This window comes from Paenibacillus phytorum (genome assembly GCF_013141715.1).
Lineage (GTDB): Bacteria > Bacillota > Bacilli > Paenibacillales > NBRC-103111 > Paenibacillus_E > Paenibacillus_E phytorum.
Genome location: NZ_WHOA01000091.1, coordinates 1 through 57,671, shown reverse-complemented (window position 1 = coordinate 57,671; position 57,671 = coordinate 1). Strand labels below are relative to the sequence as shown.

Annotated in this window: 47 protein-coding genes and 1 riboswitch (1 of these 48 running past the window's edge); of the genes, 33 read left to right on the top strand and 14 right to left on the bottom strand. The window is 47.4% G+C overall.

The genetic code is table 11. The annotated features are described in order from the left end of the window. The 15 genes from GC098_RS13195 to GC098_RS13125 all read left to right on the top strand — a co-directional run. Positions 1-1,224, top strand: partial view of an extracellular solute-binding protein gene (locus GC098_RS13195; RefSeq protein ID WP_171643612.1) — the 3' portion only. 360 nt of this gene lie to the left of the window's left edge; only the last 1,224 of its 1,584 coding nucleotides appear in the window; its start codon lies beyond the left edge, outside the window; it ends in the stop codon at positions 1,222-1,224. A gap of 89 nt (positions 1,225-1,313) precedes the next feature. Beyond that, positions 1,314-2,354, top strand: a complete 1,041-nt coding sequence (locus GC098_RS13190; RefSeq protein WP_057303901.1) for a response regulator transcription factor — start codon at positions 1,314-1,316, stop codon at positions 2,352-2,354. Next, positions 2,351-4,195 carry a cache domain-containing sensor histidine kinase gene (locus GC098_RS13185; protein ID WP_171643611.1) on the top strand — a complete coding sequence of 615 codons (1,845 nt, stop codon included), beginning with the start codon at positions 2,351-2,353 and terminating at the stop codon, positions 4,193-4,195. The genes GC098_RS13190 and GC098_RS13185 overlap by 4 nt, the downstream gene beginning before the upstream one ends. 352 nt (positions 4,196-4,547) lie before the next feature. Continuing rightward, complete coding sequence (locus GC098_RS13180; RefSeq protein ID WP_171643610.1) at positions 4,548-5,315, top strand: SDR family NAD(P)-dependent oxidoreductase; 768 nt, start codon at positions 4,548-4,550, stop codon at positions 5,313-5,315. Further along, positions 5,312-7,405 carry a heparinase II/III domain-containing protein gene (locus GC098_RS13175; RefSeq protein ID WP_171643609.1) on the top strand — a complete coding sequence of 698 codons (2,094 nt, stop codon included), beginning with the start codon at positions 5,312-5,314 and terminating at the stop codon, positions 7,403-7,405. Before GC098_RS13180 ends, GC098_RS13175 begins: the two co-directional genes overlap by 4 nt. 41 nt (positions 7,406-7,446) lie before the next feature. Further along, a complete protein-coding gene (locus GC098_RS13170; RefSeq protein ID WP_171643608.1) occupies positions 7,447-9,750 on the top strand; it encodes a DUF4962 domain-containing protein in 2,304 nt (767 codons plus the stop codon). 873 nt (positions 9,751-10,623) lie between these two features. Then, positions 10,624-11,931 carry an extracellular solute-binding protein gene (locus GC098_RS13165; RefSeq protein ID WP_171643643.1) on the top strand — a complete coding sequence of 436 codons (1,308 nt, stop codon included), beginning with the start codon at positions 10,624-10,626 and terminating at the stop codon, positions 11,929-11,931. 94 nt (positions 11,932-12,025) lie between these two features. Next, positions 12,026-12,916 carry a carbohydrate ABC transporter permease gene (locus GC098_RS13160; RefSeq protein ID WP_171643607.1) on the top strand — a complete coding sequence of 297 codons (891 nt, stop codon included), beginning with the start codon at positions 12,026-12,028 and terminating at the stop codon, positions 12,914-12,916. A gap of 17 nt (positions 12,917-12,933) precedes the next feature. Next, a complete protein-coding gene (locus GC098_RS13155) occupies positions 12,934-13,815 on the top strand; it encodes a carbohydrate ABC transporter permease (protein WP_171643606.1) in 882 nt (293 codons plus the stop codon). 84 nt (positions 13,816-13,899) lie between these two features. Next, on the top strand, positions 13,900-15,747 hold the full coding sequence (locus GC098_RS13150) for a sensor histidine kinase (protein WP_376773868.1): 1,848 nt from the start codon (positions 13,900-13,902) through the stop codon (positions 15,745-15,747). A gap of 3 nt (positions 15,748-15,750) precedes the next feature. After that, on the top strand, positions 15,751-16,947 hold the full coding sequence (locus GC098_RS13145; RefSeq protein WP_171643605.1) for a response regulator: 1,197 nt from the start codon (positions 15,751-15,753) through the stop codon (positions 16,945-16,947). Positions 16,948-17,109: 162 nt separating this feature from the next. Then, the gene (locus GC098_RS13140; protein WP_171643604.1) at positions 17,110-17,649 is read left to right on the top strand and encodes a C40 family peptidase; all 540 of its coding nucleotides are present in this window, start codon (positions 17,110-17,112) and stop codon (positions 17,647-17,649) included. 330 nt (positions 17,650-17,979) lie between these two features. Further along, positions 17,980-18,381 (top strand): pyrophosphohydrolase domain-containing protein, encoded by a 402-nt coding sequence (locus tag GC098_RS13135; RefSeq protein ID WP_171643603.1) that lies wholly within the window; start codon positions 17,980-17,982, stop codon positions 18,379-18,381. 13 nt (positions 18,382-18,394) lie between these two features. Continuing rightward, complete coding sequence (locus GC098_RS13130) at positions 18,395-18,607, top strand: helix-turn-helix domain-containing protein (protein WP_171643602.1); 213 nt, start codon at positions 18,395-18,397, stop codon at positions 18,605-18,607. A 175-nt stretch (positions 18,608-18,782) separates the two neighbouring features. Beyond that, positions 18,783-18,983, top strand: coding sequence for a cold-shock protein (locus tag GC098_RS13125; protein WP_028555213.1), 201 nt, complete (start codon positions 18,783-18,785; stop codon positions 18,981-18,983). A 136-nt stretch (positions 18,984-19,119) separates the two neighbouring features. On the opposite strand, the gene GC098_RS13120 is transcribed toward GC098_RS13125, so the two are convergent. From GC098_RS13120 to GC098_RS13095, 6 genes are all read right to left on the bottom strand, one after another. Beyond that, the gene (locus GC098_RS13120; protein ID WP_171643601.1) at positions 19,120-20,436 is read right to left on the bottom strand and encodes an ABC transporter substrate-binding protein; all 1,317 of its coding nucleotides are present in this window, start codon (positions 20,434-20,436) and stop codon (positions 19,120-19,122) included. A gap of 134 nt (positions 20,437-20,570) precedes the next feature. Further along, positions 20,571-22,187 (bottom strand): response regulator transcription factor, encoded by a 1,617-nt coding sequence (locus tag GC098_RS13115; RefSeq protein WP_171643600.1) that lies wholly within the window; start codon positions 22,185-22,187, stop codon positions 20,571-20,573. Beyond that, positions 22,165-23,925 (bottom strand): sensor histidine kinase, encoded by a 1,761-nt coding sequence (locus GC098_RS41180; protein WP_171643599.1) that lies wholly within the window; start codon positions 23,923-23,925, stop codon positions 22,165-22,167. Before GC098_RS41180 ends, GC098_RS13115 begins: the two co-directional genes overlap by 23 nt. Positions 23,926-24,002: 77 nt before the next feature. Further along, positions 24,003-24,854: a carbohydrate ABC transporter permease gene (locus tag GC098_RS13105; RefSeq protein WP_171643598.1), complete on the bottom strand. Its 852-nt coding sequence runs from the start codon at positions 24,852-24,854 to the stop codon at positions 24,003-24,005. Next, positions 24,851-25,813: a carbohydrate ABC transporter permease gene (locus GC098_RS13100; protein ID WP_171643597.1), complete on the bottom strand. Its 963-nt coding sequence runs from the start codon at positions 25,811-25,813 to the stop codon at positions 24,851-24,853. The genes GC098_RS13105 and GC098_RS13100 overlap by 4 nt, the downstream gene beginning before the upstream one ends. A 205-nt stretch (positions 25,814-26,018) precedes the next feature. Further along, entirely contained in the window at positions 26,019-26,810 is a 792-nt protein-coding gene (locus GC098_RS13095; RefSeq protein WP_171643641.1) for a putative protein N(5)-glutamine methyltransferase, read from the bottom strand. Between the two features lie 278 nt (positions 26,811-27,088). Between GC098_RS13095 and GC098_RS13090 the strand changes: the two genes are divergently transcribed. The 8 genes from GC098_RS13090 (at position 27,089) to GC098_RS13055 (ending at position 36,276) form a co-directional block, all read left to right on the top strand. Then, positions 27,089-28,057: a lysylphosphatidylglycerol synthase transmembrane domain-containing protein gene (locus GC098_RS13090; protein ID WP_171643596.1), complete on the top strand. Its 969-nt coding sequence runs from the start codon at positions 27,089-27,091 to the stop codon at positions 28,055-28,057. 1 nt (position 28,058) lies between these two features. Next, entirely contained in the window at positions 28,059-29,519 is a 1,461-nt protein-coding gene (locus GC098_RS13085) for an alkaline phosphatase family protein (RefSeq protein WP_171643595.1), read from the top strand. Next, entirely contained in the window at positions 29,512-30,258 is a 747-nt protein-coding gene (locus GC098_RS13080) for a glycosyltransferase family 2 protein (RefSeq protein ID WP_171643594.1), read from the top strand. The genes GC098_RS13085 and GC098_RS13080 overlap by 8 nt, the downstream gene beginning before the upstream one ends. Beyond that, positions 30,255-31,781 carry a hypothetical protein gene (locus GC098_RS13075; protein ID WP_171643593.1) on the top strand — a complete coding sequence of 509 codons (1,527 nt, stop codon included), beginning with the start codon at positions 30,255-30,257 and terminating at the stop codon, positions 31,779-31,781. The genes GC098_RS13080 and GC098_RS13075 overlap by 4 nt, the downstream gene beginning before the upstream one ends. A 111-nt stretch (positions 31,782-31,892) precedes the next feature. Continuing rightward, positions 31,893-32,918, top strand: a complete 1,026-nt coding sequence (locus GC098_RS13070; RefSeq protein ID WP_171643592.1) for a hypothetical protein — start codon at positions 31,893-31,895, stop codon at positions 32,916-32,918. Between the two features lie 48 nt (positions 32,919-32,966). Then, a complete protein-coding gene (locus GC098_RS13065) occupies positions 32,967-34,448 on the top strand; it encodes a copper amine oxidase N-terminal domain-containing protein (RefSeq protein ID WP_171643591.1) in 1,482 nt (493 codons plus the stop codon). 88 nt (positions 34,449-34,536) lie between these two features. Next, positions 34,537-35,460, top strand: coding sequence for an FTR1 family iron permease (locus tag GC098_RS13060; protein ID WP_171643590.1), 924 nt, complete (start codon positions 34,537-34,539; stop codon positions 35,458-35,460). Positions 35,461-35,508: 48 nt separating this feature from the next. Continuing rightward, complete coding sequence (locus GC098_RS13055) at positions 35,509-36,276, top strand: Rossmann-fold NAD(P)-binding domain-containing protein (RefSeq protein ID WP_171643589.1); 768 nt, start codon at positions 35,509-35,511, stop codon at positions 36,274-36,276. 192 nt (positions 36,277-36,468) lie between these two features. On the opposite strand, the gene GC098_RS13050 is transcribed toward GC098_RS13055, so the two are convergent. Then, complete coding sequence (locus GC098_RS13050) at positions 36,469-37,803, bottom strand: 5'-deoxyadenosine deaminase (protein WP_171643588.1); 1,335 nt, start codon at positions 37,801-37,803, stop codon at positions 36,469-36,471. Positions 37,804-37,875: 72 nt separating this feature from the next. Beyond that, a riboswitch (purine riboswitch) is annotated at positions 37,876-37,975 on the bottom strand. Between the two features lie 100 nt (positions 37,976-38,075). Continuing rightward, complete coding sequence (locus GC098_RS13045) at positions 38,076-40,184, bottom strand: multicopper oxidase family protein (RefSeq protein WP_312880099.1); 2,109 nt, start codon at positions 40,182-40,184, stop codon at positions 38,076-38,078. Between the two features lie 342 nt (positions 40,185-40,526). Here GC098_RS13045 and GC098_RS13040 point away from each other — a divergent pair, with 342 nt between their 5' ends. From GC098_RS13040 to GC098_RS13030, 3 genes are all read left to right on the top strand, one after another. After that, a complete protein-coding gene (locus GC098_RS13040) occupies positions 40,527-40,727 on the top strand; it encodes a cold-shock protein (protein WP_029199448.1) in 201 nt (66 codons plus the stop codon). Between the two features lie 148 nt (positions 40,728-40,875). Further along, complete coding sequence (locus GC098_RS13035; RefSeq protein WP_029199449.1) at positions 40,876-41,103, top strand: cold-shock protein; 228 nt, start codon at positions 40,876-40,878, stop codon at positions 41,101-41,103. A 121-nt stretch (positions 41,104-41,224) separates the two neighbouring features. Further along, a complete protein-coding gene (locus GC098_RS13030) occupies positions 41,225-42,637 on the top strand; it encodes a M23 family metallopeptidase (protein WP_171643587.1) in 1,413 nt (470 codons plus the stop codon). A gap of 57 nt (positions 42,638-42,694) precedes the next feature. Here the strand turns inward: GC098_RS13030 and GC098_RS13025 are convergent, their stop codons facing one another. Next, a complete protein-coding gene (locus tag GC098_RS13025; protein ID WP_376773870.1) occupies positions 42,695-43,780 on the bottom strand; it encodes a potassium channel family protein in 1,086 nt (361 codons plus the stop codon). 96 nt (positions 43,781-43,876) lie between these two features. Between GC098_RS13025 and GC098_RS13020 the strand changes: the two genes are divergently transcribed. Further along, positions 43,877-46,225, top strand: a complete 2,349-nt coding sequence (locus GC098_RS13020; protein ID WP_171643585.1) for an ATP-dependent DNA helicase — start codon at positions 43,877-43,879, stop codon at positions 46,223-46,225. Positions 46,226-46,621: 396 nt separating this feature from the next. Next, positions 46,622-46,996, top strand: coding sequence for a VOC family protein (locus GC098_RS13015; protein ID WP_171643639.1), 375 nt, complete (start codon positions 46,622-46,624; stop codon positions 46,994-46,996). 14 nt (positions 46,997-47,010) lie between these two features. Here GC098_RS13015 and GC098_RS13010 read toward each other — a convergent pair whose 3' ends face one another. The 5 genes from GC098_RS13010 to GC098_RS12990 all read right to left on the bottom strand — a co-directional run bounded on the left by GC098_RS13010 (position 47,011) and on the right by GC098_RS12990 (position 51,476). Then, entirely contained in the window at positions 47,011-47,334 is a 324-nt protein-coding gene (locus GC098_RS13010) for a hypothetical protein (RefSeq protein ID WP_171643584.1), read from the bottom strand. A gap of 28 nt (positions 47,335-47,362) precedes the next feature. After that, positions 47,363-47,674 (bottom strand): type II toxin-antitoxin system Phd/YefM family antitoxin, encoded by a 312-nt coding sequence (locus GC098_RS13005; RefSeq protein ID WP_171643583.1) that lies wholly within the window; start codon positions 47,672-47,674, stop codon positions 47,363-47,365. A gap of 49 nt (positions 47,675-47,723) precedes the next feature. After that, a complete protein-coding gene (locus GC098_RS13000) occupies positions 47,724-48,107 on the bottom strand; it encodes a VOC family protein (protein WP_171643582.1) in 384 nt (127 codons plus the stop codon). A 135-nt stretch (positions 48,108-48,242) separates the two neighbouring features. Beyond that, positions 48,243-49,406, bottom strand: a complete 1,164-nt coding sequence (locus GC098_RS12995; protein ID WP_171643581.1) for an iron-containing alcohol dehydrogenase — start codon at positions 49,404-49,406, stop codon at positions 48,243-48,245. Between the two features lie 93 nt (positions 49,407-49,499). Further along, positions 49,500-51,476, bottom strand: coding sequence for an RCC1 domain-containing protein (locus GC098_RS12990; protein ID WP_171643580.1), 1,977 nt, complete (start codon positions 51,474-51,476; stop codon positions 49,500-49,502). Between the two features lie 340 nt (positions 51,477-51,816). Here GC098_RS12990 and GC098_RS41175 point away from each other — a divergent pair, with 340 nt between their 5' ends. The 5 genes from GC098_RS41175 to GC098_RS12965 all read left to right on the top strand — a co-directional run bounded on the left by GC098_RS41175 (position 51,817) and on the right by GC098_RS12965 (position 57,147). Beyond that, entirely contained in the window at positions 51,817-52,857 is a 1,041-nt protein-coding gene (locus GC098_RS41175; RefSeq protein WP_171643579.1) for a GGDEF domain-containing protein, read from the top strand. A 57-nt stretch (positions 52,858-52,914) separates the two neighbouring features. After that, the gene (locus tag GC098_RS12980; protein WP_171643578.1) at positions 52,915-53,310 is read left to right on the top strand and encodes a VOC family protein; all 396 of its coding nucleotides are present in this window, start codon (positions 52,915-52,917) and stop codon (positions 53,308-53,310) included. A gap of 7 nt (positions 53,311-53,317) precedes the next feature. Next, positions 53,318-54,187 (top strand): MerR family transcriptional regulator, encoded by an 870-nt coding sequence (locus GC098_RS12975; protein WP_171643577.1) that lies wholly within the window; start codon positions 53,318-53,320, stop codon positions 54,185-54,187. Positions 54,188-54,266: 79 nt separating this feature from the next. After that, positions 54,267-55,199 (top strand): NAD-dependent epimerase/dehydratase family protein, encoded by a 933-nt coding sequence (locus GC098_RS12970; RefSeq protein ID WP_171643576.1) that lies wholly within the window; start codon positions 54,267-54,269, stop codon positions 55,197-55,199. A gap of 133 nt (positions 55,200-55,332) precedes the next feature. Continuing rightward, positions 55,333-57,147: an ABC transporter ATP-binding protein gene (locus GC098_RS12965; RefSeq protein WP_171643575.1), complete on the top strand. Its 1,815-nt coding sequence runs from the start codon at positions 55,333-55,335 to the stop codon at positions 57,145-57,147. The last annotated feature ends 524 nt before the right edge of the window (positions 57,148-57,671 follow it).

Here is a 57,671-nt window from a genome sequence, read left to right as displayed (position 1 = left end):
ATGGCTGGTTCCGTAAAAGCGGGTGTGTTCACGCCTCTTGATGAATTGCTGAAGAAGTATGGACCGAATCTGCTGAAAAAAGTGCCGAAAGACGCTTGGGATAACGTAACTTATCAAGGTAAAATTTTCGCCATTCCGGAATACTTGTCCAACCCGTCCCGTCGCTCTATCTTCGTTCGCAAAGATTTGCTTGATAAAGCAGGCCTAGGAGTTCCTAAAACGGTTGACGAGTACATGGCAGTACTACGCAAGTTCAAAGAAATGGGCGTTGAGAACCCGTACATGGGTCGTGAAAACTTCAAGTACGCAGACTCCTTCTTCGGTGCTTATGACGTATTTCCTTACTTATCCATGTTCGAGAAATCAGGCGATCAAGTTCTGCCTAAATTCTTCGACACAGAGAATATGACGAAAGCGCTGCAAACGTACAAAACGATGTTTGATGAAGGCTTGATCAATAAAGAGTTCGCAACGATCAACGCTACAGTGTTCAAAAACACCATCCTTGCGGGTAAAGCAGGTATGTGGTCCATGAACGCGAATGAATTGCTGCAATGGGAAACACAGCTGAAAACAACGGTCCCAACGGGCGATATCGAGATCATCGCATCCCCGACAGGACCAGATGGCAAAGGCGGTCACTACTTATACGGACCTGCGCCGCGTGCTTACTTTATCAATAAAAATGCTAAAAATGCTGCGCAAATTATCCAGTTCTTCGATTGGATGATGTCGGATGAGGCAGAGAAATACTTTACATTCGGTATTGAAGGTGACACGTACAAAACGGTGGATGGCAAAATCGACTACAAAGCTCCAACAGATACAGCGGGTGTCGATGAAGAGCGTTACCGTCAATCCTTCTTGTGGCTTGTCCAAGATACGACTTATAATAAAGGGACACTTAGCTTGACAGAAGAAGGTAAGAAATTAATGAATGTCTATGATACAACGTTAAAAAATGAAGGGCGCGACGGTATCAGCTTCGAGCCACGTCTTGAATCTTTAATGAAAAATCCTGATATTTCGCCGCTTTCCGACCAAGCACCTCCAGTCATTCTCCAGCACATGGTGAAGATGGTGTACGGCAAAGAGCCGATCTCCGATTGGCCGAAAGTATTGGAAGAGTGGAAATCCAAAGGCGGTAACGAAGTAATCAAGGAAGCAACAGAGAAATTCAATAGTAAAGATTCCGGTACGACCGTGTCGATGCCGCGTAAATAAGCTCATCTGCTGAGCATGACCGCCTCCTCACGTGCCCGCCAGCCCGTGGGGAGCGTGCATTTCATAAGGGTTTGAAAGGAGCATTCCTCATGTACCGCATACTCATTGTCGATGACGAACCGATGATACGCAAAGGCTTACAAAAACTCGTTGAACAATCGGAGCTCCCAATCGAAAGCCTGCGAACGGCTGAGAATGGCGTTGTCGCGCTGCAGCGGATTCAAGAGGAACGACCTGACTTCCTGTTCACCGATATTCGGATGCCTAAGATGGATGGGCTGGAACTATGTGCTCGTGTTGCAGAAATGGATGCGGACATACAAGTTGTGGTCATTTCCGGCTATGGTGATTTCGAATATGCGCAGAAATGCGTGTCTTATGGGGTGAAAGAGTACTTACTGAAGCCCGTTAATATTAAGGGATTTCAGCATGTGTTAGAGAAGCTAATTCGTAACCAAAGTAAAGTAAGCTCCGAATCCTTCGTTGCTGTAACGAAGTTGGAGCAGTGGGCCGGTCGCATGGAGCAAGCCGTGTGGATGCTGCAGCAGGCGGAATTAAACGGCGTCGTTGAGGAAATTCAGGCCGAGCTGAAGGCCAATAAGCTCAAGCTCAACCGGGTTAGCGATATTTTGCAAGAGATCCACACCCTCCTGCACCAAAGGTTAAATGTGAGGGATGTATATTTCATGCAGGGTGAGCTTGATTTAACCGGTGCTGTGAGCGAAGAGGAAGCGTGGCTTCGATTCACGACCGCGATCAGTGGGTATCTGGATGAGCTTCGAATCAAACGCAAAGGCAAGCTTAAGGACCCTGTTGAGGAAGCCAAGCACTATATAGAGACGCATCTCGCTGAGGAAGTATCTTTAGAAGAGGTGGCTGACTTTATCGGGCTTAATCCTTCTTATTTCAGCCAACTGTTTAAGCAAAGTACGGCAGAAACGTTCGTGCAGTACCGCACGCGCAGACGCATGGAGAAGGCGAAGAAGCTGCTCCAACAGCCGCAGTGGCGAATTACCGATATCTCGGGTGAGGTCGGTTACGCCGATCATCCCCATTTTACAAAAACATTTAAGAAATACGAGGGCTGCCTTCCTTCTGAATATCGACAACAAATGGGTATCCGTTCATGAAAAGAAAGACGCTGTCAGGTCAAATTTATACGTACTTTCTCATTGTGATCGTGCTGTCACTTTTGTCCGTAGGCGCTGTATCCTATTGGCAATCATCACGGGCGTTAGACGACCAAGTGAAGCAGTATATGGAGCAAATGGTCGACAGTGCAAACTATCAGACGGATAGTTATTTGCAGGCTTACGAGCTGCTTAGCAATGCCTTTTCGTCCAACTCCGATGTGCGCGCTTTCATGGAAATTAAGCCAGATGACGCGTATGAGTATTATGTGTATTCGGATAAAATCAAGAAATTTTCGGAATCTTCCGTTCAGTCCGTTGTCACCTTGTACAAACAGTTGAACATGATTTATGTCGTCGGCCAGCATGGGCGTTCCTTCATTTATGAAAACCAAAATCTGCTGAACTTCGATCCCGTGCTCGTACAAGAACAATTCAATAACCTTATGAAAATTGCGGGTGACGGAAAGATTGCGCTGCTGAATATGAGCATACGTCCAATTGATCAAGGAACTGTCGTGACGATGGCTCGTAAAGTCAGAGGACCTTCTTATGGCGATGAGAATCGCGGGGTTGTTGCCATTGAAATCAAGCTAGCGGAATTGGCGAAAACGTGGGATCGTGTCAGCTTGGGTAAAGAAGGCTTTTTCTTTATCGTCGATGATACCGGGAACTATATTTACCCGCCTTCCATGGGGCAGCGTAAGCCAAAAGATGAACTAGCTTCGCTCGTTTTGGCGAGTGGCAATCAGACATTCCTCCATAAATACAATGGGGAAGAACGTATGTTTGTATCGAGGAAATCCGGTTACTCAGATTGGAATCTTGTCGCATCGATGCCAGTTGAAGAACTGCGCCGCCCAGCCGATACGATTCGAACGACGACCATCATCGTTGGTCTGGTTACATTGGCTATCGCATTATGGCTAGCATACCGTTTCGGTAGGTCTATTATTGCCCCCATACGAGGGCTGAAAGACAGCATGCGGGAAACAGAAAAAGGAAACTGGCAGTACATCGACGAGATTGGTCGAACGGATGAGATCGGCGGACTTATTCACAGCTACAATCTAATGGTGACGCGTCTCTCCGATATGATCAAACGGGTGTATGAGGCCGAGCTGGAGCAGCAGAAGAACCAGCTTGAGCTAGGTGAGACGAAGCTTGAACGGCAGCGGGCAGAATTTCAGTCCTTGCAGCTGCAGATCAATCCGCATTTTTTATATAACACGTTGGAAACGATCAATTGTTATGCAATAGTTCAGGATTCCAGTGAAATTACAGAGATGGTAGAAGCAATGGCTTTCATGCTCCGCTACTCGGTGCAGACGAATTTGGAAGAAATTACGGTTGCGAATGAACTGAATCATGTACGCAATTATATGATTGTTTTGCAGCACCGAACTGGAAAAGAGTTTGAAATAGATGTCGCGATCCCGCCAAGCTTGCTGTTGGAGAAGATGGTTCGGTTGACTTTGCAGCCGCTCATCGAAAATATATTCCAGCATGCATTCCCAGATGGTGTGGAACCACATCATTTCATACGCATCGATGCCCGCAAAGAAGGCGGATTGTTCCAAGTGTTCATCGAGGACAATGGCACAGGCATCCAGCCGGGGAGGCTCGCCGAGCTGCGCACGAAGCTGGAAGAAAACCGTTTGGCGGAGCCGGAAGAGACAGGCGAGTCACAAGGTGGCGGCATTGGACTCATGAACGTCCACCGTCGGATCCAGATGGTGTTTGGCGTGGCCTACGGACTGTCTATTGAGAGTGAGTGGGGACGAGGGACCCGACTGACGATGACAATGCCGGAGACGGTGAGGCCTCGGTTGCGTGGGTGAGATTGAGCGGAACTCAGGGACAGCCATTGGACTCCAGTGCCAAGTAGAGAATAGCAGTCTCTAAAGACTCTAATCTGAGCAATATTGGCTGAAGTGTGGAGAATAGAAGCTGCTAGAGACTCTTATCTCTCTGTAATTTCTTGAAATTACTTATTAACGAACGAATAACAGTCTCTAAAGACTCTAATCTGAGCAATATTAGCTGAAGAGTGGAAAATAGAAGCTGCTAGAGACCCTTATTACTCTGCAGATTCGCTAAATTGCCTAATTCAGAGTGAGTTTATCAAGGATAGCTAGTTTTAATTAGGAGCATGGAGAAGCGGTAAACCACACATACATGGGAGGAATTTATATGAATATCGATTTGACGGGGAAAATTGCACTGGTGACAGGATCTAATGCGGGAATTGGACGCGCAATTGCACTAGCTCTGGCTAGCAATGGGGCAAAGGTTGGTGTGAACTGCTTGAATAACGTTGCACAAGGTCAGGAAGTTGTAGCAGCCATTCAAGCGGCAGGCGGCGAGGCCGTATTGGTACAGGCGGATGTGACGAATTTGGAGCAAATCGACAGACTCGTTAGTGAAGTTGAGCAAGCTTTGGGTGGGACGATTGATATTCTCGTGAACAATGCAGGCCATCTCGTTCAGCGTGTGGCGAATTCTGAAATGTTCGAAGAGATGTACAATCGAATTATGGATGTAAATTTAAAGAGTACCGTGTTCATGTCCAAAAGAGTGCTTGCCGGCATGAAAGCGAAGGGCTACGGCCGTATCGTGAATATGACATCGGTTGCTGCGCATAACGGCGGCGGACCTGGTTCCAGCATATATGCAGCTAGTAAAGCAGCTGTACAAACATTCTCCAAGGGATTAGCCAAGGAAGTAGCGGCAAGTGGAATTACTGTCAATAACGTCTCCCCTGGCTTTATCGGAAATACCATGTTCCACGCGACATTCACGACGGACACCGCACGCCAAGCAACTGTGAATGGCATTCCGCTGCAGCGTGAAGGAACACCGGATGATGTAGCAGGCGCCGTGCTTTACCTTGCTTCCGAACTAGCTGCCTACGTAACGGGTGAAACGATCGAAATCAACGGCGGGATGATGATGCGATGAGTACCGCGCTGAGGCTAGGCGAAAAGCTGGAAAAACTGACTTGGGCAGGCCGTACAGCACACATATTGAAAGAGGAAATTGATGGGCTGCTGCAAGCAGGCAGCCTTTTCATTCCTAAGGAACCTGGGGGTTGGTGGCACCAGTATGTCTGTCCACACCATCACACCGAACTGATGTTCGATTCGGTGCAGGTGGATGCGTCCGAATTTCTATGTCCGCACGGCTGCATAATTGAGGGCGAAGCTTACCGAGGTGCTTGGCTCGTGTTCAAGCACCAATCACTTGCGCGGGTGGCTTTGCAGTCAGCGGCCGTTTATGCAGCGCTGGGTGAAAAGTCGTACGCGCAGATTAGCAAAAGGCTGCTCGTAGAGTACGCAGAGCAGTTTCCGCTCTACCCCGTGCATCCGGAAGCTCAGAGCTGGATGCTGAAGGGGCGGGCTTTTCACCAGGCGCTGACTGAAGCGATCTGGTCCACGACTTTGATTCGCGCTTACTTGTTATTGCGCGATGAGGGTGTTGTTTTCGAGGCGAAGGAGCAGGTGACAATTGACGCCTTCCTGGGTTTGCTCGCTGGTAGTATGGAAGAATACCGGCACATCCTGATACATGAGCGGAACAATGCGGAGAACAACTACACCGCTTGGCTGAACGCGTCATTATCTTGTGTATACGCTGCTCGCGGAGAGCAAACGGCGCTGGAAGCTCTCATTGAAGGGCAAGGTGGCTTCAAGCATCACTTATCGATCGGCGTGAAGGCCGATCAGCTGGAGTTCGAAGGAAGCACGTACTACCACGTATTCGTGCTCCGAGCGTACTTAATTTCTGCAGAGATGGCGCAGCGATTCGGCATTGATCTCTACGCTGTGACAGGCGCAGATGGTCAATCTATGCGCGGCATGCTCGAGGCGCTGGCCGATCTAGCCGACGACCAGGGCGCATTGCCCGCCCTGCATGACGGGCCGCTGGCGCGGGACCCTTACGCCCGCGAGATCGCCGAGATCGCTGAGCAGGGGCTCGCGATCTACGGCATCGCCGGGCTCGCGCCGGTCCTGCGCGAAGCGTACCGGCAGCTAGGCGCTGCCGGCGGCGAGCAGCTCGAGGCGCTGCTCTACGGCGCTGGCGAGGCCGCTGACCGCGCGCCTACCCTAGAGCCGCGTGGGTCGCGGCTCTGGCCGGACGCCGGCTTCGTCATCGGCCGCGCAGCAGGGAACCCGCTGTCGTTCCTCGCCGATTTCGGCGAGCACGGCGGGTCCCACGGCCATTACGACAAGCTGCATCTGACCTTGATGCACACGGACCAAACCCTGACGCCCGATTTCGGGATGGTGCCTTACGGCTCGCCCATGCGGAAATCGTGGTTTGCCGAAACCGCCAGCCACAATACCGTGTCGCTGGATGGCCGGTCCCAAGCGCCGCATGAAGGGCGCTTCGTCCGCTATGAGGCCAACGATTCGACCGTGTACGTTTGGCTTCAATCAACAGAAGCCTACGAAGGGTGCACGTTGAATCGCCATTTACTGCTTACGGGCGAGTGGCTGCTCGATTGGTTCCAAGTCGAGCTCGCAGGCGAAGAGCCGAAGAGCATCGAGTGGTGGATGCATCCTGCTGTTCAAACGCATGCAGAGCAGTTGCGCAATCGCGATGAAGTTTACAAACTTCGCATTGAACAGAAGGATGCTGCTTCCGATGCCACCAAGGTCTCTGAGCAAGATCTGCCGATCATCGGCCAGTTCGTGCCAAGAGATTCCGTCGACGCAAGTGGTTCGGCTCAATTACATGTATCTTTTGACCTTGGCTCTGATCCTAACGGCTCCGCCGCGACCGTGTACCATACGGCGCTTGTGCAGCCGGGCGATGAGCTTCTCGCTGTACGGACACCGGGCGACTCCGTTGATCCGAGTCAGTCGCTTACAGCGATGCTTCACCGTCGCAATGACCGCAAGGCTGACTTTATTCATGTGTATCGTGCAGGCAGCCGTGCTGAACTCAATCGCATTTCCGCACAGGAAATTTCCATTACTGTTCCGGGACAAACAAACAGCTCACAACGCATTCAATTAACAGCAGATAAAGGCTTGCTTTTTATATAAGACAATTTCCAATAGAGAACCCACCCGGGAGGAGAATGGATATGACTTCATTGTCGCCATTATACGAACCGCAGAGCGGCGTTTTAACTGTACAATACGAACCGAATGAGTTGACCGTACTGCTGGAAAACCCACCTCGTTTCACTTGGATTCCTGCACAATTGGAGCATGATCGCTATGTACTGCAAATCTCGCATTCTGAGGCCTTCTCTCAGGCTGACACACAAACGATAAAGCCTATTCCATATAACTTATATACACCGGATGATGCGCTAACCCCAGGTACATATTTCTGGCGGTACGCACTTCTTCAGGAAGATGGTTCCCAAACCGTCTGGAGCCTCGTTCGACGCTTCGAGGTGTCAGCCGATTTACCGGAGACGCCACTGCCTAGCAGAGAACGCCGATATGCGGAAGCATCTTCCCAGCACCCTAGATTGTGGCTGCAATCCTCTGAGCTTGACGACTTCCGCAGTAGGCTAGCAACAGATCTGGCTTATTGCGGGTTTGATATCTTTTACGAGAAATCCGTTAAACCTTGGATTGAGCGTGAGCTGATTGCAGAGCCGCTGCCATATCCGGGCAATAAGCGCGTAGCTAAGCTATGGCGACAAATGTACATGGATACCCAAGAAGCGCTCTATGCGGTTCGTCATCTCGTGGTGGCGGGTACGATTCTGAATGACGAAACACTGCTTAATCGCGCGAAAACGTGGCTGCTCCATCTGTGCAGCTGGGACGTGAACGGTACAACAAGCCGTGACTATAACGACGAAGCCTCCTTCCGTATGGCTGGAGCTATCGCCTGGGGCTATGACTGGCTTTATGCTCGGTTAACAGAGGATGAGCGTAAGCAGGTGCGGCAAGTTCTGCTCGCCCGTACGCGTCAAATCGCCCAGCATGTTATCGAGCATTCCAAGATTCATCATGTGCCGTTCGATAGTCATGCGGTGCGTTCGTTATCCAGTGTATTGGTCCCGTGCTGCATCGCGCTCTTGAATGAGGAGCCGGAAGTTCGCGAATGGCTCGATTATACCCTTGAATACTATGCGTGCTTATATTCGCCTTGGGGCGGACCGGATGGAGGCTGGGCGGAAGGTCCGATGTATTGGACGACCGGCATGGCTTTTGTCACGGAAGCGATGAATTTGCTGAAAAAATATACAGGCATTAACTTCTATAAAAGACCGTTTTTCACGAAAACAGGCGATTTCCCGCTCTACGCATTCAGCCCGGATACTCTTCGCGCAAGCTTCGGTGACCAATCGACCCTTGGTGATCCGGTTAGCTTGAAGACTGGCTTTAACATCCGTCAGTTCGCCGGTGTGACCGGTAATGGTCTGTACCAGTGGTATTTTGAGCGGGTCCGTGAAACGGATACCGATTCGGAAATGAAATTTTACAACTATGGTTGGTGGGATTTCCGCTTCGACGAAATGGTCTACCGTCATGATTATCCGCAAGTGGAAGCTATCGCTCCAACCGATGCGAATATCGAGCCGGTCAAATGGTTCCGCGACATCGGCTGGGTGGCGTTTCACTCGCAAATGGCCGATCCGGAGCGCCATATCATGCTGCTGACGAAGAGCAGCAAATACGGCTCCGTCAGCCATAGTCATGGCGACCAGAACGGCTTCCTGCTGCATGCTTACGGGGAACCGCTTGCCATTGAAAGCGGCTATTACGTGGCATTCAGCAGCACAATGCATATGAACTGGCGTAGACAGACGCGCTCGACGAACAATATTTTGATTGACGGTTTGGGTCAATATGCCGAGAAGAATAAAGTGCTGAACATGGCGGCTAATGGGTTCGTCGAAGTTGCCGAGCAGGGCAAAGGCTACGGTTATTCCCGTAGCAACGCAACCGCAGCATACAAGGAGTACGTTCCTTATTTGGAGCGTTACGTACGCGAACTCTACTTCTTCGGCACGTATGTTGTCGTCGTCGACCATATCGACCTGTCGCAGACAGGCTCTATTGACTGGCTGTTCCAGACGCTGTATGAAATGAAGCTGAACGGACAGACTTTCAAAGTCCAAGGCCGCAAGGCAGATATGGACGGCCGTTTCGTCTATTGCTCATCCGGTGAGCTGGAGCTGACGCAGCATCAAGGCTTTACGGATGTGGATCCGTCTGAAATTGAGGGATTGCCGCTGCATTGGCATCTGAAGGCAACGACCAAGCCGGCGCGCAGCCACCGCATTGCAACACTCCTTGTGCCGATCAAGCACGGCGAGCCGAAATACGTGTCCTATTTCATGGATGATCAAGGCTTCGACACACATATTTATTTCACCGAAGACGGTGTAACACATAGAGTCGAGGTTCCGAAGGCCTACTAGTTTTTACAAGCTGCACTCATAATTTATCTTTAAAGATCGATCTCATATTCGCTAAACTAGCGAGAGAGGTTGATTTTTTTTGCTGTATAGGAAGCTGTTTTTTTTTTATATAGAAAACTGATTGTTATTGTATGGGTAGCTTATAGGTTCTAGGAGTGTGAATAAGTGTCTATTTGGTTTAGGATGCCGAATGAATTAATCGAGGGTTCGAAATAGCAACTGAATGCTTTGGTATTAGATGAATTAGATCATTTTATCGAAATAAAGGAGCTAACAGTAGAGGCTGACGACTGCAAGTTGTACAGCGTACAACATTTTCCTGGGTATTATCTCTTTTTACTAGAAATGTTGTACTTCATACAACAACTTGGCCGCATTTCACCCTAAATTGGACTCTTTTAAGCGAAACTGTTGTATTTTCTGCAACATTCGCCTCAAAAACGCCATTTATCCTCATTATTGTTGTACAAAATACAACTTGGGTCGCTCCCGCCAGTCGCTATCAACCAGTCATTCCTGCCTTTCGATTCCACTCCGTCACTCCCACCTGTCGGTTCCCGCCAGTCACTCCCATCTGCTCACTCTCACCAATCGCTTCCACCAGTCACTCCAACCAGTCATTCCCATCTACACTCCAACTTGTCACTTCGCCCCGTCACTTCGCTCTATTACTCCCACCAATCACTCCCATCAGTCATTCACCCCCATTCCCAACATAAACCTATAAAAATCAAACATCATACCTATAGTTCCCACATTGTAAGGGTTACCAATTTCGAGCGATAATAAGGACATCAAGAACAACCAACCAAACGAGGGGGATTCACATTGGTAACTAAATATAAAGCACTAAGCGTTGTTGCAGCTAGCTTGATGGCAATCAGCTTAACGGCATGCGGTTCAGGTGGAAGCACGAATGGCAGCACAACAGATGCGAACACAAGCGCGGCACCGACGGCGACAGCACAAGCTAAAAAGCAGGAGAACATTACGATCACGTTCCAGAATATATATCCGGATCCAACCGATCCAAAGAACGGCATGTTGAAAAAAATCGTTAACGATTACCAAACGAAAAATCCGACCATCAAGATCGAGCTTGACTCCCTGAACACAGATCAACAAAAGCTGAAGCTCAAAACACAAGCCGCTTCCAAAGAGGTTCCCGACATTACGATCGTGAATCCGGCAGCGCAAATGAAACCTTTCGTCGATGCTGGCCTGTTCGCGCCACTGAACGACATGGTGGATCAAAACGGATTAAAAGGGACGTTCCAAGAAGGCATTCTGAACTGGTACACGTTCAACAACAATATCTACGCACTGCCTGACGGTAATAACATTGCTGTCGTTTATTACAATAAAGATCTATTCAAGCAAGCTGGCGTTGAAGTGCCGAAGACTTTCGAAGAAATGGTTGCAACGGTAAAAACACTCAAAGGTAAAGGTATTCAGCCAATGGCGATCGGTGAAAAAGATTCCTGGACAGGTTCCTTTTTGTTCATGAACGTACTGCTTCGCACCAATGGCGGTCCTGGCTTCCTACAATCTGTTGTTGATGGCAAAAAGACTTTTGCTGATCCGGCATTCACAGAAGCAGTAAGCAGCTTCCAAGACCTGGTTCAAGCTGGCGCATTCCAAGAGGGCGCAACCTCTTTTGACTACAACGCAGGCGAAAACTTGTTCAAGACCGGCAAAGCCGCCATGTACTTCATGGGCAGCTGGGCAACAGGTGGAATCGAAACATCTTCCGTTAATGGTAAAGTTGGCGTGTTCAAATTCCCAACGGTTAAAGGTAAAGGGAACCCAGACGAGTTCATGCTTGCTCCAGGAAGCGCGTTCGCCATTTCTGCAAACAGCAAACATTTGAAAGAAACCAAAGATTTCTTGAACTACTTCATGCTGAACTTCCCTAAAGAAGCTTTCGCTGTAAAAGGCGCTGTAGGTATCGCACAAAAAGTTGATGGCGACTTCAAAGCCGCTGGTTACTCCGATATGGCGATGGAAGTGCTTGGCTTGTTCAAACAAGTAAAAGGCGGCGATCTTGCGTTCGACAATACGATGAACCCAGGAACAGCGCAAGGCCACTTAACAAGCATCCAAAACCTTTTCGTACAGAAGAAAGATCCTGCTGAAGTTGGCAAAGAACACCAAACCGCTTACGAAACGAATAAAAAATAAGATGAATTAGCAGCCGAATCGGAATTTATCTTGAGCGCCGCAATGGGCTGAAGGTAAATTCCGATTGGTATATGCCAGGAAGGAGGCGAGCCAAGTGAATGTGTTAAGAGTCTCCAAGTGGACAATTGCCATGTTTGTATTACCGTGTTTGCTGATCTATGTTAGTCTCGTTTTCGTCCCGATTCTCGTGTCTCTTTACAGTGGACTGCTGGATTGGAACGGAATTGGCGAGTCGACGTTCGTTGGTCTCAAAAATTTTCAAACATTGCTTTTCGCAGACCCTGTGTTCTGGCCGTCTGTTCGCCGTACATTAATGTTTGCTGTGTTTTCCATGGCAGAAATTCCGGTCGCTTTAGGTGTAGCTATTCTCCTGAACCGATTTATCAAAAAACCGAATTTTCTCGTTTCGAGTTACTTTTTACCTGTTATTTTATCCGTCGTCATCATCGGTCAATTGTGGAAAACCATTTATAACCCCGCCGCGATGGGGGGCATGCTCAATCAAGTGCTTGATATGTTGAATTTACATGGTTGGACGAGATCGTGGCTGACAGATCCTAAGATTGCGATGTATTCTCTCTATTTTGTAGCCCTATGGCAGTACTTGGGTTACCATACGCTGATCCAGTTTACCGGTATTCAGAATATCCCTGCTGATATTTATGAGGCAGCCCGGATTGACGGAGCCGAGGGGCTTAAAGCCGACTGGCATATTACTTTCCCTATGAATATTCCGATTTTTAAAATATCGATCGTCCTCGCCTTTATCGGTTCGCTGCAAGCGTTCGACATGGTCATGGTCATGACCGCAGGGGGACCGGCACACGCGACAGACGTGATTTCCACGCATATGTACAACATGTCCTTCCTCTCCATGAAATATGGGTATGGAAGCGCGATTGCGGCTTTCTTGGTCGGCATGTGTTTGATCGCAACGGTCATTATTAACACAATATTCAACCGATTAGAGAGAAGATTTTCATGAAGGAGGGGAGTGTTACCATGCAGACCGCAAGGGAAATAGCTTCGGCTAAGCCTGCAACCATTCGGAGACGCAAACGCTTCTCTATCGTCAAAATCATCGTGATCGCCTTTCTTTCCCTACTCGTGGTTACGCAAGTATATCCGCTGCTTTGGCTGGCTATTTACTCATTAAAAAGCAATGAAGAAATCCTGTCGGGCCAATTTTTCGCTCTCCCTCATACGCTTCAATGGAAGAATTTCACGGATGCGATCAAGGCGGGACACTATTTTCAATATTTGAAAAACAGCCTATTCGTCACTTCGGTTACGATGGTGAGCGTCCTGCTGCTCAGTTCCCTTACCTCGTTCGCAATCGCCCGATTCCGTTGGAAATATGGTCAAGTCGTGATGGTCATTTTCCTTATCGGGATGATGGTACCGCTGCAGGCAACGTTATTGCCGCTCATGATTATTTTCAAAAATCTACACGCACTGAACACGCATATTTCGATCATTCTTCCTTATATTGCGTTCCAGACGCCGATTGCGGTCTTTATCCTCAGTGGATTTATGAAATCCATTCCGAGTGAGATTGAGGAATCCGCCGTCATGGATGGCGCGGGGGTTTTCCGGATCTTCCGCAGTATCATTTTACCGATATCCATTCCTCCAATGATGACAGTCTGTATTTTAACTTTCATTAGTATTTGGAACGAATACATTCTCGCGGCGACTTTCATTTCGTCCGAGCGGCTGAAGACGCTGCCTTTCGGGGTGAACAGCTTCGTTAGTCAATATTCGGTCAATTATGGAGCAATCGGTGCCTTCTTAGTACTGGGCGCGCTGCCGGTCATTCTCATCTATTTCTTGTTAGCAGATAAAATTACAAAAGGTATGGTAGCGGGAGCGGTGAAGGGTTAATTTCACCCCTCTCTTTTTGCTGTTTCTATGGATGCCTATGATAAAATAGGAAGTAGCGTATGACGAAAGGGGACCGACAACGAAGTGACACGAGGGCTACACTCCATTCATAATCGGCTATTTCTGCTATTTATCTCCTGTATGCTAGTTCTCGTGCTTCTGGGAAGCGTGCTCTATTATAAGAAGACGACGGATATCATCCATAGTAAAATTAGTGATTTGGCGGAGAAAAATATTTCTCAAACGGTAGGTTTATTTGATTTGCTGCTGCAAGGCTATGACAGTATTACGAAATCCCTGAACAGCAATTATGAAATGCTGAGACTTATCCAAGATCGGGATACGAATAAGGATCAAGCGGTTAGCATTATTAATGAGCGAACCATTACGAATATTCTGGGCGCTATTTATTATTCGCGCGATGATATTGTCGGGATTCATGTCATCACGAATGCGGGCAAAAACTATAACTACGAGCGAGGGTTCGATAGTGTCATCGATACGAGTTATTCGTCCTCGGAGTGGTATCAGAAGCTGCAAGACTCATCCGGAGAAATGGTCTGGCTCGGGTTATTCCAAGGCTCTGTGATCAATCGGTTCCAGAAGGATCCGTTGTTCGTATTCGGGCGTAAGCTGTACGATTTAACGGACCATCGCGCGATCGGTGTCATGCTCATCGAGACGAATCCGCAGCCGATTCTTGCTGCACTTTCGAATGTGACCATTAGCCCGAACAGCCTCGTGTATATTGTTGATCGCGAGAATCGGATGATCGCTTCTACCGCGGAAGAGAAGGTCATTCCGCCTTCCTTCAGCGGGCTTCCACGTCCTCAAACAAATGAGATCATCGTTGATGATCGGACAGATCAACTTATCGTCGCCGCGAAGGCGAAGATGTCGGATTGGACGGTATTCGGCTTAACCCCCAAAGGGGATATTAACGCTGAGGTCGTGAAAACCAGAGAGTATTTGTACGTGGTTATTGTTGTACTCGTTATTTTGTCGACCGCTTTGGCAAGCATCATTTCCCGCAACATCGCTTCACCGCTCAAGCTGCTGATTCGCGAGATGAAGCAAGTGGAGATGGGGAACTTCAAAGGCTCGGTGACGGTGAAGTCGTTTGAAGAAATCAATTCGTTGGTTTCATCGTTTAACCGAATGGTGAATCGGATGGATGAGCTTATCGAGCGCATTACACTCTCTTCCATGAGTGAGAAGAATGCGGAGCTGCAGGCGCTTCAATCGCAGGTTAACCCTCATTTCCTCTATAACACACTGGATATGATTTATTGGATGCTGGATGAGCGGGAGAACGATCGATTGGGCAAGGTGATCTTAGCCCTGTCCCACATGTTTCGATACAGCAGTGACTGGCAGGAAGCGTCTAAGACGACTCTGCGGCAGGAGCTGGATCAAATGCGGCATTACATCACGATTATTGAAAGCCGTTTAGAGGGTAGAGTTAGCACAGACATACAAATTGATCTCGATTATTTGGATGTCATCCTCCCGAAAATGACCTTGCAGCCGATCATCGAGAACGCTGTTAAATATGGGCTGGAGCCTTCCCGTGAGCCGGGTAATCTCCGTGTATTTACGGAGGTTCATGAGCAAGAGCTTCATATCGTTGTTAAGGATAACGGGGTCGGCATCCCGGAGAGTACCCTAGAGGAAATGCAGGAGCTGCTGCGCGCGGACACAACGGAGGGAAATGGTAGGGTGGCCTCGATGAAAATGGAGCAGTCTATAGCGCCAAGCTCCATCCAAGCGGCAAGTCCTTCTGTGAAAACAAGGCGGGGCATTGGACTCACCAATGTTCACCGCCGCATAACGTTAATGTTCGGAGATGCCTACGGGCTCCGTATTCATAGTAAACAAGGGGAAGGAACAACGGTCATCATCGCGATGCCGCTTCCTCGGAAAGGAATGTAAACCATGGACATTCTCATCGTAGATGATGAAACAGTCATACGAGAGGGCATTCAGCGTACGCTGCAGAACCGTTTCCCCGAGCATCGGGTTCATCTGGCTGCGAATGCGGAGCAAGCCATCACGCTGCTGCGGAGCCATCCGATTCACATCGTTCTCACGGACATTCTGATGCCGGGCATGACCGGCCTAGAGCTTATGAATATGTCTCGGAGCCGCCACCCCCATGTGAAATGGGTTGTTATCTCGGCCTATTCGGAGTTTGCCTATGCACAGGAGGCAGTGCGGCTAGGGGCGAAGGACTATTTGCTTAAGCCGATCGGCAAAGAGGTTTTGATCGAAATGATCAGCAAGCTTAGCGAAGAAGTTACGCGTGATACGGAGCTGATCGAAGAGGCTGAACTGCTGAAAGCGAACCGAAAATACTTGCAGGAAGCCGTCTTCCAGCGCTTTGCGCAAGGTTTGGACACGGGCCGCATCGATATGGGACCCTTCATGGAGCAGCACCCTTATTTTCATCTTATCATGGTTAAAATGGAGACCGATAAGCCAGTCTTCCTCGAAAATTTCATTATCGAGAACGTCCTGCTCGAGCTTATCGAGCGCTACGGCAAGGGCTTCGTGACAGTGCACGACAGTAAGAGCCTGCTAGGACTAGTCACGCTGCCGGAAGGCGGCAGCCTTACCCTGCTGGTGGATGAGCTGCGCAGCCATCTCGTGAAGTATCTGAAGGTGCCCTTCCAGATGATGAGCTCCGAGCTGATCGACTGCTTTCAGGCAGTGCCAGCGGAAGTACAGCGCATGAGGCAAGCCTCTACGACGCAAGTCTATGAGCACCATGCCAGCGGTAGCGATCGCTCCATAGAAGTTGCCCTGCAATATATACGCACGCACTACCATGCCGATCTATCGCTAGAGAAGGTCGCTTCGATCGTTTACCTAAACTCTGTCTACTTCAGCCAGCTTTTTAAGCAGAAGACGGGGCAAGGCTTCAAGGAGTACGTAATTCACCTGCGATTGGAGCAGGCTAAGCAGTTTCTGATGAATCCCAAGCTCAAGCTCGCTGATGTGGCTGAACGTATTGGGTACCATGACATGCGCCATTTCTCGCAAGTTTTCCGCAAAAAGTACGGCGTAACCCCGTCGGAATATCGCCAGGAGAACGCAGGTGATAAATCGGATAAATATGTGTCAAGGGAATGATTCTCATCAAATTCTCATGGAATTCTAAGAATGGCGGATAATGCTAGGCGTGGCTTGTCTTTCTCCCTTTTCAGGTAAATACTGGGTGATCGTGGTGTGGTAAGGTGTTATCAGGGCAAACAAGCCCATCACACCACGATCCATGAAGGAGGAAGTCCAATCATGCTATTAGTGAAAAACAACCGCCTTAGCAAATCGTTAGTGGGGATAAGCCTAAGCCTTTCCTTGTTAACTTCAGGAACGATGTTCCTTAATACACAGTCTGCTCATGCAGCAACAGACGCTGCGGCTGCCACAACCTACAGTGCAAGCGCGACAAGCGCCAGCAAAGCTGACGGTATCATACGTACTGCAAAATACTATATAGGTAAAGTTCGCTACGGATTTGGCGTAAGAGATACGAATCGTTTAATCTTAGACTGCTCTGCTTTTACGCAAATGGTGTTTAAAAAGAATGGCGTCACGATCCCTTGGGGATCAAGCGCGCAAGCGAAGTTAGGAACTCGTGTTAAGTATAAATCGCAGTTAAGAAAAGGCGATCTTGTTTTCTTTAGTGTTAGCAAACCAGGCCGTATTAATCACGTTGGCATCTATTTAGGAAATGGTAAGTTTATTAGCAACACAACCAGCTCCGGTGTAGTTATCCGCGATCTAAATACGGGTTACTGGAAAGACAGATTTATTACTGGCCGTCATTTGTAAAATTGGACAAGCAGCTAAAGTGCGAAAATTGCGCTTTAGCTGCTTGCCGTTCGCGAACGCGTAGCAGTCCAATAAGCACAGAAATCGTGCTTATTGAACCACTCTCGCGGAGATAAGCGCGTTTTCCGCGCTTATCTGAGCGCTCCCGCAGCAATAAGCACCGAAACCGCGATTAGCCTCAATCTACCTCCTCAAGCCCTAACTCGATCTCCTTTCATGGTGAAGCATCACCATCGATAGGATCAATCGAGTTAGGGCTTTTTGTTGACCGAGGGCACTTTTAAATGGTATATAAAAGAAAACCGTTTGCAAGGGAGCAGAAGAAACGAAATGACCTTAAAAAAAGCATTTGATGATGTTAAAAAGTTTCATGAAACGTTTGAGCATCCAGTAGGCACATCCCCACAGCGCCTTTCCGAAAGCCGCAAAGCGGCTCGTCTAGCTTGGATGGAAGAAGAACTTCAGGAGTTCAAAGAAGCAGCCACACTGGAAGACGAAGTGGATGCGATGATTGATGAGTTATATTTTGTCCTTGGTACGTTGGTTGAAATGGGTGTGGAGCCTGGACCGATCTTTGATATTGTTCAGCATGCAAATATGTCCAAGGTATGGCCCGATGGACAAGTTCATAAAAATGAGACCGGCAAGACCATCAAGCCCCCCCATTGGCAGGACCCATTCGACAAAATTAAAGCTGAAATTCGCAGACAGCAAGGCAACCAAAATGGCTGAGGAGGGCGCAACAGTGGCGTTTCACACGAAATTAAAGGAGCTCAGACAGCAGCAGAATTTAACGCTCCGAAAGCTCGGCGAGAAGGCTGGAATCAGCTATTCCATCCTGAATTCCATCGAAAATGGTCGAATCGAGCCGTCGAAAGATGTCGCATTAGCACTAGCCATTGCCTTGAAATTAGAGGACAGGGAAGAGTTCTTATCTTTAGCAAGAAATCCCTTCTAGGGATAATTGCATTACACGATATTGTGTGGTAAAGTAATGTTAAGTCTTAAAGATTCACCCTGAATTGCGTATTGCAAAGGGTTATCATTAAGTTAATGAAACCTTTTCCAATGTGTAATTTTTTTGTTCGAAACAAGAAAAAAGACATGTTAATAAAACTTTGGAGGTATTACCCATGGCAGTAGGAACAGTAAAATGGTTTAACGCAGAAAAAGGATTTGGCTTTATCGAAGTTGAAGGCGGCAACGATGTATTCGTACATTTCTCCGCAATCACTGGCGAAGGTTTCAAATCTTTGGACGAAGGCCAACGCGTTGAGTTCAACGTAGTTCAAGGCAACCGCGGACCACAAGCTGAGAACGTTGTAAAACTGTAAGCTTAGCTTGCACAAATAGCATTCTCAAAGAACGGCCTCTTAACATTACGTTGAGGGTCGTTCTTTTTTGCGTTCTGTTCCAAAGGCAGCAAAACCAAAAATAAAGAGCCTCTAAAGAGGCTCTCCATTCACGTTATTATTGATAATCCTTCGCCTTTTTCACAAGCTCCTCATAAGCAGCTTCTGGCGTTATTTTGCCGAACATCACTTTTTCACCAATACTCTTATAATCTTTAGCTGTATAATTACTCCATCCTTTAGCCCCAGCATTGAAAGGCTGAGCGTCAGGAGCAACCGTTTTAATAAGTTCAATTTGCAATTTATCTGCGGGAGTTAACTTAGGTGTTAGGTATTCAAGCATTTTCTTGGAAACCGGCACACCTCTTGTAGTTGATAGAATGTCAGCAGCTTCGCTATCATTCACGAACCAGTCGATGAACTTCTTGGATTCTTCCGCATACTTGGAATCAGCACTTACCGACCAGAACATAGAAGGCTTCAGCCAACCACTGGACTTTGTTCCTTTAGGCTGAGAAACAAGTGAGTAAGCCCCTGGTTTTACACCCTCGTAGCCTGGGAATAACGCAGCGAAGGTACGTTTCATCAATACGCTGTCATTATTCATTAAATCGAGTTTCGCGTCAGACTCTTTGTCTGTGCTAGCGATTTCTGCGGGAGGAATAACTCCGGCTGTTCGCAGCTCAGCATATTTCTTAACAAAGGTTAGCCACGTATCTTTATCGAAGTTGAATTTGCCGTCCTCGGTGATCGGGTAGCCTTTACCCTGACTAATTTGATAAGCAGAATACGTGGTGTAATCGGATGTTGCATCCATCAGCACATATTTGTCTTTATCAAGCTTAGCTTTAGCATCTTTACCAAATTGGAAGTATTCATCCCATGTCCAACCGTTTTTGGGAGGGGTAATTCCTAGTTTATCGACGGCATTCTTATTGTAGATCATGCCCGTTGCATTATTGCCTAGAGCGATTGCATATAGCTTATCTTTAAATTTCCCTGAATCCACGAGCGATTTATCGATATCTTCGGTACGAATGCCTTTGGATAAGTCAGCCAGCTGGTTTCTGCCTGCATACTCGGCTAACCATGCCGGATCCATTTGGATAATATCAGGAGCATTTTTAGCTGCAGCTTGGGTAGCCAGCTTATCCGCGTAGCCATCAAACCCAGAAAATTCAGGCTCAAAGGTCACGTTGGGATGTTTCTTTGTATACGCATCTAATGCTTTTAATGTAGCGTCGTGCCTCGCTTGTGAACCCCACCATACGATGCGAAGCTTAACAGGTTGGGAGGTTGTAGCCGCGGGTGCCGGCGTTGCAGCAGGGCTGCTCCCCGTAGTACTTGGTGTATTTCCGGAACCACATGCACTTAGGGACAGCGCTATCATGGCAGTCATCGAGAGCATGCTCCATTTTCTCATCTGCACTTTCATTGAAAATCCCCTTTCACTACCTCATTATCTTTACAAGTTAATTATAGGACAACTGAAAAGAAGAAAAAGGAGAGTAATGAACACACTTCTTTCACTATTGATCACAATTTGGCGACGAATACGTACATTCCCGGTTATAATCCACTTTTACTTACTTCACTCGGGCTAATGCCATTATATTTTTTGAAAATAGAGCTAAAATAAGGGACGTTTTTGTAGCCAACTTTTTCGGATATCTCATAAATCAAATATTTGCCTTCGGCTAGAAGGGCTTGTGCCTTCTTCATCCTCACTTGTATGACGTAGTTCGTGAAGGTTTCACCGGTCGCTTTCTTGAATATTTGATTCAAATAATTGCGAGACAAGTAAAGCTGCTTCGACATATCCTCCAAGCTGATCTCTTCAGCATAGTGATCATGCGCATATTGAATCATGAAATCAACCGCTTCTTTATGTTTGGAATTCTCGTTCCAATGACGGCTGGTAGCAATGATATGAATTTTGCCTCGCAGCCATTGCTGCAATTGCTCTGGTGTTTGGATTTGACTAATTTCAGGCTGCAGCTTCATTTCTGGAAACAGTTCATCAAGCACAATACCTACGCTGTATAAGGAGTAAGCAAATATGGTCCAAAGCTCTGTACATAAATACTGCAAGTAAGCCGGGGTTATGGTTGACATGGTTTGCAGACGGTTGATATAAGCTTCCACAATCTGTGTAGCCGTTTCTTCTTTGGAATAAACAATCGCTTCCGCAAGCTCTTGATAAAACTTAATTGGACGAATAGCAAGTTCCTTCTCTGATGGAACCGTAGATGGATGTTCTCGTGCAAGCGGTGGGTTGATGGTCATCTGTAATAAATCTAGAAAGGCTTCCTCGGTGGAATCAGAAATCTCCTGCCATGATTCCTTCATCTGGCCTAGCCCTAGACGGATCGTTAGACGCAGATAAGTAAGGACACAGTCCGTGATACGCTCGCCAATCAATTGAATCCTACGCATAACGTCATCTATTACACTCGAACGCTCAATATGAAACATAATTGCGGCATGATGGCTGTGAAGCTCAATGAAGTCGGACTCAGGCCAATCTTCAGCTAAGATTTCTCTAATAATATTGGCTAATGCAAAACGAAATAAATTCCAATCGATTAGCGATAGGTTAGCCGTGCGAACAGTGCTCATCAGCTCTATACCCATCACGAGGTGGTTTCTTTGCAGCCAGTAGGCTTGTTCAGATAGCTGAATGCTCTCCGCGGCAATCGTTTCATTAAAGGTGCCAGTAATGACCGACTTGAGCCATTCTTGCTGCACAAAGGGCTCATACATCATCAGCCTTCTTTTGACTTCATCTTGCTCTATTTTTTTCAGTTCTTTCGTTTCCAGTTCTTTAATGACTTTGGCTAGCACAGCGCCCAGTTCTTCAATGGTTACGGGCTTGGACAAATAATCACTAACCTGCAGCCGCAATGCCTGCCGTGCATACTGGAAGTCAGCGTAACCGCTTAGGATGATCAATTCACCGGGAAAGTTAGTCTCTCGGAGCTTCTCAATCATTTCCAGGCCGTTCATCACAGGCATGTAAATATCCGTAATCACGATATCCGGCTGAGTTTGTCGGACCATCTCTAAACCTTCGGCGCCATCACTGGCTTCACCCACTAATTCTGCGTCAATGGACTCCCAAGGAATCGCCTTCTTCATACCTTCCAACACTTGAAAGTCGTCATCAATAATCAGTATTTTCCACATGATACCTCTCCTCGACTTCTTCTTTATTTTGGATTTGCGGCAATAGAATGGTGACTTCGGTGCCCTTGCCTTCCGTACTTGTAATATGGACCCCATAAGGAGGCCCGAAATAAGCCTCAATTCGTTCTTTCACGTTTCGCAATCCGTAACCGCCTGTTTTTCTTGCTTTGGGTTGATCCCAATCGGGTCGCAGCCCAACACCATCATCCCAAACTTGAAATTGGATGTCTTGCCCTAGCAACTGCACATTTACTCGGATTTCTCCTTTTTTTCGCCCGTGAAAACCGTGGATGATCGCATTTTCGATAAAAGGCTGCAGGGTAAGTCTCGGTATAAAGAGGTCTTTGGCTGTTTCATCGACGGAGATGGTGAATGCCAAGCGATCGCCCCAACGAATTTGCTGTATTTGCAAATAACATTCGACATGCGTCATTTCATCTGCGATGGGAATCAATGTCTCACCATTGGATAGGCCGATGCGAAACATTTTACCCATTAAGGAGAGGATCTTGCTGATTTTGGTTTGACCGGAATCAATAGCTAACCAGTTTAGTTGATCCAAAGTGTTGTACAGAAAATGGGGATTGATCATGGCCTGCAGCGCCTTAATTTCAGCTTCGCGTTGGCGCTTGTGCTGAGCCTTCAAAGATGTTAAAAGTTCCTCAATTCGTTCCATTTGTTTACGATAGCCGTTAAATAAATTCCCAAACTCATTGGTGTAGTCTGTAGGCAAGTCCGAAACAAGTCCCCGATCAGGAAGCTTATTCATAAAAGCAACCAAAAGTCGAATGGGATTGGTGAATTGTCTGGATAAAAAGAAAGTGAAAAAGGAAGCGATAAATATGGCGGATAAGCCAACAGTTAAGAGAATTAGCGCTAATCGAATACTGCCATGGACAATGCTCTTCCACGGTGTCACCTCAACTAATGTCCAGTTCGAGGGGGATTTACTCCAAACGAGTAAGGATTCAATTTGTTCTTTGGCTTTTAAATGAACACTTCCGGACTTCTCCTTAAGCAACCTAATCTTCTCCAGCTCACTCTCTTGTAAGTTGGGATCACCGATAGCAGCAATTGTTCTGCCGCCATCGTCAACTAACAGTCTGCTTCTTCCCTCCGTTTCACCTCGAATCAAATTCTGGATTTCGGATGATTTCACATTGAGTAAGAGCAAGCCATAATAGATACCTGAGTTATTATAAAGCTTTCTTGCAAAGCTAGTAACCGATAGGGAGCCTTTATTGGTTTGAATCGTACGTTCTTTTACCCAGGCAAAATCATTGTTTTGAATGTCCGAAAACCAATCCTCATACTTCACCCTCTCTAAGTCATAAACGCGAATTGGCCCCTGAGCATCTGTCACAAACGGGCGTTCGATATATAAATAAATGGATTGCACCATTGTCGTGCTGTAGGTAATGCTGGCAAGTAGATTAGCCAAATCTTCCTTACGCTTTTTTAGCTCAAATAAGTCAGTCTCCAGAGGATCATACCCGATAATATCGATATTTCTAGAGGCTGCATTAGACATCTGCTCAATAGAGTTTAACTGAGTGACCAAGCGCTTATTCAATTCATTTAACAGATCCTGCTGATAATTAGCGGTGTTGTCAGCTAACTCGCGTGAAGTTAGGCTGTAGCTGATCCAGGAGGAAATGAGCAGCAGCACGGCAATGAATGCGGCGAAGCTTCCAAAGAACAGGCGGCCGATTCGAACACGCTTGAATAGGTTAAACACAGCAGCTCCTCCTCATTTACTTCCATAAAAGTGGAAAAAAGGCTGCGGTAGCGCAACCTTTTTCTTATTATATTATTCTATCCTTTCACTGCACCTGAAGCAATGCCATCGACAAAATGGCGCTGCGCCATAAAAAAGAGAATCAGTGATGGAATAATAGAAACGAGCGACATGGCAAGTAATTGTCCCCACGGAAGCGCAGATTGGCTGTCGACGAACAGCTTCAAGGCAAGACCGACGGTGTATTTGCTCACCGAATTGATATACAGCAAGTGTCCGAAGAAATCGTCCCAATTCCAAAGGAAACAATAAATGGCGACCGTTACGAGTGCGGGCTTCGTTAAGGGCAGCACAATGCGTAGGTAAATACCGAACCAGCTGCAGCCGTCCATTTTGGCCGATTCATCCAGCTCCCGCGGAATCCCGCGAATAAACTGCACCAAAAGGAAGATGAAGAAAGGTCCTCCGATACCGCCTGCAAGGGCATGTGGAACATAGAAAGGCAGATACGTATTGACCCAACCCCAAGTATTAAACATGATGTACTGGGGAACAAGTGTCACTTGACTTGGCAGCATCAGGGTGACCATCAGAATGGAAAACCAGAAATTTTTCAGCGGAAAATCCAATCGAGCGAAACCAAAAGCCACCAAGCTGCAGGAAATGATAGACGTTACAAGAACTCCTGCAATCAGTTCAAAGGTATTCAGATAAAAATGAGTAAAGGTAAACTTAGGAATGGCGACCCACCCTTGGCTGAAGTTACTCCATAACCACTCCGTAGGAAAGAAACTGGGCGAGCTCATCTCCGCGTTCGATTTAAAGGCAGCTCCTACCCACCATAACATGGGATATATCATGACTAGACTAAACAGTGCTAATAAGAAATGCGTTCGAAAAGTCCGTGCGCCAATTAGCTGGTTTCTCATTTTCTTCTCCCTCCTTCTGTTTCATAGAATACCCAGTAACGGGATGAGGCGAAAATTAAAGCTGTTACGATCGCAATCACCACTAGGAGTATCCATGCCAGAGCGGAAGCATAACCCATCTCATATCTAGAAAAAGCGCGATCATATAGGTATAACGCGTACATATACGTGGAGTTAATAGGTCCGCCTTTCGTAATAATGAAGGCTTGGGTAAACATTTGAAAGGAACCGATTGTCTGCAGCACGAGATTAAACAACAGAACAGGCGACAGCATAGGTAATGTAATACTAAAAAACTGTCTGACTTTAGATGCCCCATCCACGGAAGAAGCCTCGTATAACTCGGCAGGTATTTGTTTTAATCCGGCTAGGAAAATAACCATCGAAGAACCAAACTGCCAAGCAACCAGAATAATTAAGGTGCCTAATGCCGTATTGGGATTGCTAATCCAACTAATTCCCTCAATACCGAAATAACTTAAAAATCGATTGATAAAACCGTTAATACCGAAAATATTTTGCCAAAGTATAGCTACAGCAATGCTGCTCCCTATTAATGAAGGCAAGTAGATGAACGTTCGATAAACAGAAATCCCTTTTATTTTCTTGTTAAGCACCATCGCAACCATTAAGGCGCTGAAGAGTTTGATTGGCACGGATAAAACGACGAAAAGAATCGTTATTTTCAATGATTGACGAAACATTTCATCGTCTGCAAAAATACGCTCATAGTTTCTTAGGCCAATCCACTCTGGCGCATCTAACAACGTATATTTCGTGAAAGAGTAATACATCGATTGAACCATCGGCCATAAGGTTAACAGCAGAAATCCAAGTAACCACGGGGAAATAAAAAGATACCCAGCTATGGGCGATTCCCAGCGTCCTTTCAGGGTGAATGCCGTTGTTATTTTGCGTGAAGAAAGCTTTTGGGGAGCCAATCTAGTTTCGGGCTTCATCGGGATAACCGCCTTTCATTTCAATAACACCTTTATATGTAGTATAAAAGGTATTGCCCACCCGAAAAATGAGAGTAATGAACACAATTCATTCACAATCGAACAAATTGTTCGGAGAATTAATAAACAAAAACCCAGTCAAAACACCAAAATAAAGTGTTAGACTGGGTTTTTATTTACTACTGGCTGCTCTGCCAAGCAGGGTTCACCTTTCGTTTGCGGACAGGCCGGGCCTGGTTCCTATTACGACTGTGGCGTCCAGTTCATCTAATCTGGCCACCTGCGGGATCAGCCCATTGCTAACGAAAATTTGGGCTGTCTGCGACGCCTGCCGCTGGCTAGTCTCGACCAGAAGATGGCCGCCCGGTGCCAGCCAGATTGGCGCTGCAGCCGCCACCCGGCGCTGGACGTTAAGCCCATCTGCGCCCCCGTCGAGCGCCACCAACGATTCGTGAATTCGGGCCTCTGGAGGCAGCAACCTGATCGCCTCGGTGGGGACGTAAGGTGCGTTGGCGACCAAGATGTCGACGCGGCCTTGCAGAAAGGCGGGCAGCGGCTCGTAGAGGTCACCTTCATATACGTGACCACTAGCGGGAGTGATGTTGCGGCGGGCACACCGTACTGCGGCTGGGGCGATGTCGGTGGCGTACAACTCGATCCGTTCTAAGACGGCAGCTAGTGCTGTGCCCACCGCTCCCGAGCCGCAGCACAGGTCGACCACTACGGCTCCTGACTGTGCGAGGGCTGCGGCTTGGCGAACGAGAAATTCTGTGCGGTGGCGAGGAACGAAGACTCCTGGATCCACGGCTATCTTGAGACCGCAAAATTCCGCCCATCCGATGACGTGTTCGAGAGGCAAACCGGCGATTCGACGATCCACCATGGTGATGAGATCATCCGACGTCTGGGCTGCTGAGGCGAGTAACCGGGCTTCCTCTTCGGCGAAAACACAACCAGCTGCTCGAAGCCTGCTGACATAGATTGTTTCATTTATAATTTATCTTCACTCTCTTTCGAATAAATCCATCATGGTTCCTTATAAACATGATAACAAAACATATAAGGACAATGCGGATAAAGAATCGCTATAGTCATTCTGTCCGATCGTCAGTCTTGCTCTGCATGATTATTCACCCGCAAGGTGATTTGTTCGTTATCTAAAAGAGTAAGATTAGGTTGACGTAACCCCCTAAACCGCCTATACTGACCATGATTCTCATTCTCACATTAAAATAGTTTGAGGTACCCCTTAACTAAAAGAAGGTCACAACAAATATGCTAACGAAGAAACAAGTTGTTCGTTTCATGGCGATTCTTTTGATCGTTTGTTCTATTTTTTTAACATGGCAATGGTTCGATTCGAAGGAGTGGCTTCGTGATGTGGGGCTGCTTTTCCATCAACCGCAATGGTTGGTTTTCATGTTCGTCATCTACCTGCTCTCCTTCCTCCTAAAGGCTGCAGCTTGGCGAATTTACGCAGGACCCGAAGTGCGATTCAGCATCTATTTTCATGCCATTAGCTATAGCTTGCTCGTCAATCATGTACTTCCGGTGAAAGCGGGAGATGGCGTTCGTGCTGGCTTATATATGAAGCAAGGGGGAAAATCGTGGGAGGAGGCGTTCCATTCCGTTGCGGTCATGCGATTGCTTGATATGTTAGTGCTTGCTGGCATTGGGGGAATCGGCATCGTAAGGTTAGGACTACCCTCTTCTTGGATATGGGTGACGGTGCTGGCTGGGGGAACGTTGATTCTCGCAACAGCGCATTACTTGCCTGTGATTCGCAAAATTCCGTTCATAGCGAAGCATTCGGCATATTTTCATCTAAAAATGCTTTCTGGCAAAGGGATTGTCATTATAGGCTTAATTGCTCTAAGCTGGATCTTAGAAGCTGGTGTTATCTTTGCTGTTGCACGCATGATCGGCTTGCAGCTTGGGACAATCTCGCTTGTTTGGGCGAATAGTATGACGATTGCTGGACAAATTTTTCATATTACCCCAGGTGGGATAGGTACCTATGAGAGTACAATGAGCGGGTCACTTGTCTTGCTAGGTGTTGATGGTAAGGATGCTTATAGAGCGGCACTTGTGTCGCATACCTTTAAATTTCTATTTGCTTATACGCTAGGGGTCTATTCACTTGTGCGAATGCCCTTACGTTGGCGCGAGATGAAAACCTGGATTGGGCGGCTTACGAGTCACAAAAAACCATCATTGAATGGCAACGCACGGAAGGATGATTAAAATGAAAAAAGCTTCATCGTTTGAAATAGTCGCAGCTCGCTGCTGGAATTTGCTAAATGAGGGAAAACCGTTTACCCCGATTTTCGTTGTGGGTGTCTTTCTGCTCTATCATATCGGCGTTTGGTCCGATCCTAGCTTTTGGAGTGCCGCTGGTTTGGGGCTGCTTGTGACCCTCCCTCTTTTTGTGCTGTATTATTGCTTTGATTTTCCGCTTTTTTTGCGAAATTATTTATGGATGCCGTTAATTGCTGCGCTGCTGATTTGGGAGCGGTCTGATTTCTCGCTGTATTTGCTAGCGCTTGGGTTGTTCTACTTTTTTACGGTGTATTTCTGGGGCACTTTTTACTATCATCTGAGAATTGGGACGACTTGGTGGAATTTCACACGGTTCTGGAAGCTTGTTCTGAAAAATAGTGACTCAACTAGCGGAAATGCGCAGGAGCAGATGCCTAAGTTTTTGCTGCTGCTTTTCGTATGGAATCATTATTACCGTCAATTTGAGACTGGCGTTTCCGCTGATGTGGGTACGGGGCTTCTATTTGCGGGCGGATTGCTGATATACAGCTTTATTCTCCACCGTTATTTGTTTGACTGGAAACCAGCCGAAATCCCTACGTACACACGCGATTCAAGCGGTGTACAAGCAGGTGGACAAGCGCTGAACAAGAAGGTCATTGTGATTGTCGTGGACGGGATGCGCAAAGAGCGCTTTGAAGAAGCCGACGCACCATTTATGAAGAAACTGCGAGCAGAAGGCACGGAATATGCCCAAATGGAAACCGTGTATCCTGCACGTACCGTGGTATGTTTCTCTTCGATGTTTACAGGTACTTACCCGCGCGAGCACGGTATTCGCTCCAATATGGTTTGGAGGCTGGGTATTCGGGTTGAAAGTATTTTTGATTCGCTGCGTAAGGTTGGGAAAAAAGGACGTCTGCTCGGCATAGCGCACTTAATCGACTCCATGGGAGACGATGTTGAGAGTGTGACCGCTGTGATGCATAACGATGTTGCAGATCGTAATATTATCGAACGGGCGAAGAAGATCATGGCCGAACAAAACCCGGATTTACTCGTTGCCCAATTGATTGGTGTTGACCAAACGGGTCACAGCCGAGGCGTTTTATATGACGATTATACGCAAAAAATCGCAGAAGCCGATAAATTAATTGAAGAATTCGTCGGCTGGCTTGAAGAGCGTGGCATGATGGAGAATACGACACTTATCATATGTGCCGATCACGGGCAGGCTGATGGTATTGGCGGTCATGGCCATTTGGATGAGGGTGAGCGTTATGTGCCTTTCTTCCTGCATGGTGGGGCCATAGAGGCCGGCCGTCGCATTGATGAAAAGCATTCCCTTGTATCCATGGCTCCGACCCTAGCTTATCTACTGGGAGCTCCATTCCCGAGCCATAGTCGCGGACCCGTCCTAACGGAGGCAATCAAGCATCATGACTAAGAAGAAAATCATCGTTTTCATGCCTGCGCATAACGAAGAAGAGAATATCAGCGGGGTTATTGCTCGCGTGCCGAGAGCTTTCCACCCCCAGTTTGAGGTGGAGGTGCTCGTCATCGACGACGGCTCCAAAGACCGTACGGTCGTCGTAGCGAAGGCAGCGGGAGCCAACCATATCGTGTCGTTCCCGCATAATAAAGGGCTCGGCGCTGCCGTTCGTGAAGGGCTGAAGCAATGCTGCCTGCTAGGCGCCGACATTGGTATCATGATTGATGCGGATAATGAGTATCCGCCGGAACAGATTCCCGATGTCCTTGCACCCATCATCGCCGGGAGCGCGGATTACACCTTCGGCTCACGCTTCAAAGGGCAAATTCAAGGCATGAAGCTGCATCGCCGCTTAGGCAACTATACGTTCACACTGCTGCAGGCGATCCTGCTGCGCAGATGGATTTATGACGGCCAATCCGGGATGCGCGGGTTTTCCCGCGATGCGATGGAGAATGCCGTTATTGTCCACGATTATAACTATGCCCAGGTGCTCACGTTGAATCTGGTTCGCCAAGGGTATCGTTTGGAGGAGATTCCGATCACCTATCAAGTGCGTACGAAAGGGCAATCCTTCATCAAATTCAGACAATATGTAACCTCCGTTCTTCCAGCGATCTATAAAGAAATGAGACGCCCTGTCTCCAAACGCAATGTGAATCCACAGACGAATCGAGATGATGCGGGCGTATGAGACTCAACACAGTATGGTTGGCGCTGTTCGCAGCTGCTGTTATTGCTGGAGTGACGTGCCTAAGTATTGTTTACGCCAGCCCCTTTGCTCGAACGTGGGACGAGGTCGATTTCACATTGGCACTACATAGGTATGATTTGCTCGCCATGCAGCCTCATTTTCCGGGTTATCCGTATTATATTCTAGGCGGATGGTTTATTAACCAGTGGATGAATAATCCCGTTAAAGCTTTATCTGTCTTCAATACCCTAGCAGCCTTAAGCTCCGCGCTTCCGATGTTTTTACTGGCAAATCGTCTGACAGGAAGCGGCATGAAGAGTCTTTTACTGCCTGCGCTCGTGTTAAGCAGCCCCTACATTTGGCTCATGTCCTCACGTCCCATGTCGGAGTGTGCGGGTATGGCCTTATTGTGGTGGTTTCTTTGGAGTATCCGCTTTGCGATGGATCGTCCAGGTTCAATGCTTCGTCATGGTCTAGCACTGTTGATGTTCGGCTTCCTTATGGGTACACGCCTATCCTTCTTTCCATACGGTCTAGCGCTAGTGCCGCTCTGGTACGGAATTTGGCAGCACAGTGCGGGCGGTTGGCGGAGATGGCTGAGACTGGGGTGCTCGGCTTTGGCTGCGCTGTTGTTTCAACTGCTTTGGATAGCGGGGTTGGTTCTTTCCGAAGGAACCCTAACCGGCTTCTGGAAGCTTTCTGTAGCTTTCGTTGAAGGGCACTTCTCCGAATGGGGCGGCGGCATTATCTCTACCCCGATGCCGCTTGGAGAAAGAATCTACCAGCTCATTGGACACAATTTACTGGGATCAGCCCTGCTAGGCGGTTCCATTCTCATTGGCATTTGGCTTGTTATTATGGTTGCTGCAGCGGTTATCGGTCGGAGATTCGTTCCTACAAGTGTGCAGGGCAATGAGAATCGCCGTTATATCTTCTGGCTCGTTGGGTGTGCCGTTTTGTACACCCTTTGGGCACTTTTTGGTCAAAACATTGAGAAACCGCGTCATATCGTTCCTGTCGTTGCCCCGATGTTGCTTCTTATGTTTGTTTTTATCATTCGGACGGCAGAGGGATTAAGGACATCCACGCATGGGATACGTCTATTGAGAATAGCGCCAACGATCCTATACGCCCTTCTCATTAGCCTCATTTCCATTCAAGTCGTCTACGGGGCTCAACTTCAGAAACGGCAGGCCTTGGAAGAGCCGGCGGTTTATCAGCTTCATGACTATGTAAGCAGCTTGCAAGAGCCTCTCCTGCTGTTTACATGGGAAGAAACGAGAGTCCTGCAGTACTTGCAAGCCGACTACGATCATGAGCGCATCTATACGTATGGGTACTTTCAAGTATTGGCTGGGGCGAATCCCGAGCGGCGAGTGCTGCTAACCGATCATGTCGTTCAAGGCTTTGAGCAGCAAGGCAAATCGGTGAAGGAGCATGTTAAGCAGCTTGCTGAGTTTAAGTCGGACGCTTTATTTGACCCGGCGTATGGCCGCATTATTTTATATGAGTGGGTGCGCTAAGTCCGGATTCATCTTTTCAGCAAAGTAAAATAATGGTTGACACAAATATGGACAATGATTATCATTATCAATGACAACAAGGTTCCAAACATTCATAACAGGGGTGAAGACATGAAACGATGGCTACTGGCCGGTTTGACTTTTGTTCTAGCGGCATTGATCATCTTGCCGTCCTCCGCGTTGGCTTATTCGTATGGTGACGCCAATACAGAAGCTGTCGCTGAAACCTTTAAGCTGGTTCAAACCAGTATAGGCGATGGTGCGGACAATTGGGGCGCTGCGGAAGGTGCTTACAAGGAGATTAGAGCAGAACTCGTATCGCACTTCGGCGAAGGAATAGCTGCCACACTGGATGCTAATTTCCAGGCCAAAGATAGTAAAGCAGTCATTGCTAATTTCAAAGCTGTCCTTGTGATGAACTTGGATCGACGGTTTACCTATGCTGTTAAAGGCATTGATGATTATGCAGAGTCTAAACTCTTACTAGCCAAAGCTAAGGCGACCTTTGACACACTGGAGCCTTATGTGGGGGCGGGTTCGAGTGAAATTAATAAAGCTTTCGAAACTGCACTTGAAGCGCTAGGGAATCCTGGATTGTTCGGTGTAGGGAAGAAGGATGTTCAGCCAGATGTCTTCAAGGAAAAGGTCAATTTTATCTATGGTAAGGTGAAGCCTTTGTTCCCTTATAAGGCTTACGTCAAGCCAGCTGCTTCAAGTGAGCCTACCTCCGTTCCCAAACCGCAGGCAACAACTGCGCCCGTTAAGAATGAGACAGGGGCCAAGGCAGAACAACCAGTATCACCGGTTAAAGATGCTAAACCGACAGAAACAAAGTCACCCGATGCAGCTGCAGCGGTGGAGACGAAGTCGCCTGAGCCTACTGCGACGGCTAGTGCTAGCCCGGCGGCAACTACGGAAGCAGCTCAGCCTTCAGCTACTGTAGAAGCGCCAGCTAAAGCGTCGGAAGCAGCGGGTTCGGATACTAAGCAAGCTGACTCGGTGAAAGAAGCGTCCGCACATGCACCTATGGAGCGTTCCGATAAAACGAATCCGTTTGTCAGTGTAGCTGTTATCGGAGGGGTTATCGTTCTTTTGGGCGGAGGCGTATGGTTCGCTCGCAAAAGAAAATGGATTTAATTATATTTCTTAAACAAAACTTGAGATGAATAGAGGAGAAACTTTATTATGCGTAAATTTCTAGCTGTAGCTTTAAGTGTTTCATTAGCTTTATCTAGCGTTGTTACTGTTACATCCGTTGCTTTTGCAGAAAGTAAATACCAAATCACAGAAGATCAATCGATCACTGCCTCCATCAAGTCTTTCACGGATATCAAAGCTCTTTTCACGGATAAAACGGTACTTGCAGATGTTCAGAAATTTTACGTAGATAAATTCCAAACCGAAGTTAAACGCATTGATACAACCATTAAAGCAGACGATCCTAAGATCGATGCAAACATCACACTTGTCCTCGACAGTGCTATCAAAGGCGATTTGAAAGTCGACCAAGCGAAACAAGCGATTGATAAGGGTCTACAATGGTACTATTTCTTGGCTGTACGTGATTTGGTCAACAACCAAGTGCGTCCTGCTTTGACTAAAGGCGATGTTGCCGGAGCGAAAGCGGCTTTTGATAAAGTTGTACAAATTTATGAAGCTGTTCTTGAACCAAACGTTGTGAAACGCGACGCGAAATATAGCTTAAACATGGTTTCACTTTTGAAAACAACCATTGAACTTATGCAAAAAGATATTAAAGAGAATAACTTGAATGAATTCAATGTTCACCGTCAGTTCCTTGACAAAACGTTGATCAAAAACTACACACTCGCTACATTTACATATGCAGAAAGCATTGCTACTAAGGCTCCTGCTGATCAACCTGCAGCGATTACAGAAGCTTACTTCCTCTACATGCCGGTATATACCTACCTCAGAGGTGGTAGTATCGCAGATGCTAACTTCGTGAGAGATGCCTTCGCATCCGGCGATGCAAGCAAAATCAAAAAAGACGAAATCCAAGATGCGTTACACCGTACAATGATCGGTAAAGTATCTGAATATGTGAAGCAAGCGTTCACGAAGCTTGAAGCTGGGGACCTGCAAGGTGCACGCGGATATGCGGCAGAAGGCAACATGTTCCTTGCTAGCCAAGAAGTTTTCTTAGGTAAAGAGAAGTATGCAGCTGCTGTTGAAGTGGCAACGAAATTCTCAAACGCTGTAGACGCATCTGATCTGGCTGCTGCACAAGAGTATGGCTTCCAAGTTCTTAAGTTCCAAGTTGGTAAAGATGGTTCAAGTTTAAAAATTGGCAGTAAGGATTACCAAGTAGACGGAAAAGCTTTCACAGCTGAAAATGCGCCTTTCATTAACGCAGAAAGCGGACGTACGTTGGTGCCGGTTCGTGTTATTGCACAAGCGATTCAAGCTCAAGTTGAATGGGTAGATGCAACGAAAACTGTTGTCATCACAAAAGATGGTAAGAAAACAGAAATTACATTAGGGTCCGATAAAGTGGTACAAAATGGTGAAGTAAGTGATAAAGTGCAACTGGATCAACCGGTTATTATCGAAAACGGAAGCTCATTCATTCCATTACGTGCTGTAGCTGAGTTGTTCAGCAAACGTGTATTCTACCAAAATGGTGAAATTATCATTCTTCGTTAATCATTTCGTTCATAGCGAAGACACTTGTGCCTAGTAGGCGCAAGTGTCTTTCAGCATGCAGCAACAAGGAAGAGACAGGGGGCAGATTATGGATTTACAGGCATTTCTCATTACGTTTCGTGAGGCGCTTGAGGCCATTCTCATTGTTGGTGTCATCGTTACGTATTTAACTCGTATTGATGCCGTGCACTGGCATAAATGGGTATGGGTTGGTGTGTTTCTGGCTTTGATCGTGAGTTACGGCTTGGCTTTGGCTTTCCAGGTTTTATTGACTGGCTTCGCCAGTATGGGCAGCCAAAATTACTTAAAAATCGGTATCATGCTCGTCTCTACCGGGCTGCTGACACATATGATCATGTTCATGGGCAAACAGAACAGCGAGCTGCAAGGGAAGGTTCAGAGCAAGGTTGCTCATATTCTAACCATTGGCGGCGCCATTAATATGGTAGTCCACTCGTTCTTAGTCGTTGTGCGCGAAGGCGTGGAGACGGTTTTCTTTTTTGCGGCAATTACAGGTGGAAACATACAGAAAGCACTCGAAAGCTGGGGAGCACTGGGTGGACTCATTCTAGCTGTCGTAATTGGTCTTCTCTTTTTCAAAGGGACGAAAAAAATTCGGTTGGGCACGTTCTTTCGCATAACCAGTGTATTTCTGATGATGATTTCTGCGGGTTTGTTCGTGCAAGCTATCGGAATTATGCAGGATTTGGGTATTATTGGAAGTTTGTATCGGACGGCGGGACACCAAATCGGTGAAATATATAATATAACGGGATTTATGCCGGAGCATCCAATTGATGGTGTGCAATATCTCCGTGACATGGGTAAAGAGCCGCTTATTAACGGCCAAGTTGGCATTTTCTTCAAAGCGTTCCTAGGCTATACACAGAACCCTTCACTGGAAGAATTCGTAGGTTACTGGGGATACTACTTCTTGGTATTCATCTTGCTTGCCGTTCAGAAGAAGCGTCATGAACAGGAGCAGGTAGAAGAAGAGAAAGTGGCTGCGTGATAGCTGCAGTAGGAATTTAGAATGGCTAAGCATAAGGAGAGAGGGCAAATGATGAACATAGGAATTGTTGGATACGGTCATGTTGGGAAGGCAATACATGCTTTGTTTCCAAACGCTGCGGTTTATGATGCACCTATGCAGGTGGGCAGCCAAGCTGAGATAAACCAAAGTGATGTCGTCTTCGTCTGTGTTCCGACTCCCTCGCTCCCGAGCGGCAAATGTGATACTTCCATCGTGGAAGAAGTGATCATGTGGCTGACAACCAAAGTCATCGTGATCCGCTCGACAGTTCCTGTAGGATTCACTGATGCTATGAAGGAACGAACGGGGAAAAGAATCGTGTTCCAGCCGGAATACTATGGAGAAACTGTTGATCACCCCTTTTCGGATCTGCGTCATCGGACGTGGCTTACATTTGGAGGCGACTCTGAGGATGTTAGCCTTGTGATTCGTGCCTATCAGCAGGTCTACAACGCAGAAGTGAGAATCCGTCGGACGGATGCCCGCACAGCCGAAATGGCGAAGTATATGGAGAATTGCTTCCTTGCGCTTAAAGTGTCGTTTTGCAATGAGTTTTATGATATTGCCGGAGCCCACGGGATTGATTACAATGAGCTGCGGGAAGTTTGGCTCGAGGACCCGAGAATCGGCCGCAGCCATACCTTCGTGTATGAGGATAGTCGCGGGTACGGCGGGAAATGCTTGCCGAAGGATGTTCATGCGCTGATTAGCATGGCGGACGAGAAAGAAGTTAATGCCGATTTGATGAAGTCTGTTCAACGGAAAAATAGCGATCTTCGTGCTTTATTCGAGTGATCATATAGTAAAAGCCTCCATGTCCACGGATCGCTCGTGGGTTTGGAGGCTTTCTTTCTTATGCCGTCTTGAACAACTGTAATGGTGCTCGTGTTTCCGACATAGATGCAAAAAGTGCATCAAATCATCAGCTATTTTTGATTTTGAGCAGCGATGATGCATTTTGTGCATCAAATTTACGTTAACCGCCGCTTAGCGAAGGTTGGCTCGCTTGAGTAACCGCTGGATGGAGCGGTTCGCTTCGGGCAGGACGATATCCTTGTCGATCGTCCGCATGATGCGGTTTTCCATGACGATACGACCGTTAATGATCGTCGTTTCCACGTCTGCTCGCGTCGCTGAGTAAACGATGCGAGAGATCGGATCCACGTCGAAGGAAGGATACGTGTGGAAGTTGTTGAGATCGAGAATGGCGAGGTCGGCCTTCTTGCCGACCTCGAGGCTTCCGATCTCCTTCTCCATGCCGACCGCGCGGGCGCCTCCGATGGTCGCCATGCGGAAGACCGTCTGCGCATTCATGGCCGTCGGCCCGTGTATCGGCTTCTGGATAAGCGCAGCCAAACGCATCTCGTTAAACATATCGAGATTATTATTGCACGGCGCGCCATCAGCTCCTAGGCTGACGGAGATATCGAGCTTCAGCATGTCGGGTGTCTCGGCAATGCCTGAAGAAAGCTTCAGGTTAGAGCCGGGACAATGGCTCACATGCACGCCTCGATCATGGATGATGCGCTTCTCTTCCTCATCGAGCCAAATGCAGTGCGCCAGAATAAGGCGCTCATTCGCTAAACCGAGATGATCGAGGTAGACGACGTTGCGCATGCCAGTCTCTGCCTGCACAATCTCGATCTCGCCGAGATTCTCAGATGCGTGCGTGTGCACTTTCACTTGGTACTGCTCCGATAGGCTGCGGACCTCACGCAGCAGCTCTTCCGTACACGATATGACGAATCGTGGAGAGAACGCGTACTGAATGCGGCCATCATCGTGGCCGTTCCATTTCTCCAACAAATCGACACTTTGCTGGAGAGATTCGGAGGTCTTTTCCTGCAAAGCAAAAGGAACCTCGTCCCCTTTGTCCATCATTACCTTGCCGGATAAAGCGCGCATGCCGCTCTCCGCAATAGCTTGAAAAGCAAAGTCGGTGTGGTGCACCGTCTCCATATCGACGATCGTCGTTGTACCGCTTTGAATCAGTTCGCCGATGCCAAGCATGGCGGAATAATAGATCGATTCCTCGTCATGCGAGGCTTCAAGCGGCCATATCCGCTTTTTCAACCAATCCATTAGTTCCAGATCGTCTCCCTTGCCGCGGAATATGGTTTGGCATAAATGAATATGGGTTTGAATGAAGCCTGGAATGATCGTACGGTGCTTGGCGTCAATCACCTTATCCACCTGTGCGGGGTTCAATTCCGGTCCAATTGCTGTAATTCGGTCATTTTCAATGAAAATATCCCCTGTAATAATATCTCCATTGCGGTTCATCGTCACAATTTGGGCATCTTTAATTAGAATGGTTGTCATCGTTATAAACCTCCTACTCCTTGTATTGTATGAAGCAATGGACACAAAAAAACTAACCACAAAAAATATGCCAAACATGCGCACATTTTTCGTAGCTAGAAATTTACGGTTTCTAAGTAGAGACCCTTAATCCAATTATTAAGGTTATACGAAAGGGTGAGTATTCAGTTCCTGCTTGCTTTCCTCTAGCGTAAACCGATACAGGTTATTTTGTCAACAGTCTGTGTTACCTATTCTAACATCCCCTCCCTCTTTTATGAAAACGGAGTCAATCATTCTGGATGATTAATCGTGCCGCTTCCTACTGAGAATGGCGTCGTAACGCCTTCATACATAAGATGCATTGTCATTCCTGCTGCGGCATGTACGAGGTTATGGCAATGATCCATCCAAAGTCCAGGATTATTTGCAACGAAAGCCACTTCGTAAGTTTCTCCCGGCAGTACAGCCAGCGTATCGGACCACCAAGGGCTGCCCATGGAAGGCTTACCATTGCGAGATAGCACCAGCACATGATGACCGTGTAAGTGCATGGGATGTTCAACATTACCCCGGTTCACGATGGTCGTTTTGACGAGATCGCCTTCTTTCACCATTAACATTGGTGTATTCGGGAATACTTCGCCATTCAATGTATAAAGGAAATCCAGATTACGATTATAGAACCCGAGTTTATTATCCAAGATCATGGTAAAATCTCTGTCAAAACGGCTATTTGCATCAAATGGTGTCGCGGTTGGGTCCCCATATTGAAGAGGATCGAAAGCGACCGTTTGAGGAAGCTCAGGAATTTCTCCCTTCCCATCCGGTGACATCAATATACCGCTGCTGCGATTACCGCCAACATTCAGGTACATAGGACGCTCTGGCATGATGAACGTGATGTCATAACGACCACCTGTAGGCACAACCACATGCGTATTGGTCAACACACCGGGCTTATTCAGTTCCGTTCCATCAATGGCCGCCACCTCAAAATGAGTGCCGACAAGGGTATATTTTTGCTGCACCCAATCGTCCGTGTTAATAAGTCTCATTCGGACAGGCGTCCCTGGCTCGATCGTCATGCGTTCTAATTGATCTGATGCGCCTATCGCGAAAGTATTGCCTTTCCAGCGATGTGTCATAACCGTGATGTCCTTCACTTGCTGCAGGGTTTCCATCTTCGGCTCAACGATTAACGCTCCAAAAAGTCCCATGCTAACTGCTTCTTGTGAATCTTGATGGGAGTGATACCAGAAAGTGCCCACTTGCTCTGCGCGGAAGCGATACGTGTAAGTCTCGCCCGGCATAACCGCATTTTGCGTAGCCCCAGCAACGCCATCCTCGGCATTCGGCACATCCAAACCATGCCAATGCGCGGTAACACCTTGCTCGATATCCTCGTTGACCAAAGTGACCTCGACTAGCTCTCCCTCTTTCATACGCAGTTCCGGTCCAGGAATTTGCCCATTGAACGTCCAGGCATCCACGGTTTTGCCAGAGCTTAGTGTGACCGTCTTTTTCTGAGCAGTAAGCGTAAAACGGCGATCCGGCGCCCCTTCACGCGGACCTGTTAGGTCAGCAACAGACATCATTTTGGCAGAGGAGCTGTTCATTCCCTCTATCCCGTGATTATGCGGACTCATATTCGCCGTTACCGCCTGACCGCCATAATCGTGTGTCCCGCTCGCCATATCGATTTCCGCGGGCAATTGACTATTGTTAATCGCTAACATAAACAAATAATAGACAGATCCAGCCACAACAGCTATAACACCTACCATCGTTAAGGCGCGTTTCCAAAAGGTAGGAATGACGTAAACTTCCATTTTACTTACCTGCTTGAAGCGAATCTGATGTCTCCACCAAAGCCCAGCTGTTAAGAGTACAAAGGCAGCCAAAGGTATGGAAATGTCCAACCACTGAAATGGAACCGGAGGCACGAGTGAGAAGTATAAAGCGGTTAACGCGCCTAGTGCTGTCATTTGAAAAGGAATAATGAGACCGGGGCTAGCAGCTCTATGGTAAATAGTTGGCTCTATTGCGGCACCGGGCTCGGCTAAGTTTTGCTTCATTAAGGAACGCAGTTTGATCAGTTTGGGAACCGATACGACCCAGATGGTCAAAATAGGCAGAACTACAAGCGGCGCTTGAATAAACACACGGTCTTGCCAGAAGACTGGGTCCATGGATTGCTGCATCCAAATAATTGCTCCAATGATAGCGGCAGCTGGAATAACTGGGAACCATGACCAGAACAGCAGCTTGCTTGCTTTGCGGTGCATCCGTTCCAGATTCTGGTTATATAGTAATCGGGATGCTTTGACACTCCCTATCCAGGTGAAAATGACGAATAATAAAGAAACGAACAGTATGGTTTGAACACTTATGCTGTACACAATGAAAACCCTCCTAAGAATCGATAACTTCAGTATAGTTCCCCTGCTTCATATGGCACACGGTCCAGAGGCTAAGTGAATACCTAGACTTAAGTAGGGGTTGAAAATACATCCGCTGCCATTCGCCCAATTTATGAGGAAAGCGGTTACTTTGTAATAAATTAACTGGAAATAGTTTGCGTTTTCAAGATAGGTATGGTATGATAAATCCAATCGACAAAAAGAACCTGAATTCACATATTGTAAAGGGTTTTCATTTTTGTTAGTGAACCTTTTGCAATGTGTGAATTTTTTTCTCTTTGAAGAATAAAAACATGTTAATTTATTTTGGAGGTATTTCTCATGGCTACTGGTACAGTAAAATGGTTTAACGCAGAAAAAGGTTTCGGTTTCATCGAAGTTGAAGGCGGCAACGATGTATTCGTTCACTTCTCCGCAATCCAAGGCGACGGTTTCAAAACTTTGGACGAAGGCCAACACGTTGAGTTCAGCGTTGTTCAAGGCAACCGCGGACCACAAGCAGAAAACGTTGTAAAACTGTAATATAATTAAAAAGACTGCCTTTACTTGTGTAATGGCAGTCTTTTTCAATTTAGCTTATGAGGACGAAGAATGTTTTGCAAATAGCAAAACGCTAAGTCAATGCTACCAAGCTAGTTTTACTAACGTAAAACTCTAAGGAGGTTTATCCATGTATTCCAGAAAAAAGTCGCTTGAAGAGATGCCTCTAGAAAATGTGACGGTATGGTCTTGTGAAAAAGAAGGCTGTAAAGGCTGGATGCGAGATAATTTTGCATTCGATCACGTGCCGACTTGTCATTTATGTCAGTCCACAATGGTTCGAAGTGTCAAGTTACTTCCTTTAGTTAATAACACGAATACGGATCAGAAGGCGCTCAAAAAGGGCGTGCAAATTTAATATAACGAAACCCGGAGACGCGGATGTCTTCGGGTTTTTTGTGTCCCCACATAAGCATTAATAAGATTTCGGCATTCCGAAAGTAGCTTTCTATAACTCACTTGTAAAAGGGGGAGGAAAAATGTCAGTGAAATCAAGAAAACGTCGTCAATGGCCGCTATTGGCAGGCGCCTGTCTACTTGCCGCATGTGTTGTGATTGTGATTGGTAAATCGCCATTCGGCGCACTATTCTCTTGGAAAGACAACACGCCTACTGTTGTAGTAGCAACACCGATACCAACGCCACCACCTCGAGAGGCTGTGGAATTCCGTATGCTCGATTTTGATCGCGGCTGGGTGAAATATGCAGATGGAATCGCAAGAACAGAGGATGGTGGGGCGCAGTGGCAAGAAGCGCTCGGAAAAGACATCGCCGCCGAGGAAGCAGGAGGCGCTTTGCCAACAGGCGGGCCAATCATGGAGCTTCTTAGCCTAGAGGCAAGTTCAGGATCGGCCAGTCAGGACAGCCCAAAACCGCTTACGGTTACAGTGGGCAATGCCTCATTACAAGTGAAGCAATCGCAGTTCCTGACGCCTCGTATCGGATGGGTACTTCTCGCCAATACGAAGGATAGTAAGAATCCACTGCTCATCACGACAGATGGTGGACAGACCTGGGTGGATGGTATGACGGCAGAGGTTAAAGAGGCCATTCTGAAAGAGAAAAATCATCTGCAGCAATTGAAGATGGAATCGGCGCTCTACGGAACCAAGGAGGATGCCAAAGCGGTCATCGGTTCGAAATGGAAGCTCGTTCCGGATAGCGCAGCTCCAGGAGATGTGGTGTTGGTGCGTCATAACGAACCAGGAAGTATCACTTGGTTGAATAAAACGTATACCCTTCAGCCTTATGGAACGGGATACTTTACGTATTTGCCGATTACGATGAGTGCAAAGCCGGGAAAATATCCGATCGGTGATCAGACGCTAACCATTGAACCGAAGAAGTTCGAAACGCAGTATCTGAAGGTAACGGCTCAGATGGAAAGCATGAAGCAGGACACGGGTCGCATTGCAGCCGACCAGAAGAAGATTGATCTGGCTCGAAGTAAGTCCGAGCCGGAATTTCTGTTCAGCGGGCCATTCGTGCAGCCCGTCGAGGGGATTTTGACGACACCGTATGGGCACACCCGTTATGTGAACGGGAAATACGACAGCTCTCATATGGCCATTGATCTGGCCGCGAAGGAAGGCACCCCGATCAAAGCTACGAACGACGGGGTAGTCGCGCTGGCGGAAACCCTGTATTTGACTGGCAATGCCATCTATATCGACCATGGGATGGGGCTTTTCTCGCAGTACGCCCATCTTTCGGAGCTGCGCGTGAAAACGGGCGATCGGGTCAAGCAGGGCGATATCATTGGGCTCGTCGGCACGACTGGTTTCTCTACCGGGCCGCATTTGCACTTTACTTTTTGGGCGCACAATGTGCAGGTCAATCCGAACTTGTTTTTTAATACGACACCGTTTCGCTGGGTTCAGCCGAAGGGGTAAATAGAAATAGGACACCGACTCTCAACATGAATAGAGAGAGGGTGTCCTTTTTTTGTACTATGTGCGTGTAGAGATGCGTTTGTATGTATCGATATCACAGATGACGAACAGCTGAGCATCTACAGGAATGAGCTGATCCAGCTTGCGGTTGATATTCAATTGATCACCGTCGGAGATCAGTGTCGCACCTTCTTGGAGCAGCTGCTCGAATGCGTCACGGTAGGTGCTCCACGATTTTCTTTTGCCAAGAACATGAAGATTATCACCCGATTGTCTGGTCAAAAGCTGTGACACAATGCGGGAGGAGCCCGGTGAAAAGGCAGAGCGAACGGCAAGCTGTGAGATTGTCTCAGAGCCAATGATGAACTCGTTCACGTTGACGTGTAAGAAGTTTTGCATGTTTTCGCGGTTTTTGATTTCAACAACGGAGTGTACGTTGCGGTAATTCCTCTCAATGGTCGTGGCAACGAGTAGTGTTTTGCCGTCGACAAAGGAGGGGTCGCGAAGCATGGCCTGATCTTCCGTTGTTTCATTCGCAAAGATGAACACGGAACGTGCCTTATTCATATTGGCCTTTTCCAACGTTTCAACGAGGGTAGGATTGCCTTGGATATAATGAACCCGATTATGAACGAGTGGTGTTTTCTCCAGTGTATCTATGAGGACGATCTCTGTTTCTGAGTCCGTATTCAGAATTTCTTGAATCGCCAACTCGGCGTTTTTGCTCCAGTCTACGATCACAAAATGCTGTTCGCCTTGATATCTCAATTTGCCCTCTTCCTTTCGCTGTCTGTATACGAATAGTGAATCGATGACTTTACTGATAGTAACGGAGATCAGACCTATTCCGAAAATGTAGAGAAACATGCCAAGACATTTACCCGCAACGGTTTTGGGAGCGTAATCCCCATAGCCGGTTGTCGTAACGGTCGTCATGACCCACCATAAGCCATTGAAGAGGCTGCCAAAGGTTTCTTTTTCCAATAGGTAAGCGCTCACGGAAGATAGGACGATAAACACGATGGCTACGACGAAAATAAACTTGTTATTCATCCGCAGAAGTTTGAGAAAGAACTTACTGAAATAGAACATGTAGGGCCCTTTCTTGAGTCTAAATGGTAGAAATAATCGATTGAAATTGATTGTAACATACTTCCATTTATAGTGAGAAAGATAGCTATTTAGTACTGGTGCATGCTACAATAAAGAACAAATGTTCTAGGACGGAGAAAAATAGAGATGACCCCTAACGTCAACATTTCCGTGCGCTCCCTGGTGGAATATGTATATCGCAGCGGTAGTATTGAGTCAGGTTTTAGGACGAGCCGTGCGCTGACGGAAGGGACCAAGGCGCATCAAAAACTACAGAAGCAATACGGCGAGTCGGACCAGCATGAGGTTTATGTTAAGGCTGAGATCTCCTATGAGGATCTTTTATTTGTCATTGATGGGCGCTGTGACGGGCTTCTGATGGATGCGGATGGCGTGGTTACTGTGGACGAAATCAAATCAACCTCATCCGACATTGGGCAGATCGAGGAAGATACCTATCCTGTTCACTGGGCACAAGCGAAATGCTATGCCTATATGGTGTCCAAAGACCGAGGGCTAAGCCGTATGCGAATTCAACTCACCTATATGCAGGTTGATACGGAAGAGACTCGACGATTTGTTATTGAAATGTCATCGGACGAGCTTGAGCAGTTCATGCTTGACGTAGTGGAGCGGTATTATCCTTATGCACAGGCGAGAAATGAGCATGAACAGCGTAGGAATCAGAGCATCAAGGAGTTGTCTTTCCCGTTTCCGCATTATCGTGAAGGGCAGCGTAAGCTGGCCGGTGCGGTGTACAAAACGATAAACGAAGGGCGCAAGCTGTTCGCCAAGGCGCCTACAGGCATCGGTAAGACGATGTCGACCCTATTTCCATCGGTCAAAGCGATAGGTGAGGGACTCCTGCAGCGGATCTTCTATTTGACGGCGAGAACAACTACCCGTACCGCAGCGGAAGAAGCTTATTCGCTTCTGCAGGCTGGGGGACTTAGGCTGCAAGTCGTCACGATCACGGCGAAGGAGAAAGTGTGTTTTCAGGAGGAAGTGCGCTGCTCAAAAGAGCATTGTGAGTTCGCCGACGGCTATTATGACCGGATTAATGAAGCGGTACTCGATCTCTTAAAAAATGAGACCATTATGACGCGTTCTGTCATTGAGTCGTATGCGCGAAAGCATCGGGTGTGTCCTTTTGAGTTTTCACTCGATGTTGCCTATGCAGCTGATGCTGTCATTTGCGATTATAATTATATTTTCGACCCTCGTGTGAATTTGAAAAGGCTATTTGAGGAACAGAAGCGGCAAACCTCGCTGCTTGTAGATGAGGCTCATAATTTAGTGGACCGTGCGCGCGAGATGTATTCAAGCGTTTTAAATAAATCAGATTTCCTTGCGCTGCAGCGTGAGTTCAAGGGCGTTCGAGCCGAGCTGCATGATGCGGCCAAGGCCATTAATCAGTACTTTATTGCGATGCGTAAGCAGATCGGGGATCGCCAGATGCAGGTGGAGCCGGAGCTGCCGGAGCCATTGATCGGGCTGCTGGACGCGTTTATTGCAGCAGCGGAAAAAGAGCTGGCTGGGGCAGGCGCCGCACCGTCTACAACACCGCTGCTGCTTGAGGCTTACTTCGGCGCACAAAATTTTGTGCGCATTGCGAAGCTGTACGATGAACGGTATGTGACGTTCATGGCATGTGAACGGAACGAAGTCAGCGTAAAGCTGTTCTGCCTCGATCCCTCCCACTTGCTTCGGCAGATGGGCAAGGGGTATCGGTCGCATGTATTTTTCTCAGCGACCCTTTCGCCGCTGTCCTACTTCATGGACACGCTTGGGGCAGGGGAGGACGACTATTCCGTGACGGTGCCGTCCCCTTTTTCCAAAGAGCAGTTGGATGTCTTCGTTCAGTCTCTATCAACACGCTACCAGGACCGCGAACGCAGTCGCGAGCCGATTGCCCGCTCGCTGTATGAGCTGATGGCGAAGCGTTCGGGTAATTATTTGGTGTTTTTCCCTTCGTATGCCTATATGAGCAGCGTATATGAGGCTTTTACTGACCTCGTGGGTGAACAGGTCGAGGACACGCTTCCAGAAGAGGATCCGAGAACGAAGCTCCGAGTTCTCGTACAGCAGACGAAGATGTCGGAGGAGGAGCGGGAGCACTTTCTGGCGGAGTTTCAAGCGGGAACGGAGAAGACGCTTGTAGGCTTTGCTGTGATGGGCGGTATCTTCTCGGAGGGCATTGATTTGGTGGGAGACCGGCTAACAGGCGTGGCCGTCGTCGGAGTCGGCTTGCCGCAGCTTGGACCGGAACGGAATCTTATCAAGGCGTACATGGACAGTACCGGAAAAAACGGTTACGAGTATGCCTATGTGTTCCCAGGCATGAACAAAGTGCAGCAGGCCGGCGGGCGCTTGATCCGCTCCGAAACGGATCGCGGCGTTCTACTGTTAATCGACGACCGCTACTTACAGCCGCTGTATCAACGTTTACTGCCAGAAGAGTGGCGCGACTACACAGTGCTGCAGGCACAGCGTTAGTAGTATTTGTCATGCTTAGCTCTGCAGCTTTAAAGCGAGGCACCGAAAAAAGGCGAAGAACCCTAGAGGGATCTTCGCCTTTCGTTGCAACAGGAAGTAAATCTCTGCAATTGTGAGAATCAATGGGTTCCATTGGAGTATTTACAGTGTTTTTCTGATTCAGGCTTAAGAATAACGCGTTCTATTGGATAAACCCAATGGAAGTACGATTTCCACTGCTTGAATAGAAAATCTATTGGATATTTCCAATGAAATGAGATATTTAGCATGTAATAGCTCCCCAAACACATTAATCACAAATAAATAGTGGAATTTATAGGAAGTTATTGATAAAATGAAACTGCATTTCATTGCATGAAACTTCAAGTGAAACTTATGTGTTTGGAGGGGTTATGTATGAACTTTTCATTTTATGGGATTGACCATATTCAATTAGCGGCTCCTGAAGGCTGTGAAGATGAGGCGAGAAATTTTTTCGCAACATTACTAGGCTGGACAGAAATCCCGAAACCTGAAAACTTAAGAAAACGCGGCGGTGTTTGGTTTCAATGCGGTATTCACCAGGTTCACATCGGGGTTCAAAAGGATTTTGTTCCGGCTACAAAAGCTCATCCAGCATTTCAGGTAAGCCAATTAGACGAGTTGCAGTCATATTTGGCGAATCACAACATACAAACCATTCCAGATGATGCAAGAGACGACGAGGGAGTAAAACGATTCTATTTGAATGATCCATTCGGCAATCGCATTGAGTTTCTTGAATGGCTTTAAAAAGATAGGTGCCTTTATTGCAGTTCATATTCTTGTTTCCATTTTTGTATAGCTAAAATGAACTCATTACGATGGTTGCCTAGAAAATGGTCTAATGCCTTATAATTAGGGGCCTCAGCTGCTGCCATTATTTGAGAAATAGGGACCACACGCAGAATTTCTACGATATCGTTTGTTATCCTAAAAATAATTCGGATGTCAGCCTCTTGTAGGGTAATCTCTTTACAACCTGCGAATTTAGGATCGGAATAATGGCTAAGTTCTTCACCAACCTCATTCGCCCGGTAACTCAATTCATCGATTGCTTGATTGACTTCATTTAATACGGAAATATCCAACTGCCAATACTCCTGAGCTGCTCCTGCATCAAAACGAATAGCCTATCGCTCCTTCGTGTGGTTCTTTGCGGATTTCATTCCAATTCATAATAGAGGCTGGGTCTTGCGTGATTCGATCTATTCGTTCATTCAGAATTCGCTCTTCCTCTTGTTGTTCTAGCTGAGTCAGTCGTTCAAACATTTGCTCGAAGTAAGGGTACCCAACCAATACCGTATCGACGACACCATTCTCTGTTATGAATTGGGGTAGATCCTTCGCTTTCCTGCGCAGCTCACCAAATTTTTTGGAAGCCGTGGTGGAACTGACCAATTGATCGGCTGTAAAAGTAAGTTTTTTCATGGATATAGTATGATCCTCATCGCTTTAAGTATTCAGTAGCTAGTACGTGTTATTTACAAACCATAAGCAGGTTACCGTCCGGATCACGAAAAGCGAACCATTGCTCATTTTGGATCTCCGTAACAAGCTCCACTTCGTTATTTTTCATGAATTCATAAGAGGCTTGAATATCCTCAGTTTGAAACATAAAAGCAGGTGTTTGATAGGTCGGAGGGCCATCAGGCTCGTTGCCGCCCCACATGGGCATTTGATCAAGCACAAGGGATGTTCCATCCATGGGAAGAGCGTAGAGGTGTCCGAACAAGATATCCCCGTCAGGAGCTACACCAAGTAACTTACAGTACCAATCCCGTGCGTTCTCAATATTCCGAACGGGAATAAAGACGTTGCTAATTCGATTCTTAATCGGACTTGACATACGAACCTCGCTCATATCAACACAACCTCCATAAAAGGGATAATTTCCCTTTAAGTATTTCATATGGAATCCGGTCTGTAAATGATTTGCAGCTTTTTCCCCAGAAAGAAAAAAGAGTGAACTGACAATAATGTCAGCTCACTCCTATTTTCATAATGACATCCGATAAATGCTCAGAACATCTTCGCGAGTCAGCTTCTTAAAGTTGCCAAAATCTCCGTAAACCATGGCTTTATCGGCCATGAGCTCAAGTGTCGAGTCATCGATGTCGTAATCGGACAGTCGGCTTGGCGCGCCAATGGAGGCGAAGAATTCACGAAGAGCGGCGATGCCTTCCTCCGCAACTTGGCGATCCGATTTGTCTATCGCATCAATATCAAAGACGTTCTGTGCGAACTGTTTGAACCGCGCCACGTTTGCATCGAGTGTGTAGGTCATCCAGTTCGGGAAGAGGATTGCAAGGCCGCCTCCGTGCGGAATATCGTGAACGGCTGAAACAGCATGCTCGAGATTATGGGTCGCCCAATCGCCGCGAACGCCCATGCTTAGGACACCGTTAAGCGCCATTGTACCGCTATAAAGAATGGTTGCGCGCTCTTCCAGATCATCAAGATCTCGCAGCAAGCGCGGAGCCGTATCTATCACTGTGCGAAGGATTGTTTCACAAAAGCCATCCTGTAACGGTGTATTAGTCGTATGATGGAAGTACTGTTCAAACACGTGAGACATGATATCAACCATGCCATATACAGTATGATTTTCTGGCAAGGAAGTCGTGTGAGCAGGATCTAGAATCGAAAATTTAGGGAATGAGAACGGACTGCCCCAACCGAGCTTCTCTTTCGTCTCCCAGTTCGTAATGACAGAACCGGAGTTCATTTCTGAGCCCGTTGCTGCGATTGTGAGGACAGTTCCCAAGGGCAGTGCCCCCGTTGCAGAAGCCTTCCGTGTAACAATATCCCAGAAGTCACCCGCGTACTTCGCTCCTACAGCAATAGCTTTGGCGCAGTCGATAACGCTGCCACCGCCGACAGCGAGAACGAGGTCAATGTTCTGGTTGCGGCACATTTCTACACCCCGATGAACAGTTGTTAGTCTCGGGTTAGGCTCTACACCGCTCAGTTCGAAGACATTTACATCCAAGCCTTTCAGAATATGAACGACGTTCGTATAAATGCCATTCTGCTTAATGCTCCCGCCGCCATAGACGAGCAGCACGTTCTTGCCATATTTAGGTACCTCAGCTGTTAATTTCTCCAGTTGTCCCTGACCGAAATGCAGTGTGGTTGGATTGTGAAATGTAAAATTATTCATCGGATTACCTCCTCATTGAGTCTGTCTGTAGGTAGTATGTTCTTACCCTTTCATTGTATAGAAGAAACAGTGAAAAACAAAATTTGGCCTCTGCTAAGGAATGACGACAGCCCCTGCCCTGGTCTCCTGGCGGACGAAAGGCCGATCTCCCAGCCAGTAAATAGTTCCATCCTGCGTAACAAAATGATGAAAAAAGTAAGCTCTTCCTTCAATCGGGAAATGATAATAAGATGAAGTAGTAACAAGTTTCGATGAACCTGGTAAAGAAACATGGTTATCGGCAAATATGTTCGTATCATGAATAATGCCTTGCGAATCAATGTAGGCCCCACCTGTTAATTGCTGCGCCTGATGATCCGTTTTCTTTATCTCAACCGTAAATATATTAGACTCAGAACTTCCTTCTGTCTGTTTGAGGGTAAGCTCATGCACCTTGTTTTGTTCATCTAAGGCTAAGGCGACGAACCGGGAGCCTTCGTTAAACACATAGTCCATAGGAGAAAACTGACTGAACGACGTCCCCGCTTGAGCTGGGACCATATCAGAGCTGAACGCTCCTTTGACCATCTTAGGGGCGAAATAGAGTTCGCCTTGATCCGTCAAAGCAAATGCGGAAGGCGATCCGAACACGCGGGTTACGACGCCCTTCGGTCGTGGATTCAAGATGAAATCAGAAACCTTCAGCGGTCCTGAATTCCCTTCTATGCCTTGGACGTAAAGGGTTCGCCCATCCCGCAAAACCATGAGGAAACCATTCCAAGTGTGGCTAACATCAACAATAGGTTCGGGGGTTTGCAGCATGCTGCATGTTTTGCTACCGTATGGATCAAGAAGAAGCAAGTGACCGTTTGATGTTAGCAGCGTATGGCTGTTCAGAGCTTTGCTAACTTTTTGTCCTTGCAGTAGAGGCTTTGGCGTATCATCCGTCTTCCATAACCAGGCATCCCCGTCTTTAATAGCGATGTAGGAGTCGTAGGAAGGATATAGCGCATCAAGTCCAGGCCACTGTCCTATTGCAATTGGGATTGCGGTATAAACAGATGAACGTCCTAATTGGCCGTACATGTTGGAACCCAAGGATAGCAGCTGACGGTCGGTTGTTAAAGCTAGGACATGGTCGGAACCGACTACAAGTTTAGCCACGTTCGACAGACCATCTAGGCGAATCGCTTTCTCTGGCGTGACGGATTGATAATTGGGACCCAGCAGGCTTTGCAGATCACCCCATGCCAACACAGATCCATCTTTCTGAAGTGCGACGGTGTAATGCTGCGTCGCAGTAAGCTGGATCGTACTGTCAGGTGCCGTTGCGTCAACGAGTTGATTATCCTGATTGATCATGTACCATTTTTGTCGGTCAGACTGGATATACGCTTTGGTCGAGTAAGACATTGTCGTCTCGATCTTTGTGGACTTTTCTCCATTGGGAAGCATAATATTTTGGAACGAACTAGTCGAGTTTTGAAACGAGTTATCCTGTATATGGACGAGGGTTCCATCTTTGCGTAGGGCTAAGGCTATATAGGGGTTGGCATACATTGCAGTTAGTTCACCTTGCAGCTCCCACTTCTTTGTGAAAGGTTTTCCGTCGCTTCCATAAGTTTCGTACAGGCGAACAACGCCATTCGGATACCAACCGAGCACCGATGAATCAAAAGCTTGCGCGATGCCGATTGCGCCTTTCAACTCTTGAATACGCTTTGGCGTTTCGCCGATACCGAGATCCCACACCTCGCCTTGATCCGTTAAAGCGAAGCGGCCTTCCAGTTGTTTTATTGAACCTGGTGCTTCTGCAATCTTTTGTGGAAACCCAGACGGGTGTATGCCTGCCTCGAAGCTCAGGTTTCCCCATCGATACACACTGCCATCCTCCATAAGCGCGTAGGAGGTGCCGAATTCCATGCCATAACCTGCTTGATCAAGCAGATGACCGGCTGATACATGGCGGACGTTCGTGAAGGGCTTGGGAATTGGCATTTTTGCAGCTGTAAATCCCGAATTCTGGATCGTAGAAGGGTAGATGTCAAAGTCTGCTGGGCACGAAAGAATCTCAAAATCAGCTTTTTTCACAGGCGAGATTGATGGTATAACCAAGGGTTCTTGGGAAGCAGGCACTGTCACTAGGGGTTCGTTGACTACTCTCCTAATGGGATAATGCCAGATAAATAAAGTTACCAGGAGGAGAAGGATGACTATGGCGGCGATTTTTTTCGTATGCCGCTGAATAACGGATCGAAGTCGACTAAACATGAAACACAACCTTTCCAATAAATGGCTATTCATGTAATGTATTAGACGACGCTCAGCAAGAAAAGTTTTATATAAATTGAACGAGGCAGGACTTCCTATTATTTCCATAGAATTTCAAATGTGTACAATGCCATATCAAGGAAGTGATTGCACCGTGCATGTGACTAGAAGATCTGACCGCATTTTGGAAATTGCCTATTGTTGTGTACGGTGGTTTTTTGTACCAACGTCAACCATTCTATTCATGAAGTATTATCATCAAACGACATTAGATCTGATCATTTTTATGAGTCTATTTGTCTTTGCTGTTATTTATATGGGAATAACGGAATTTGCCATACATCGCAGTCCCATTGACTCTGCCTTCTATCGCTACACAACGAGGACGGGAGTGCTGTTAGATTACGTGGCCTTTGTAGCGATTATTTCGCTAACCGGAGGTACCCAGAGTCCCGTATATCCAATTGCTTATCTGGTTATTTTGCATGCGTCATTATACTGGAGTCTCGTTGGAGCCATGGTGGCAACCCTCATGGTGATTCTTGGTTATATCGGTGTTGTAATCACGGTCGATGGCGGTTTTATGATAGAAGATCTGCCGCGGCATTTTTTCAATTTTGCTTTTTTGATCATGATCGGTGTGATTGGCGGCATCATCGTGGCGCGGGAGCGAAAGCATTTTGTAGAGAAGGGCATTTTCGAGAATTTAGCTAAAAAAGACTACCTAACCGGGCTCTATAATCACCGCAGCTTCCAAGAGGAGATCAAGGAAGCGATTGCGAAGCAGCAGCATTTTACTCTCGTTATGGCAGATATTGATTATTTCAAACGCATTAATGATCAGTATGGTCACCAGGCAGGGGATGCGGTTCTACGGTCGATCGGAACATTGTTTGAATCGAGCATTCCTAGTGAGCATGGCAGTGCCTTCCGCTATGGGGGTGAGGAGTTTGTCATCATTTTGTACACGAAGGATCGGCATTTCGCTAGTGATCTGCTGAATCAATTCAGAGAAAGGCTGCACGCGCTTGAGTTCGGTACTGACGAGGACAAGTTCCATATTACCATGAGCTTTGGAGCGACGGTGCGTGACAAGGAGCAAAGGGCGACAGAGCTCGTAGCTGCAGCGGATGCGCTTTTGTATGAAGCGAAAGAGCAAGGAAGAGACCGCTTAGTGTGGGGATCGTATTCACTTCCCTAGGCAAGAGATGGTATGATCGGTCTGTATCCAACGATTACTAATTAGGAGGGAAGCAGCATGGCAACGTTAACTCCATACATTTACAGCAGTGATGCAAGAAAACAAGCTGACTTTTACGTGAAGGCACTGGGCGGGGAAATGATTAGCCTACGTACGTTCGCAGATATACCCGATGTGGATGAGTCGATCAAAAATCGCGTCATGCATCTAGAGCTGCAGGCCCTTGGCCTTCGCTTCTTCATGGCTGATTCAGGTAAGGATACGGTGGATAGAGGTCAAGGTCTGGATTTGACGCTGGAATTTAAGAGCGAAGAAGAAGCGCGCCGTATATTTGATGCACTATCCGAGGATGGCGTTGTGAAAATGCCTTTCGAACGCATGTTCTGGGGGACGATGTTCGGTCGTCTGGAAGATCCTTTCGGTGTGATCTGGCAGATAGCAACTGAATCGTAATTATCTTATGAAAACTATGCCAAGTAGGCAGGGATATACGGTTGGGCAGACGGCGAAAATATGCCAGACCTCGATCCAAACGCTCCATTTCTATGACAAAATCGGGCTTGTGAAGCCACACCGTGTGGATGGGCAGAATGGCTATCGATACTACTCCAGTCAAGATATTCTTGCGATTAAAATCGTTCAAGACCTGCAGAGTATGCAGTTCACGCTAGAGCAGATCGGTCAGATTCTCAAAAGCAAAAGCATGGACGGTATTCCGGAGCTAATGCGTGGAAAGAAGGCAGAAGCGGAAGAAACGATCCGCACGTTAGAGACGGTTGTCGGAACGATTGACCAAAGGCTGCGGCATCTGGACGCCCAGCGGCAGCTGCGCAAAGAATTCGAGCATTCGCAAGTCGTGGTAGAGCTGAAGACATATCCGGATCGCTTCGTCGCTTTCGAACGCAAACGTGACGAATGCGGGATGGAGGCTTCAGTTATACGCTTCATGGCGCTGATGGACCGGATCAAAGAGAACGGATTGACGATGGATGGACACATTTTGACCATCTACCATGAAGATCTACTGACGTTTGACAGAGGCGACTCCGATATTGAGATCTGTGTGCCGCTGCTGCCAAGTAAGCCCGAACCTGCCTTTACCCGGTGGCTGCCAGGCGGGGATTATATATCCGCGGTATACCCAGGTTTTCCTAATGAAGATACGTGCAAGTCGCTGTTCCAGCGTTTAAGGGATTGGATGAGCCTGAACGGCTATGAAGAAAACGGTCCTGTGCTGGAGCAGTATTTGATTGATTTTACCCATATGATAAATACGGATGACTTTATTGTTGATCTTCAAATTCCTGTGAAAAGCGTATTGACCCTATAGCTGCTATAGGGTTTATTGTTGTTTTCATAAGAAGCAGCCAGTCGGTCATTCTGGCGAAAAACATTTGGGAGGATGCAGCATGGAAGTAATATTGGGAGCGGGTCCGCTGGGCCGGGCCGTCATGAAGGAGCTTTTGAGGAGAGGGAAGAAAGTCAGAATGGTTAACTCCTCGGGCAAGGCAAATGTGCCTGATGGTGTTGAGGTGATGAAAGCAGATCTGATGAGTGAAAGCGGTGCTTTAACTGCGCTAAAAGGGGCAAAGAACGTTTTTCAATGCGCGCAGCCTCCTTATCATAAATGGGATGGGTTGTTTCAGAAACTGATGAGCCATATTACGAAAGCAGCTGCCCATCATAAGACGAATCTAATCATGGGGGATAACCTCTATATGTACGGCGAAGTCAAAGGGTCGATCCATGAAGGGCTGGCGTATGAGGCTTCCACGCGCAAAGGCAAGGTTAGGGCTGAAGTTGCTCGCGAGCTGATGGATTTACACCGAAAAGGGACCGTGAGAGTAACTATCGGTAGAGGGGCAGATTTCTTTGGACCTCAGGTAGAAAATTCATACGTTGGTTCGCGTTTTTTCACACCGGTGGCGACTGGGAAGTCGATTTCACTGCTTGGGAATCTTGATGCACTGCATACATTTACGTATATAGACGACTTCGGTCGAGCCCTCGTGACCCTAAGTGAGCATGAAGATGCCTTCGGTCAGGTATGGCACGTCCCAAATGCTGAGACCGTAAGCACTCGGCGATTCGCGGAATTAGCCTACGAGGTTGCAGGGCACGCTCCTCGCATTGGCACGATGGGCCGTGGGATGCTCCGTCTGGGCGGTCTATTCATACCGGCGGCCAAGGAGGTTATCGAGATGCTGTATCAATTTGAGCAGCCTTTTATCGTGGATAGCAGGAAGTTTGTACAGCGTTTTGGCGAAGAAGCGGGACCTACGCCGCTGCGTACAGCGCTTACCGAGACAGTCGCGTATTATCGCGAGAGGGCAAAGAAATAGGAGGCTGCTTCTCCGCCTGAGGGCCGATGGGATCTTGTTTATATTCCGTTTAAAATAGAAGTGTATGATACCTAGGTAAGGAATCATACCAGAGAGACGGATGAACATCCAATCGGTAAAGGAGTAGGGATAGATGGCAGTTACAAGGAAAGAAGAGCCTAAGGTTAAGAGCAACTGGCGCGGATTCGCTCGTTTGCTCACACAGGCTAACCCGCCGAAGCTCGTATTAAGCATAGCATTAGGGTTAAGCATTATTTCAACATTGGTGGGATTGGTGATCCCGCTTTTTACGAAGAATGTCGTTGATAGCTTCTCTGTTAGTTCCCTGAATTGGGTGCAAATTAGCGGGATGGCGATCGCTTTTGTTGCATCGGCTGTAGCTTCCGGGATTTCGGTGTACTTACTTAACTTTGCGGGACAGCGTGTTGTGGCAGGCATTCGGGATCGTTTGTGGAAGAAGCTGCTCGTGCTGCCGGTTAAATATTATGATAATCACCAGACGGGAGATACCATCTCTCGGATGACGAACGATACGGCGGTTATTAAAGGACTCATTGCCGAGCATATGGCGGGTTTCGTCACGGGGATCATCTCGATCATTGGATCTATTGTGGTGCTTCTGTTTATGGATTGGAAAATGACGCTCATTATGTTCAGTGTATTCCCGATAGCCTTCGTCATTCTTTTTCCTCTGGGGCGGCAAATGTACAAAATATCCAAGGGCATGCAAGCCGAGACAGCTGGCTTCACCTCCGTCCTGAATCGAGTGCTATCGGAAATGCGCTTAGTGAAGGCGGCAAATGCCGAGCCTGTTGAGTATAAAGAAGGTGCTGCAGGGATTCAAAGGCTTTTCAAACTCGGGCTTAAAGAGGGCCGGATTCAAGCATTAATGTCGCCGCTTGTCACCTTTGTCATGCTAATGCTGTTTGTCGTACTTTTCGGGTATGGCGGCATGCAGGTTGCTTCTGGGGCTATTTCAGCTGGTCAGCTCGTTGCATTCATGCTGTATTTGTTCCAAATTGTTGCGCCGATTACGCAAATTACGCAGTTTTTCAATCAGGTACAGAAGGCGATGGGGGCGACCGATACGATTCTCAAGGTACTCGATTATGAAGAAGAGAATCCACATGCCGGAGTGCCCGTCACGAATGCTTCGCAGTCGATTCACTTCGATCAAGTATCTTTCAGCTATAAAGAAGGGGACTCTGTTCTGAAAAATGTCAGCTTCACTATGGAAGCGGGCAAGGTAACGGCGATTGTAGGACCGAGCGGCAGCGGCAAGACGACGATGTTCTCTCTTTTGGAAAGATTTTATACGCCGCAGAAAGGTTCAGTCACGTTGGGGACTGACCGAATTGATCAATTCTCGCTCATCTCTTGGAGGAGTCAGATTGGCTATGTTTCGCAGGAGAGTCCGCTGATTGCAGGCACGATTCGGGATAATATCTGTTACGGCCTGCAGCATGAAGTGACGATGGAGGAGCTGAAGCGGGCATCACAGATGGCGTATGCCGATGACTTTATCGAGGACTTGCCGCAGAAGTATGAGACCGAGGTCGGTGAACGCGGCATCAAGCTGTCGGGTGGACAGCGTCAGCGGATCGCCATTGCACGAGCCTTGCTGCGGGATCCGAAGATTCTGATGCTGGACGAAGCGACATCGAGTCTGGATAGTAAATCGGAGGTCGTTGTACAGCAAGCGCTGCAAAATCTCATGCAAGGACGCACCACGCTGGTGATTGCGCATCGCTTATCGACGGTCGTAGATGCCGACCAAATTATCTTTCTGGACAAAGGCGTCGTGACGGGCAGTGGTACACACCAACAATTGCTGGAGTCGCATGAGATGTACCGCGAGTTTGCTACGCAGCAGCTGCAGCTGCAAGAGCAGACGTCTTCAGATCACTCGCAGTTGGCATCCGTGACATCTACCGAGGTTCATTCCTAAAATAGGATGAGACAATAATGCGAAAAGCGTTTCAAGCCCTGAACTTCGGGGTTTGAAACGCTGTTTTAACCACATAAGAAAGATTTTCGGTTCCTGAAAACCGCTTTCTTATTGGTGATAAAACCTAATATAGGGATCTTTGGTTGTAGACCAAAGTCTCTCCTCGTTAAACGCGGTCGCTCGTCTTTGAAAGGCCTCAATAGAGGTTTTCTCAATAGAGTTTATATGTCTTGGGTTTGGGGTAGCGAAGCTTACCCCTTATTGGGACGCCGCTGAAACGGATGCATTCATCGCTAAAGTGCGGGGAGTGCGTGGAAAGACTTGTTAGAGAGAAAACACGCTTAAAATCGGAGGATACGTCCGGAACCTCCGTAATGTCTGCTCAGGCGATGAAATTCATCACTAAAGTGTGGGAATGGTGCTATAGCGAGGTGAGAGGTCAAAAATGCACTTTTCAGATACGCTAAGTAAAGTAGCATATTGAATACTGAGAAGGCATAAAGGGGCGTCTCGGAGGCTCGAAT

Excerpts from the sequence above, each read along its gene's own strand:
- GC098_RS12970 (WP_171643576.1), top strand. The coding sequence starts at position 54,267 with ATGGAAGTAATATTGGGAGCGGGTCCGCTGGGCCGGGCCGTCATGAAG.
- GC098_RS12980 (WP_171643578.1), top strand. The coding sequence starts at position 52,915 with ATGGCAACGTTAACTCCATACATTTACAGCAGTGATGCAAGAAAACAA.
- GC098_RS13105 (WP_171643598.1), bottom strand. The coding sequence starts at position 24,854 with ATGAGAAACCAGCTAATTGGCGCACGGACTTTTCGAACGCATTTCTTA.
- GC098_RS13100 (WP_171643597.1), bottom strand. The coding sequence starts at position 25,813 with ATGAAGCCCGAAACTAGATTGGCTCCCCAAAAGCTTTCTTCACGCAAA.
- GC098_RS13165 (WP_171643643.1), top strand. The coding sequence starts at position 10,624 with ATGGCAATCAGCTTAACGGCATGCGGTTCAGGTGGAAGCACGAATGGC.
- GC098_RS13075 (WP_171643593.1), top strand. The coding sequence starts at position 30,255 with ATGAGACTCAACACAGTATGGTTGGCGCTGTTCGCAGCTGCTGTTATT.
- GC098_RS13135 (WP_171643603.1), top strand. The coding sequence starts at position 17,980 with ATGACCTTAAAAAAAGCATTTGATGATGTTAAAAAGTTTCATGAAACG.
- GC098_RS13180 (WP_171643610.1), top strand. The coding sequence starts at position 4,548 with ATGAATATCGATTTGACGGGGAAAATTGCACTGGTGACAGGATCTAAT.
- GC098_RS13090 (WP_171643596.1), top strand. The coding sequence starts at position 27,089 with ATGCTAACGAAGAAACAAGTTGTTCGTTTCATGGCGATTCTTTTGATC.
- GC098_RS12975 (WP_171643577.1), top strand. The coding sequence starts at position 53,318 with ATGAAAACTATGCCAAGTAGGCAGGGATATACGGTTGGGCAGACGGCG.
- GC098_RS13065 (WP_171643591.1), top strand. The coding sequence starts at position 32,967 with ATGCGTAAATTTCTAGCTGTAGCTTTAAGTGTTTCATTAGCTTTATCT.
- GC098_RS13040 (WP_029199448.1), top strand. The coding sequence starts at position 40,527 with ATGGCTACTGGTACAGTAAAATGGTTTAACGCAGAAAAAGGTTTCGGT.
- GC098_RS13120 (WP_171643601.1), bottom strand. The coding sequence starts at position 20,436 with ATGAAAGTGCAGATGAGAAAATGGAGCATGCTCTCGATGACTGCCATG.
- GC098_RS13005 (WP_171643583.1), bottom strand. The coding sequence starts at position 47,674 with ATGAAAAAACTTACTTTTACAGCCGATCAATTGGTCAGTTCCACCACG.
- GC098_RS13055 (WP_171643589.1), top strand. The coding sequence starts at position 35,509 with ATGATGAACATAGGAATTGTTGGATACGGTCATGTTGGGAAGGCAATA.
- GC098_RS12995 (WP_171643581.1), bottom strand. The coding sequence starts at position 49,406 with ATGAATAATTTTACATTTCACAATCCAACCACACTGCATTTCGGTCAG.
- GC098_RS13015 (WP_171643639.1), top strand. The coding sequence starts at position 46,622 with ATGAACTTTTCATTTTATGGGATTGACCATATTCAATTAGCGGCTCCT.
- GC098_RS13030 (WP_171643587.1), top strand. The coding sequence starts at position 41,225 with ATGTCAGTGAAATCAAGAAAACGTCGTCAATGGCCGCTATTGGCAGGC.
- GC098_RS13070 (WP_171643592.1), top strand. The coding sequence starts at position 31,893 with ATGAAACGATGGCTACTGGCCGGTTTGACTTTTGTTCTAGCGGCATTG.
- GC098_RS13185 (WP_171643611.1), top strand. The coding sequence starts at position 2,351 with ATGAAAAGAAAGACGCTGTCAGGTCAAATTTATACGTACTTTCTCATT.
- GC098_RS13060 (WP_171643590.1), top strand. The coding sequence starts at position 34,537 with ATGGATTTACAGGCATTTCTCATTACGTTTCGTGAGGCGCTTGAGGCC.
- GC098_RS13000 (WP_171643582.1), bottom strand. The coding sequence starts at position 48,107 with ATGAGCGAGGTTCGTATGTCAAGTCCGATTAAGAATCGAATTAGCAAC.
- GC098_RS13050 (WP_171643588.1), bottom strand. The coding sequence starts at position 37,803 with ATGACAACCATTCTAATTAAAGATGCCCAAATTGTGACGATGAACCGC.
- GC098_RS13035 (WP_029199449.1), top strand. The coding sequence starts at position 40,876 with ATGTATTCCAGAAAAAAGTCGCTTGAAGAGATGCCTCTAGAAAATGTG.
- GC098_RS13190 (WP_057303901.1), top strand. The coding sequence starts at position 1,314 with ATGTACCGCATACTCATTGTCGATGACGAACCGATGATACGCAAAGGC.
- GC098_RS13175 (WP_171643609.1), top strand. The coding sequence starts at position 5,312 with ATGAGTACCGCGCTGAGGCTAGGCGAAAAGCTGGAAAAACTGACTTGG.
- GC098_RS13140 (WP_171643604.1), top strand. The coding sequence starts at position 17,110 with ATGCTATTAGTGAAAAACAACCGCCTTAGCAAATCGTTAGTGGGGATA.
- GC098_RS13155 (WP_171643606.1), top strand. The coding sequence starts at position 12,934 with ATGCAGACCGCAAGGGAAATAGCTTCGGCTAAGCCTGCAACCATTCGG.
- GC098_RS13020 (WP_171643585.1), top strand. The coding sequence starts at position 43,877 with ATGACCCCTAACGTCAACATTTCCGTGCGCTCCCTGGTGGAATATGTA.
- GC098_RS13145 (WP_171643605.1), top strand. The coding sequence starts at position 15,751 with ATGGACATTCTCATCGTAGATGATGAAACAGTCATACGAGAGGGCATT.
- GC098_RS13170 (WP_171643608.1), top strand. The coding sequence starts at position 7,447 with ATGACTTCATTGTCGCCATTATACGAACCGCAGAGCGGCGTTTTAACT.
- GC098_RS12965 (WP_171643575.1), top strand. The coding sequence starts at position 55,333 with ATGGCAGTTACAAGGAAAGAAGAGCCTAAGGTTAAGAGCAACTGGCGC.
- GC098_RS13115 (WP_171643600.1), bottom strand. The coding sequence starts at position 22,187 with ATGTGGAAAATACTGATTATTGATGACGACTTTCAAGTGTTGGAAGGT.
- GC098_RS13080 (WP_171643594.1), top strand. The coding sequence starts at position 29,512 with ATGACTAAGAAGAAAATCATCGTTTTCATGCCTGCGCATAACGAAGAA.
- GC098_RS13125 (WP_028555213.1), top strand. The coding sequence starts at position 18,783 with ATGGCAGTAGGAACAGTAAAATGGTTTAACGCAGAAAAAGGATTTGGC.
- GC098_RS13085 (WP_171643595.1), top strand. The coding sequence starts at position 28,059 with ATGAAAAAAGCTTCATCGTTTGAAATAGTCGCAGCTCGCTGCTGGAAT.